This is a genomic window from Mesorhizobium sp. 128a (genome assembly GCF_053848025.1).
On record NZ_JBSPKY010000034.1, the window covers coordinates 1 to 41,198 of the forward strand.

The 41,198-nt window shown below is 62.1% G+C and carries 30 protein-coding genes and 5 pseudogenes; 15 read left to right on the plus strand and 20 right to left on the minus strand.

Going from position 1 to position 41,198, the window contains the following annotated elements:
• Positions 1–441 (plus strand): TCP-1/cpn60 chaperonin family protein (locus ACWTU9_RS31235; protein WP_455861677.1); only part of this gene is annotated, 441 nt, incomplete at its 5' end.
• Between the two features lie 316 nt (positions 442–757).
• Here ACWTU9_RS31235 and ACWTU9_RS31240 read toward each other — a convergent pair.
• Positions 758–1,243, minus strand: coding sequence for a cold-shock protein (locus ACWTU9_RS31240; protein ID WP_455861678.1), 486 nt, complete (start codon positions 1,241–1,243; stop codon positions 758–760).
• A gap of 611 nt (positions 1,244–1,854) precedes the next feature.
• On the opposite strand from ACWTU9_RS31240, the gene ACWTU9_RS31245 reads away from it, so the two are divergent.
• Both ACWTU9_RS31245 and ACWTU9_RS31250 read left to right on the plus strand, forming a co-directional pair.
• On the plus strand, positions 1,855–3,312 hold the full coding sequence (locus ACWTU9_RS31245) for an NAD-dependent succinate-semialdehyde dehydrogenase (RefSeq protein WP_455861704.1): 1,458 nt from the start codon (positions 1,855–1,857) through the stop codon (positions 3,310–3,312).
• 337 nt (positions 3,313–3,649) lie between these two features.
• Positions 3,650–3,805, plus strand: coding sequence for a hypothetical protein (locus ACWTU9_RS31250; RefSeq protein WP_455861679.1), 156 nt, complete (start codon positions 3,650–3,652; stop codon positions 3,803–3,805).
• 38 nt (positions 3,806–3,843) lie between these two features.
• Here ACWTU9_RS31250 and ACWTU9_RS31255 read toward each other — a convergent pair whose 3' ends face one another.
• Positions 3,844–4,158: an antibiotic biosynthesis monooxygenase family protein gene (locus ACWTU9_RS31255; protein WP_455861680.1), complete on the minus strand. Its 315-nt coding sequence runs from the start codon at positions 4,156–4,158 to the stop codon at positions 3,844–3,846.
• Between the two features lie 1,595 nt (positions 4,159–5,753).
• On the opposite strand from ACWTU9_RS31255, the pseudogene ACWTU9_RS31260 reads away from it, so the two are divergent.
• Positions 5,754–6,053: pseudogene (locus ACWTU9_RS31260) on the plus strand (Lrp/AsnC ligand binding domain-containing protein); the annotation flags it as partial.
• Positions 6,054–6,155: 102 nt separating this feature from the next.
• Here ACWTU9_RS31260 and ACWTU9_RS31265 read toward each other — a convergent pair.
• The 3 genes from ACWTU9_RS31265 to ACWTU9_RS31275 form a co-directional block, all read right to left on the minus strand.
• On the minus strand, positions 6,156–6,842 hold the full coding sequence (locus ACWTU9_RS31265; RefSeq protein ID WP_455861681.1) for a transposase: 687 nt from the start codon (positions 6,840–6,842) through the stop codon (positions 6,156–6,158).
• A 1,222-nt stretch (positions 6,843–8,064) separates the two neighbouring features.
• On the minus strand, positions 8,065–8,850 hold the full coding sequence (locus ACWTU9_RS31270) for a GGDEF domain-containing protein (protein WP_455861682.1): 786 nt from the start codon (positions 8,848–8,850) through the stop codon (positions 8,065–8,067).
• Positions 8,851–9,093: 243 nt separating this feature from the next.
• Complete coding sequence (locus ACWTU9_RS31275; protein WP_455861683.1) at positions 9,094–13,164, minus strand: helix-turn-helix domain-containing protein; 4,071 nt, start codon at positions 13,162–13,164, stop codon at positions 9,094–9,096.
• A gap of 237 nt (positions 13,165–13,401) precedes the next feature.
• Between ACWTU9_RS31275 and ACWTU9_RS31280 the strand changes: the two genes are divergently transcribed.
• From ACWTU9_RS31280 to ACWTU9_RS31310, 7 genes are all read left to right on the plus strand, one after another.
• Positions 13,402–14,013, plus strand: a complete 612-nt coding sequence (locus ACWTU9_RS31280; RefSeq protein ID WP_455861684.1) for a type IV toxin-antitoxin system AbiEi family antitoxin domain-containing protein — start codon at positions 13,402–13,404, stop codon at positions 14,011–14,013.
• On the plus strand, positions 14,010–14,933 hold the full coding sequence (locus tag ACWTU9_RS31285; protein ID WP_455861685.1) for a nucleotidyl transferase AbiEii/AbiGii toxin family protein: 924 nt from the start codon (positions 14,010–14,012) through the stop codon (positions 14,931–14,933). Before ACWTU9_RS31280 ends, ACWTU9_RS31285 begins: the two co-directional genes overlap by 4 nt.
• A 1,220-nt stretch (positions 14,934–16,153) precedes the next feature.
• Positions 16,154–17,002 (plus strand): sigma factor-like helix-turn-helix DNA-binding protein, encoded by an 849-nt coding sequence (locus tag ACWTU9_RS31290; RefSeq protein ID WP_455861686.1) that lies wholly within the window; start codon positions 16,154–16,156, stop codon positions 17,000–17,002.
• A gap of 4 nt (positions 17,003–17,006) precedes the next feature.
• Entirely contained in the window at positions 17,007–17,606 is a 600-nt protein-coding gene (locus tag ACWTU9_RS31295; protein ID WP_455861687.1) for a hypothetical protein, read from the plus strand.
• A complete protein-coding gene (locus ACWTU9_RS31300; RefSeq protein ID WP_455861688.1) occupies positions 17,607–20,948 on the plus strand; it encodes an ATP-dependent helicase in 3,342 nt (1,113 codons plus the stop codon).
• Positions 20,949–21,108: 160 nt separating this feature from the next.
• Entirely contained in the window at positions 21,109–21,579 is a 471-nt protein-coding gene (locus ACWTU9_RS31305; protein ID WP_455861689.1) for a hypothetical protein, read from the plus strand.
• Entirely contained in the window at positions 21,579–22,925 is a 1,347-nt protein-coding gene (locus tag ACWTU9_RS31310) for a hypothetical protein (RefSeq protein WP_455861690.1), read from the plus strand. Before ACWTU9_RS31305 ends, ACWTU9_RS31310 begins: the two co-directional genes overlap by 1 nt.
• 142 nt (positions 22,926–23,067) lie before the next feature.
• Here ACWTU9_RS31310 and scpB read toward each other — a convergent pair.
• The 3 genes and pseudogenes from scpB to ACWTU9_RS31325 all read right to left on the minus strand — a co-directional run.
• Positions 23,068–23,748 (minus strand): annotated as a pseudogene (gene scpB / locus ACWTU9_RS31315) (SMC-Scp complex subunit ScpB); the annotation flags it as partial.
• Between the two features lie 2 nt (positions 23,749–23,750).
• Positions 23,751–23,909 (minus strand): DUF1403 family protein, encoded by a 159-nt coding sequence (locus ACWTU9_RS31320; protein ID WP_455861691.1) that lies wholly within the window; start codon positions 23,907–23,909, stop codon positions 23,751–23,753.
• A complete protein-coding gene (locus ACWTU9_RS31325; RefSeq protein WP_455861692.1) occupies positions 23,887–24,198 on the minus strand; it encodes a DUF1403 family protein in 312 nt (103 codons plus the stop codon). The genes ACWTU9_RS31320 and ACWTU9_RS31325 overlap by 23 nt, the downstream gene beginning before the upstream one ends.
• A gap of 491 nt (positions 24,199–24,689) precedes the next feature.
• On the opposite strand from ACWTU9_RS31325, the gene ACWTU9_RS31330 reads away from it, so the two are divergent.
• Positions 24,690–24,845 (plus strand): hypothetical protein, encoded by a 156-nt coding sequence (locus ACWTU9_RS31330; RefSeq protein ID WP_455861693.1) that lies wholly within the window; start codon positions 24,690–24,692, stop codon positions 24,843–24,845.
• A gap of 669 nt (positions 24,846–25,514) precedes the next feature.
• A complete protein-coding gene (locus tag ACWTU9_RS31335; protein ID WP_455861694.1) occupies positions 25,515–25,637 on the plus strand; it encodes a hypothetical protein in 123 nt (40 codons plus the stop codon).
• 97 nt (positions 25,638–25,734) lie between these two features.
• Here the strand turns inward: ACWTU9_RS31335 and ACWTU9_RS31340 are convergent, their stop codons facing one another.
• The 12 genes and pseudogenes from ACWTU9_RS31340 to ACWTU9_RS31395 all read right to left on the minus strand — a co-directional run.
• The gene (locus tag ACWTU9_RS31340) at positions 25,735–26,538 is read right to left on the minus strand and encodes a DsbA family protein (RefSeq protein WP_455861695.1); all 804 of its coding nucleotides are present in this window, start codon (positions 26,536–26,538) and stop codon (positions 25,735–25,737) included.
• A gap of 415 nt (positions 26,539–26,953) precedes the next feature.
• Positions 26,954–27,079, minus strand: a complete 126-nt coding sequence (locus tag ACWTU9_RS31345) for a hypothetical protein (protein ID WP_455861696.1) — start codon at positions 27,077–27,079, stop codon at positions 26,954–26,956.
• A gap of 703 nt (positions 27,080–27,782) precedes the next feature.
• A complete protein-coding gene (gene fni / locus ACWTU9_RS31350) occupies positions 27,783–28,832 on the minus strand; it encodes a type 2 isopentenyl-diphosphate Delta-isomerase (RefSeq protein WP_455861697.1) in 1,050 nt (349 codons plus the stop codon).
• Positions 28,833–28,917: 85 nt separating this feature from the next.
• Complete coding sequence (locus ACWTU9_RS31355) at positions 28,918–29,820, minus strand: terpene synthase family protein (RefSeq protein ID WP_455861698.1); 903 nt, start codon at positions 29,818–29,820, stop codon at positions 28,918–28,920.
• Positions 29,817–31,367 carry a hypothetical protein gene (locus tag ACWTU9_RS31360; RefSeq protein WP_455861699.1) on the minus strand — a complete coding sequence of 517 codons (1,551 nt, stop codon included), beginning with the start codon at positions 31,365–31,367 and terminating at the stop codon, positions 29,817–29,819. Before ACWTU9_RS31360 ends, ACWTU9_RS31355 begins: the two co-directional genes overlap by 4 nt.
• 211 nt (positions 31,368–31,578) lie before the next feature.
• Complete coding sequence (locus tag ACWTU9_RS31365; RefSeq protein ID WP_455861705.1) at positions 31,579–32,577, minus strand: polyprenyl synthetase family protein; 999 nt, start codon at positions 32,575–32,577, stop codon at positions 31,579–31,581.
• A 152-nt stretch (positions 32,578–32,729) separates the two neighbouring features.
• Positions 32,730–34,073, minus strand: coding sequence for a cytochrome P450 (locus ACWTU9_RS31370; RefSeq protein WP_455861700.1), 1,344 nt, complete (start codon positions 34,071–34,073; stop codon positions 32,730–32,732).
• Complete coding sequence (locus ACWTU9_RS31375) at positions 34,073–34,909, minus strand: SDR family oxidoreductase (RefSeq protein ID WP_455861706.1); 837 nt, start codon at positions 34,907–34,909, stop codon at positions 34,073–34,075. The genes ACWTU9_RS31370 and ACWTU9_RS31375 overlap by 1 nt, the downstream gene beginning before the upstream one ends.
• 168 nt (positions 34,910–35,077) lie before the next feature.
• Positions 35,078–35,224, minus strand: a pseudogene (locus ACWTU9_RS31380) (ferredoxin); the annotation flags it as partial.
• Complete coding sequence (locus ACWTU9_RS31385) at positions 35,205–36,497, minus strand: cytochrome P450 (RefSeq protein ID WP_455861701.1); 1,293 nt, start codon at positions 36,495–36,497, stop codon at positions 35,205–35,207. The gene ACWTU9_RS31385 and the pseudogene ACWTU9_RS31380, both read right to left, overlap by 20 nt.
• Positions 36,498–36,591: 94 nt before the next feature.
• On the minus strand, positions 36,592–37,794 hold the full coding sequence (locus tag ACWTU9_RS31390; RefSeq protein ID WP_455861702.1) for a cytochrome P450: 1,203 nt from the start codon (positions 37,792–37,794) through the stop codon (positions 36,592–36,594).
• Positions 37,795–38,866: 1,072 nt separating this feature from the next.
• Positions 38,867–39,724 (minus strand): annotated as a pseudogene (locus ACWTU9_RS31395) (efflux RND transporter permease subunit); the annotation flags it as partial.
• 454 nt (positions 39,725–40,178) lie between these two features.
• Here ACWTU9_RS31395 and ACWTU9_RS31400 point away from each other — a divergent pair.
• Positions 40,179–40,319, plus strand: a complete 141-nt coding sequence (locus ACWTU9_RS31400) for a hypothetical protein (RefSeq protein WP_455861703.1) — start codon at positions 40,179–40,181, stop codon at positions 40,317–40,319.
• 52 nt (positions 40,320–40,371) lie between these two features.
• Positions 40,372–40,621 (plus strand): annotated as a pseudogene (locus ACWTU9_RS31405) (hemolysin secretion protein D); the annotation flags it as partial.
• Between the last annotated feature and the right edge of the window lie 577 nt (positions 40,622–41,198).

Consider the following 41,198-nt stretch of genomic DNA (forward strand, 5'->3'; position numbering starts at 1 on the left):
GCCGTGGAAGAAGGCATCGTTGCAGGCGGCGGCGTCGCCCTGCTGCGCGCTTCGGCCAACATCAAGGTCACCGGCGTCAATGCCGACCAGGCTGCCGGCATCAACATCGTGCGTCGCGCGCTGCAGGCTCCGGCCCGCCAGATCGCGGCCAACGCTGGTGCGGAAGCATCGATCGTTGCCGGCAAGATCCTCGACAATGCGAGTGCGACATACGGCTACAACGCCCAGACCAGCGACTATGGCGACATGATTGCCATGGGCATCGTCGATCCGGTCAAGGTCGTGCGCGCGGCTCTCCAGGACGCGGCCTCGGTCGCCGGCCTGCTCGTCACCACCGAAGCCATGATCGCGGAGTCTCCGAAGAAGGACTCGGCAGGCGGCGGCATGCCGGCTGCCATGCCTGGCGGCGGCATGGGCGGCATGGGCGGCATGGGTTTCTGACGGCGCAATGTGACCATCCGGGAAGGGCGGCAGCGATGCCGCCCTTTTCCTTTTGTCGATGGGGCTAACCGTCATAGTTATGGCAGCTCATCGAGGCGGCCCTTAGGCCTTCGCTGATGCAAACAATTTTTTGTGCATTGCACTATCCTGCTCGATGGGTATGGTTCCGCTGTCGGCCATCTACTCCTCCCAGATGCGATGCCGGCATTGAAATGCAGCGCACCTCCTCCCGCGCTGTTTTCGATATCGGCCCGCTGCTCCCGGCAGCGGGCCTTTTGCGTGAGCGATAGGTTCGCGCGATTGCCGCGCGCCGGCTCTAAGCGATGCGAATGCTCTGGACTTCCAGGCCCTTCTTGCCCTGCCCGCATTCGACAAGCACCTTTTGCCCCTCCACCAGCCCGCCGAGGTCAGAGCGGACCAACGCCGTGGCATGAACGAAGACATCCTGCCCGCCATCTTCAAGAGCAATGAAGCCGAAGCCCTTTTCGGGATTGTACCACTTGACTGTGCCCGCGCTCTCGATCGCTCCACCCGCTGCAGAGACGTATCCTTCAGAATCACGGACATCTGGCGAAGTTTTCGCGGGCTCGCCAATCTCCAGCACCTGGGACACCTGAGGACCCTTTGGCCGCTCTTCGACGGTGACCTTGAGACGCGCTCCCTCAGAGACACTGCGGCCTCCGGCTACCTCAAGTACTCTGCTGGGCAGATAGGCATCCCTGCCGTCTGAGAGTTTGACGAAGCCAAATCCTTTGCTCGCGTCGAACCACTTCACCTCGGCATCGACGGGATCGGCGGACATGGGAGGCGGCCGTTGAAAGTAGTTGGGCTCGGGAGCCCGTTCAGAAAAAGAATCGGGCTCGGCCCCATCTCGATCCCGGCGTGGTTTGCGATGGTCTCTGTATCTGCTCATGATCGTCTCGGCTGGCATAGCGAAGGCTTGCGGCGCTATATCTCTATCGGGCGACGCGTTTCTGTCAAATGTCCTTGATGGCGTAAACCTGCCTCTGTCGATTACAGTCGCGTGGTTTGTAATCGGCTGCGGATAACGGCCATGGGTCGTCACGGGCCAGGTGTTCGGTCGATACGGCAGATGAGCCGTGCTGTTTGCCGATGGATCGCCGCACCGTCAAAACAGTCGCCTGTCACGACAACTTGTCCGACCCAATGGGCCGAAACCGCAGGCCGTTCATGACCACCAGCAGGCGCAATTTTTCTTTAGGATTCTCGGTTGCGCCGTGCCTTCTTTTGCCGGCGTGGCAGCTTTCTCTTCCGGCGGTAGATTGACGGTGGGTCTACCGCCGTCCATCCGAGGCTCTATGTGAAAAGCGCGAGGTGGGGATAGACATCGGCAACCTGCCAATCGACACCTTCGTCGCGTTGAGGAAGCCGATATTGCCTCTATTCCTGCCGATGGCCCGCCACCTGAAAGCCCCCGACCTGTTCGGCGCGATCGACGATATACCGTCGCTTGGTAGGCCGGCTGCGGAGCGCTCGTTTAGGGTTTTCAATCCATCGACCGGCGAATTGCTGGCCGAGCTTCCCGACATGGGCGTCGAGCATACGCGAGCCGCGATCGACCAGGCCTATGAAGCGCAGCCTGCATGGGCTGCGTTGACCGCGCGGGAGCGCAGCGACATACTCTGGCGCTGGCACCAGCTGATCGTTGACCACGCAGACGACCTCGCTGCCATTCTTACCGCCGAGATGGGCAAGCCGCTTGCCGAGGCAAAATCGGAGGTGTCGCATGCGGCCGCGTACCTGCAATGGTATGCCGAGGAGGCCAATCGCATCTACGGCGAGACGATCGCCGCGCCATCGACAGACCGCCGCATGCTTGTGATCAAGCAGCCGATCGGCGTTGTTGGCACGATCACGCCATGGAATTTTCCCGCCTCCATGGTGGCACGCAAGATCTCGCCGGCCTTAGCCGCGGGCTGCACAATCGTGCTCAAGCCCGCTGAGCAGACCCCCCTCGTTGCCGGTGCAATGTTTGCCCTCGCCCGCGAGGCTGGCTTTCCCAAAGGCGTCGTCAACCTGATATTCGCTTCCGAAGGCGATATGATTGGCCGTGAACTGTGCTCCAATGCCAAGGTCCGGAAGATCAGCTTTACCGGCTCGACCGAGGTCGGGCGGCTGCTCATGCGCCAGTGTTCGGACCAGATCAAGAAAGTCAGCCTCGAGCTCGGTGGCAACGCGCCTTTCATCGTCTTCGACGATGCCGACCTCGATGCCGCAGTGGATGGTGCGATCCAGGCGAAGTTCCGCAATGCCGGTCAGACCTGTGTTTCCGCGAACCGGCTTTATGTTCAGGCGAGCATCCATGATGCGTTTGTCGTCAAATTCGTGGAAAAAGTCCGCCACCTTTCGGTTGGTGACGGCTTCGATCCGGGGGTGGCTATCGGACCGCTCATCGACAGGCATGCCTTAGCCAAGATCGAGTCACATATCGCGGATGCCGTCCAAAAAGGGGGCACGGTTGAATGCGGGGGCGAGCGCATCGGCAAAGCGGGCACGTTCTTCCAGCCGACGGTGCTCACTGACATCTCCAGCGCAATGGCCATTGCGCAAGAGGAGACATTCGGGCCGTTGGCTTCGATCATCCGCTTCGAAGATGCGGAACAGGTCGTTCAGGAGGCCAACGATACGATTTACGGGCTTGCCGCCTACTTTTATGCGTCCAATCTCAAGCGTGTCTGGCGCGTGGCCGAGGCGCTCGAATATGGAATGGTCGGCATCAACACCGGCCGAATGTCCTCGGAAGCGGCCCCCTTCGGTGGAATAAAGCAGTCCGGCATCGGACGGGAAGGCTCCCGTCACGGGCTCGAGGACTACCTTGAAATCAAATACCTGTGCATGGGCGGCATCTGAGCATGTGGGACGGAATTTGGCGCACGAACTCTCTTAAGCCTCGGCCAAGGATATGGCAGTTGGCTTGAAAGATGGACGGTCTAGGCGCTCGCGCTCCCGAACGGCCTCTGTCTTCTGCGGAAGGTCGGTCGTCTAGCAGCGTGCACTGTGAGGCTGGGTGGGTCGTAGCTCAGCTTGCTTTTGGCCGGAGGGCTATGTTTATTTTCGGTACCAGCCGTTCGCACTCCGGCCGGTCGAGGTCGACAAAAGGCCGTTCCTCCGCCGCGGTCCCCGGCACGACGTCGGCCACCTTTGGCTTACAATTGAGGGGACCGGTCGAGCGACTTGGTGCAGCCACATGGAACAAGACCAATGCGCGCGCGTGGTCGCGGCCTTCTTGGCCGCCGACATGGATCGGCGCGCTGGAGCATCGGCCGATATCTACGCGGCCGAGGCGGCAAATGCCGAGGCAGGTACGCAAGCGCGTGGCGCGATCGACGGCGGCGGGCGGTAACGCCAGCCTAATGGCCGCTGCCCAGACCAAGTCGGTACTTAGGCGCCCTCGAGGACGGAGAAGCCCTCGAACTGCGGGTGACCGAGGTAGTGGACCTTCGTCTCGTCGAGATTGTTGTGGGCGGCGAGGAAATTCTCCGATCTGGTCCAGGCGACGAAATCGTCGTGGGTTGCCCACACGGCGTGCGAGGCAAACAGCGTGTAACCTTCGGTCTCGTTGACTGGGCCGCGCAGCAAATGGAGTTCTCGGAATCCCTCCATCTCGATAAGGCTGAAATCGCGGTTTTTCCAGATGGCCTCGAAGTCGGCCTCCGAGCCGTTCTGGACCTTGAAGCGGTTCATGGCGATGTACATGGCGGTTCCTTCATTCCGGATGTTGATGGTTGGTGTGGGAGCTTGTCCTGTTCGAAATGGGCCGGCTTTGGCCTCCAGCGAAGCAGTCCTGAGCCCCAGAGTCGCACGTCACGACTTTGGGGATCAGGCGGCATGAACCGTCCTAGCGCGAGGAGCAGTCCGTTATCGCCGTCGCACCGCAGCGTCTCATGGCCCTCTCTTGCAATGCCCACTGCGCTTTCGACCTGCTCGCGATCGTCGAACTCCGGACGACCCTGTGTTTCCATGCAAAGCAACCCGCATCAGCTATTCCCGTCCCTGGATGTTTGCCCCCTGTCATGTTCCTTCGCCTACATTTTGTTTCATCGAGGCGAACACCTCGCCTGGACGCGGCGAGCCTCGCGGCGTGCCATGCAACCGTCGTGCCATCGCAGAGGTGGTGGGAGAGGACCAGATATTTCGTGACGCACGGGGTGAAATACCAGCGCGTCGGTGTGTCGGGTCTCGGACATAGACGTTACCGGATCCGGCTGGATGTCAGAGTACGGAACGCAATTCGGGCCGCGCCAAAGCCTCGTCGCGCATTTCAATTCAGAGAGCCTGAGATCGGCGTCCGGGTAAGGAAAGAAAGCAAAGCGGCGGGCACCCAAAACGCAACAATCACGAAACCGCTCTGCAGTTCCTTGGCGGCCGCCGTGGTCGGCCGCCGCTGGCTTGCTGATGGAGCAGATCTGGGTGCTCGGCATCGCCTTGGAGGATTCGGAGCTAGAGCGCAACCGCCTGCTGAACATCGTGAACTCACGATGAGCACCGGAATCGCCGGCGCTTCCCTCGGAAAGGTGTACGATTAGGCTCCGCAGGTTTCCGGTTCCTAGTTCGCAGAGAAGGTAGTCGAGCATGTGGCATCTCCAACGCGGACGGGGCGAGCATGACGCCGGAGACGGTCCAATCGTCCGCGCTCGCATCAGCGAGACAGAAGGTAGCCAAGAGGATTGCGGCAAGCGACCGGGCAGTTATCGAAACAAAACGGTACATAAAATGCCTCCGAGCTTCCGACAGCCCACGCTAAGGACTGGTTGTCATTTCTCTCAAGGGCAACGGAGGCTTGTAGACAACTTTTTTGCTGCTGAAAACGACTTGTATTCTCAACCAGCTTCAGCCGGCGGGTTGCCGGTATCTTGGGAACAGCTAGTCGAAGCGCGTTGTCTCATCGTGTTCGTCAACCTTTCGCGATGCGCCAACATTGACATGCCATCTTGCTCAAGCAGCTCTGTGTCATTTCCAAGCCGGTTGACACATCTTGTCCGCGCAAAGCGACGCCGGCCGGTCTCACGAACGGTTATCGTCTTTGCGCCTTCAGAAGATAGCGATCAAAAAGTCCACAAATGCGATCGTCCGTTTATGATCGACCTATGAACATTTCGTTTTTCGAGAGTTTGACTAATGCTTGTTTGCGCAATGCCGGAACAAGGCTGATTTCCTGACACGCTAAGGTCGATCGGAGCAGGAGCGTCAGACAGCACGAACTCGCCTCACCGGTAGCCTGAGCGAACGGGAGCCTTCGGGCATTTGATGCTGGGTGTCCCAGGTGTAGATGCCGGTCAAGCCGGAACTCGAAAGGTGGCATCGTCTCGGGCTATCCCGCCGGATCGCGATGCGCGCCGTGGCCCGGTCGCAGCGGTGCTGATGGAGGTGATGCTGGCCAGCCACCGCCAGGCCAATTTCGATCGCTCGGAGCGCGCCGTCCGGGACATACCGGGGATCGTCGACGGCTGGTCGGCGGGCGGCGGCGTCGATTATGTGCTGAAGGTGATGGGGCGCGACATCGATGCCTATCAGCGACTGGTCCGCTCGATCGCGAGATCGGCAGCGACCGCTGCTTCATCAAGACGGTGAAGGACAAAATTGCTTTGCCCGCCTCCGTCTGCTGCCTGTGGGAATCCTGGCTAGACCGAGGGCCTGGTGAGACATGTCGCACTGGCCTGTCACCAACGCGGGCCTGCGACTCAAGTGCGATTTTACGCCAAGCCGAGCCTCATCTTCAGTTCTGAGTTCTCCTTGCGAAGGCGCTCCGCGAGAAGGCTCTTTAGCCGCTTGTTTTCGTCCTCGAGCGCGAGAAGGTCTTTCAGATCGTCGCTTCCGGCTGCAGGTGCCGCCGCGCGCTTCCAATGATAATAGGTCTGCTCCGATATGCCCGCCTGCTTTGCGGCCAGCTTCAGAGTGGCGCCACCGTTCATGGACTTCTGCATCTCGGAGAGCTTCTCGGCTCGCTGTTTTACCGAGTAGATTTTCCGGCCGCTTCCAAGTGCTGCCCCCGAGTTCGATGTCGGAGTCTGAGCTAGGGCACCATTGGTATGAGCAGGCGATGTTTTGCCGGGCTTCGACTTGAGCGATTGCGCAACTCTTCTCTTGGGCTTTGGCTTCTCTGCTTTCGCAGCGGTTTCAGAGGGGGATGCTACAGCTTCAGCGCCATTTAAATCCGGCATGGGAGTCTCCGCGTGCGATTTGAACAGATATTCAGGATCGGCGGAGATTATGTCAGAGTCAATCGTCTGACAATTGCGCAGCTCTGTCGCCTTCGATTCTCGGTTTGTCTCGGCGACGGCCGCTGAAATATCAACATCTCCCCAAATGGACCGGGTCTTTTTTTGAATGCCACGCTTGCGCTTGAGTTCCAGGATGAATGGTCGCGTTTGACGCCTCATGTTGCTTCCTCGTGAGCATCATTTTTGAAGAGGTCAGGGTCGCTTGCGATAGTCGCCGCTAATTCCCTCTTCCGCGCTGGCGTTTATCGCCCAGAAGGCACCTTGGCAACTGCATCAGCGTCATCACCCCTTCGTGGCCGAGGCTGCAAAGCTCGTCGCAAATCCGGATCAATGTCAGGCGTTCGCGCGCCACCCTGTTAGGGTTTCCATTCAGAAACCGTCGGGCCATCCTTCCACGGAAGGATCTTGGGATTGGCTGGCGCTCGCCTTCGCAGGAGAACGATGTCGCATGGGACCTCAGCAGCGTTTGTGGGTGACACACGCAGCGCGCGGCAAATTCGCTTGCGACGATCCACATGGAAGCGCGTGGCTCGGGCAATCGTATCTACCGACTTCACCACACCACCCGCCGGCTTCAGCGCCGTCAATTGGGGCGCGGAGAACCTTTTTCGACTGGAGCAATCAAGTGAGTTTCATTTCTCCGCGATGGGTCCGCCTTTCACGCATTGCGCCAACCGCCGCGCATACACGAAAGTTCATTCCGAGCCGTGACCATCCCTGCCATGTGATATCATGCTTCATGGCCATTGCTTCGAATTCGCGTCCCCGACACCTGCCGGAAAAGAGCTTCCAGCCTATGTACTTGCCCGGCAGACAGCTGCATCCCGTGCACGATCCCGCTGGGCGAGCCGACGGCCGGTCGCCACGGATGCCTTACTTGACTCAGATCCATTCCTCTGGGGTCTCGACCTCCTCAATCATGGGTATTGCTGGGAGCCACATGAGGCGTGGGAAGGTCGTTGGCAGGTTGCGGACCGAGGCAGCCCTTCCCGCATTTGATCCTGGCGCGCGGTGCGCCACTTCCGGCGTCGCCGCGATGCGTTTTCATCGGCTGAACGGTCCGTCGGAACAGATTGTCGAACATGCGCTTGGCCTCCCGCCAGCAATCCCCCCCACTATGCCGAGGCAGCGACAGAGGTCCCGGCAGCGTTGGGGGCCGTGCCACTTCGTTGGCCTCAACCGGGTGTTTGAGTTCGTCCTCAGATCAGATGTTCGGAACCAAGTCACGCGCAACAGCAACATACGGCACTCGGTCAGCACCTGAGGCGGCTGACCACCACATCCACACGCCCCCTGGCGGCCCGGCCGTCACCAAATGCTCGTGGTTTGCCCCGACCACCTCTTCCGGCGACGTAACACTGGAAGGCCCAAGCGGGGCCGGCTATGGTGTCACGGCACGCAATTTGGCTACTTCAAAGTCGAAGGAAACGCGGTTCCGGCCGCGCTGTTTCGCTTCAGAAAGGCATCGTCCTGCTGTGCGAAGTATATCCTGAGTATCCGCATCGGGAGGGATTTCCGCACCCCCGATGCTGACCGTCACCTTTACATCGTCCTGTTGCCCTTTGATCCATGGTATCCCTTCAACAAGACGGCGGATGTTCTCCGCGATGGTCATTGCCTGCTCTTTGCGCATCCCTCGCAGCAGGACGCCGAACTCTTCGCCACCAAGGCGCCCAACTGAATCGCCAGGGCGCGTTAGATAGACAAGGGCTTTAGCGATTCGAACCAAGGCCTCGTCACCTTTGGAATGTCCGTGCTTGTCGTTGAACATGGAGAAGTGGTCCGGGTCCACAAGGAGAAGCGTGTCGTATTCACCCTCATCGCGCCGCCTGTCCATCCTTGCCATGAACCCGCCGCGGCTAAGAAGCCCCGTCATCGGGTCGTGGCTGGTGACGAACGCCAGCCTGTCGTGGGTCTCTCTCAGGGCCGTATACGACTTCTCCAGCTTGTCACATGTGTCCTGGATCGTTTCCGACTGGGCGAAGATGTAGGCCCCGACCGGCATTCCAATGAGGATGGGGATGAGGGTGCATTCAACCCAACTCAGCCAATCGATCGGCATGCGCAAGGCGATTCTCGCCGTGAACGACAGAGCAAAGGTCGCGACGATTGCAATTATCGTCACGACTATTGATTTGCCTAGAATACGCTTGGTGCGAGGCGTCATGTTGCTTCTTTGGAGATTGGCATTGTTTCTTTAGATAAAGGCTCTGAAACGGCCGTTACCGTATCAATTAAGATTGTTCTGAAACGAGGCTCAGGGCCGAATCTCCCGGTGTTAGTTCGGACGCTACTCCACGCTGCATGGATGGTGGGTCATTGAATATGCGCGGCCTGGGCTGGATTAGAGAAATACGATTGACGGAGGCTCGGCAGATGCGCACGTAGGTCACCAGCTTCGAGAGCGTTCCTAGGTTCTCCAGTCGATCCGCTCGGCGTCCTCATCATGCCGACGCGCTTCCGCTTCATATTCATCGCCGAGGGTCTCAAGCGCCTTGGCCGTGCGCGGATAATCGTAGGCGATCGCTTTCGCCCATGTTCGATATTTCGCCGCCTCCAGGCGTTCGAGTTCTCCGCCGTCGCGAGGCAAACGCGTCGTGACACCGCGGCGATTGCTCTTGCCGACAACAAAACCATCGATCATCGGCTTACTGCGAAAAAGATCTATCGCCTCGCGCACCGGTTCAGCCGGCCAATTGCCATCTGAGCCGATCGGCGAGGCTGACAGGAGATTTCCAATTCGACTGTCGGCGATGTCTTCTCGGCCGACCGCTTTGGCAAGTGCCCTGGCCTGCTTTATCCAGGTCTCGAGCGCCTCGCCGTCGATAGTGCCGTCGTCGCGCGTTCCAGGAATATAGTTCCAAAGCTCCAGCAGCCGATAGGCCTGCGTGGCGACGGTTTGCGCGTGCTTGGGATCTTCGGGTTCTGGCTCAACGATACCGCTTTCCTCGCTTGCCCTGAAGGCTGCGCTCAGCATCTCGACGAACAGTGATGGTTGTTCCGAAAGTACCCTGAGCAGAACCTTGGGGCGCCGCCGCGAATATTCCAGGATCCGTAGATATCTCCACTCGAGCTTAGCCAGAACATTTCGGTCGGCATCTTCGCGCTCGTCGAGAGCCTCTAGGATTTCAGCCACATCGTGCTGCAGCATCGCCGCCTCGTTGGGGTCGCCGGTGTCTTCGAATGGCTGACGTGAGGTCTCCTCCAGCATCTCGACCAGCAACTCGGACGGCAGGTGGGCCTTGTTTCCGCGCCGCGCGAGCGTCAGGGCGTGCCGGGCACGTCCAGCGCTGATCAGCTTGCGGATCGCGTAGGTGACGTCGTCACTATCCTCGTCGATCCAGAACACTGTTGCGCGGCGCCAGTAAGTTGCTTCGATTTCGCCACCGATCAGGGCTATCCGATCCCAAGTCCAACGAGCAACAGGAAGCGCCCGAAGGATCGTAAGCAGCGCTGTGTCACCCCAGTTGTCGGTCAGGGCCCTATCGATCAGGGCGTTTGCCCAGGCTTCCTTCCGATCCCGAAATAGTGAAACGATGAGACCGTGGGCCACATCCCTCTCGTGCCCATCATCGCTTCGAACAGCCGATGTCAGCAGCACCTCGATATCGGGGTACGGCAGGCCGACATCGTAGAGAGCCTTGCCAATATAGCCCGGGATTTCGCTCGCTCGCGCCAGCGCAAATACGGCGGGGAGCCCGCCCTCGGCGTAGAGCGCCTGGGCCGCATGCTGTCGTGCGGCGTCGATGTCGCGCTGTTCCGTCTCCCAGCCTTTGGAAGAAAGCTTGGGCAGTTGAACGGTTTGCTTGAAGAGCCAGGCCGTTCGCTCAAACGGATCGGTGGGCGCGAAACAATCGTAGATGGTCTCCAATCTATCAAGCACTAGGTCCGGCAAAGACCACTCGGCATCGGGAAATTGTCGATGATGATGGAGCACATCCCGCAACTTTTCCCAGAGGGACCGGCGATCCGCCTTTTCGATGAAACTTACCTCGGCCGCCTCGAGTGCTGCCAGAGCGGGTTCAGCATCGGGAGCCAAATCGCCCAGCCGGTCGAGCAGATCCGGCCAGCGTGCGGAACTCAGGCCCACGTCGGCAATCAAGCGCTTGCTGATAGCGGCCGCCCCGCGCCCAATGAGCGCCCATGTCACTGTCTCTATTTTGTCGACCGTAAAATCGCGCCAGCGCGGCACAGAAGTTGGAAATGAGGTATCGTGTCCACGCGGCAGGATGCCGAGCATCAGCTTCCATGCCGCATCCGGCTCTTGCTTGCGGATCAAATCAAGCGCGCGAAGCCGCTGGTCCAGATTCGCGTAGGTCTGAGGTATCCACAGACGGTGGATTTCGCGCAAGCTATTTGTGGGCCCATTGGAATAGCGACGCGGCTTGGTGTCGATGGCGTCAAGTCGCGCCAAGAGGTGAGTTACCCTTGGCAGATATTCAGGCGACCAAGCCAACGACTCCAGCGCCCACATCAGGTCGGAAAGATATTCAGTCCCGACGAACCCACCTCCATCGTGGCCAAACAGCGAAGCTATGGCAGGTTCGTGCTGGTCGAGACTTTCTTCAATGGCGGCGAGAAAAGCCTGCGGCGCGGCTTCCGCGAGAAGTCGGAAGTCGCTCGACAATGACCACCACCGCCTCTGATCCGCGTTTTTAAGGAGCCTGCTTACTATGTTGTCGGTGCGCCGCCCCGCGTCGGGCCCGGCCCGCACCCGATCACCCCAAAGCGCCAGCAGGATAAGAACCTGACCTATGCCATTGCGCAGCATGCCCGAGTAGTCGCGATGGATGCCGCGAACCCCCGCCATCCAGCGCTCGCCGGGATCCATGTCGAAGCGTGGATCGGCGGACGCTAGAACCGCGTAGGCTGCAGCCTCGAAACGCTTGATGTCCGCGCTCGTCAGATGATGCGCAAGCAGCATCCACGCATCGGAGGGGGAGGCAACGCGCCAAGTCGATCCGACCTTCTGCAGCGGGCTGTCGAGTTCCCCGATATATGCTGTCAGGTCTGCGATAAAAGCCTCATAAGGAGCGTCCGCGAGTTCTGAGAGGCGCGCTCGATCTGCTGCGGAAGTCTCATCCCATCCACCCGCTAGGAGGGCGGTGAGCAAAGCGCGAGATACCGGTTCCCTGGCCCATTTTGGCTGACGGCCAGGGGCGCCGGGCATCAGGCGGCGAAGGACGGCGAGATTGCGCGCACAGTCGCGAGCGAGCGCTTCTGCCCGTTGCTCGGTTATGCCGGCAGCGCTCAACGCACTGGCGATCCCCTCGCGCGACGGTCTAGTGAGCACACGCACTTCGCCGCGCGCGACAGGACGATCATCATAGGCCTGCAACACATAGTGGCCCCGTGTTGCAAGAACGTTGGCCAGTCCTGGCTCGGGTTCAGTCAGAAGCAGAAGGAGGGGCGCCGGAGCATTAAGAAGAGCCCTGGCCGCTTCGGGAGTGGTCGCCACCAGGCAGCGGGCGCGATAGGCAGCAGCCACATCGTCAGGCAGTTCACCGAGTGCGGCATGGAAGAATGCAACCACCTCATCGGCGGCGGTTGCCTGCAAGGAGAGAACGGACGGGACTGCCCGAAGCCAACGCAGAACTTCCGCAGCGTCCTCGTCGCGGTCACTGAGAACGAGGTCCGTTGTCAACGGCCGCTCCGTAGCAAGCGACCATTCTTCCCAAACTTCCTCCAGTTCTCGGGTTCCATTGGGTCGCTTTCCCAGCCGCGTAGCCAACCAAAGGCCGACCGCCGGCGCCTGCTCGATCCAATGGACGAGATCATCAGCGTCGTAGGCGCGAACCTCTTTCCACGGGCCTTCACTCTGACGCGCTTTCGCCCATTCGTCCTTCCCGGCCCAGTGGCGCGGAGTAACGAAGACGAAGGCGGCGCTGGTGGGGTCGAGGGGAGAAGGATCGCTCGTCCGCTTGCGATAGTCCTCATTCGCTTTCTGGACGATATTGCTTCGCTGAGCGCCAATTTCCCACCCGGCTTCACCCTTGGGTACGTAGGGACTGGGGGTATCGGCCGAAGTAATTCCATCCCAGCCTGGATAACGAACCCTCTCATCCGAAGGAAAGCGAAGGTGGACTGCTGAGCCGTAGGTGGCGCGGATCAGATGTGCGAGAAGCGTCGGAAGGCTGATGGCTCCGTCGTTGCGGTTTGCCCAGTTTGAAAGGTCCTCGGCGCTGACCCATCTGATTGGGATTGCAGGTTGGTCGGAAGTGGTAATGATGGGAACTTCGGGCCCGATCACAGCACCAGTGGCGAGGAACCGAATGCCAGCGCCCTCAAGAGCGCCCCGGATGGCTTGGGCGTTGTTTGCTACAGGGGTTCGTTGACCGCGCTCAAAGTCAGCGACCGTCGAGGTCGCCACACTGGCCGCCTTGGCGAGATCCTGTTGAGACCACGCCAGGAGCGCACGGGCTGCCCGGACGTGTTTGGGCGTGAGGTCACCAGGAGGAGAGCTTGACGAAACCATGGTCATAAGAAATATATGACATCGATTAAAAATTCCAGGCTGTTATTTTTTGTTGGCGAATTTTTGAATTTGTCTTCAATTGGTAACAAGCAGTCACTACCCTCGCCGAGCGAGCCCCACCGCCTCTGATCGGAGGCTGCCGTATCCGCGGCGGCTCTCGAACAGGGCATCAGCACATTAGAAAACGTGATCCTGTTATTTTTTGTCGGCACCTCCCCTATAATCTTCTACAAAAGATAATTAATGACCGACCACCATATGACCTTTCGCGAACGCGCTCTTAGCCTGACCAAAGATCTCGGGATTGCGCGCGCCCGTGACTTCAAGGCTGCCGGCATTCCCCTCGTGTATCTAAGGCGCCTGACCGAGGCCGGCGAGCTGGTTCGCCTCGGTCGCGGCCTCTATCAAGATCCCGATCGCGTCGGGGAGGATGCCGCGCACGATCTGGCGGAAGCCAGCCGGCTCGTGCCTCACGGAGTGATCAGCCTGATCAGCGCACTTCGGCAGCATGGGCTAACCACCCAGCTGCCTCATGCCGTTTGGATGACCATTCCACACAAGGCCCGCACGCCGCACAAAGGCCTCCGGCTCGAAATCGTCCGCGCGACCGGTGAAGCACTGACTGCGGGCGTAGAGCATATCCGCGTCGAAGGCGTTGACGTGCCGATATACGGGGTAGCGAAGACTGTCGCCGACTGCTTCAAGCACCGCCGCAACGTTGGTGAGGACGTCGCTATCGAAGCGCTGCGCGAATCTCTGCACCAACGAAAGACCACACCGGGCGAACTGATGAAGTTCGCCGCTATCGATCGCGTCGTCGGCCGAATGGAGCCTTTGATCAAGGCGATCCAGTGACCGCTAAGATCGTCAAAAATCTGGATGTTTCGATCAGAGCCCGACTGCTCAATCATGCCAGGCAACACGGTGATGACTACCAGCGCGTCCTGACACGCTACGCAATCGAACGCCTGCTCTTTCGCCTCAGCAAAACCGAGGCGGCCGCTCGCTATGTGCTCAAGGGCGCCATGCTGTTCGTCACCTGGCCGGAGCACGTATTTCGGCCAACCGCGGATCTCGATCTGCTCGGCGAGGGCAGTCCCGACCCCGTAGCTATCGCCGAACTGTTCGTCCGCATCTGCCAAGTTGAAGCGCCCGATGACGGTATCAAGTTCGACCCAGACAGCCTCAAGATCGAGGCAGTTCGCGAAGCCGACAAATATCAGGGTGCCCAGCTAAGTCTGACGGCGGACTTGGCTGGCGCGAAACTTCACGTGCAGGTCGACATCGGCTTCGGCGATCATGTGTATCCGTCGCCAAAGCGAGGGACCTTTCCCAGCCTGCTGCCGAACCTGCCGGAGGCAAGCGTGCTGATGTATCCCCCCGAAACAGTGGTCGCGGAGAAGTTCGAGGCCATGATCCGCTTTGGGGAAGTAAACGGCCGGATCAAGGACTTCTACGACATCTGGGTCACGACCCGCATCTTCCCCTTCGACGCGTCGAACCTTGTCGAAGCGGTCATCGGCACGCTTCGGCGCCGAGAGACTGCCATCCCCATCGTAATGCCCGCTGGTCTGACAGAGGCTTTTGCAGCGATTGTAGAGGATCGCGGTCTTTGGAGTGGCTTTCTTCGCCGCAACCCACCGACTCTCAAACCTCCGAGCTTTGCGGAGCTCCAAGAAGAATTGCGACGCTTCTTCGGTCCCATTATCGATAGTCTTGCGTCCCCGGAGAATGCCCGCGGCCGTTGGAATCCCGATGGCGGAGCTTGGCTCTAAGGCGCAGAAACACCTGCGGCCATCGCCAGTTTGCCTTCACTGCGGTTCAATCAACGCCCGCAATTTGCCGGACGGTGCTCAGTGATGGCGCGATCCCTCTGTGTCGCTTGCAGCCGCAGCCGAGGCGAAGAAGGGCGCCCGGAGTGGAGCACCTTCGAAGGAATGGCGACTTCCGGGATCTTCGACCACAGCCATGAACGGCGCGAATTGGGCGCGAAGCGGTCAGTGGCGATGCCACTTATCATCGGCATTCACCTGGAGACAGATGGGGTTCTCTGATCGCGGAGCTGATTGCAAGCTCCCTTTCGCCGTATCCATGTTCCTGCCGGCTCTGTGGTTCTCTTCGCGGTCAACGCTGGGTCGCCGCATGTTAGCGTTCAGGACGTGGGTGCCTCAATGTAATCGACGCAGTACCTTAAATTAGGCCCCCCCATCTACGAGATCACCGACGCCATCGTCCCGGCAGGGACATAACACCGCCGAAAGGGCGGATGTTGTTGTGGGCTTAGCCGGTGATCACGCGGTCGCCCCCTTCTTCGACCAGCGGAATTCGCTGCCGTCGATCCAGATCCGATGCATGCAGGCCAAGGCGCCGACCTCGGGATTGCGGAGCGCAAGCGAGCGCAACGGCGAATCTAGATGATGTCCGCCGTGTGGATAAATCGAAATGTCATTCGGAATGGTCTCCTGGCGAACGGAAGCTCAAGCGAAAGCCTACGCCAAGTCAAATTTTTGCCGAACCGCCTTGGCAAGCGGCGAAAGCCCCTTGGTTTTCGGTAGCAAAGTCCGTCTGCCTTGAGCAACAGTTTCGATGCGTCGATGCTATCCTTCTCCTAACGAGGAAAGTCGCTATCCATTCGGGCATTATGCGGGGATGCAAGCGCTGCAGTCCTGCCGCACTGCATCTTCTCGTGGAGCATATGTCGCGCACCCTCACTGAGCAAAGGTTTGGTCCGACGCCCTTCAGAATTCGTGGTACTCATCCTGGCTCATAGCAAGCAGCTGACGGGATCGTGGTCCGATTTTTGGTTCAAAACAATCTCCCGCCTTTTATTCGGCGCTATAGTTTTGAAATATTCCGTGGAAAATATTGATCCGACGAAAAGAGTGCCTTTTCACTAACTTCATTTCGTGAAAATTGGCTGCAAGGTCGAATCGCTTCAGACAGCCCGTTTCTGGGCCTACATCACCGAAGATGGCAGGCCTCCGCGGAACTCAAGTTGGCGGGGTGGAAAAGCGGGTTTGAAAAAAGTGAAAATTCCTCTTTCCGCTTTTTCGTTCTTCGTCAGATCAAAAGAGTACCAGATGACTGGATTGCCAAGGAGAGCCGGGTGAAGCCACTGGCGGGATCGAACAAACAAGGCGAACGCTACGTCCGGCCGGACGCGGTGACGGCCGAGATAGAGGCGGTCCTTGAATGGCCGCTGCCGCAGGCGTTCGCTTTGGCTGCGGCGGGCAACCTGCGGCCTCAGACGCTTGTCTACTTGATGCGAAACTGCAAGCCGAACCGACATACTGCGCAATATGATGCCCTGATCGTTGCGTTCTTCTCAAGGCTGCAGCGGGCCGGCGCTCCAATGACAAGGGGTATGTCGGACCTGGACAGAGAACGCGTAGACGATCTGGTCAAGGACAAGGCGCTGAAGTTGATGGAAAGGGACCGCCTGGACATCTTCGAGATGAGTTTCAAGCTCGGTGCAGAGCGGCTTTATCTGACGGCAAAGGCCGCTGTCCGTCTTCGCACTAGGACAGAGGTCTCACGTGAGGACCTTATCGAACCGGGCTCCGACCTGACCGGCGAGGAGGCTGCGGATTCGCTGGGCCTGGCGAAAGGTGGATCGATGCCTTTGGCGGAGGCCAGAGCGATGTTGAACCAGATCTACGAGATGCTCACCGAAAAGGAGCGCCTGGCAATATTCTACGTGCATGAGGCTGGCCTGACAGAGAAGGAGGCGGCTAAGCAGATGGGCTGTTCGGACCGCAACGTCCGATATTTGATTAAGAGCGCGAGCCGAAAGGCACGGGCGAGCGAGGAGAGCGCGCCACGCCAAAGGCGCGGGAAAGAGTGAGGCCATGAGCAGCAACCCAATTCCTATGGATCAGCTTGACGATATCCTGGCCGGCGTGCACCTCGAACTCGAGGATGGCGCCACCGCCGACCGCATCAATCAGATTGCAAACGAGAACCCGCTACTGCGCGCAGAGATTCTGGCCTTTGCCGCCGAATGGTTCGCTTCGGATGGAAGTGATTTGTCGGACGACATCCTCACCGTCGAACAGACGGTTTCGGAGCATACAATATTGTTGGAGCGGTTTTGGCAGTTGACAATGCCTGCTGCGGGCGACCCGTTCGAGAAACTATCGACTGACGACCTGCAAGCATTGGCTGAGCGATGCCGCGTCGACCTGGTTATCCTTCGTCAGCTTGTAAGGGGCCGCATCGACGAGACCACCATTCCGGGAAAGTTGATTGCCTGGCTCGCAGACGCCACCGGCGCGAGGATGGCAGACGTCTGGTCACATCTGGGATCGGGTCAAATCAACGCCGCTGCCGACTATTTCGCGCCTTCCGGCAGGCGCACGGGCACAAAGGTAAGCTTCGCCGAAGCGATTCGAAGTTCGGACCTCAGTCCAGATGACAAACAGTTTTGGCTCGCGCACCTGGAAGCTTGATTGGACCAGTTTGCAGCAATTCGCGCACTTGCTCGGGCACTCAGGAATGAAGCCGCACTGTCGGATTCTCTGACAGCAATCGAGGTTGCTCGCGGGGCGGCAAAACACCTTGGGCTCAAGATCCGACCACATGAGCCGGACTACCATGAGCTGGACGGTGCGCATGGCGCGCTCGATCGTCAGTTCAAATTCATATTCGTGCGTAATGACCTAGCCGATGACGAGCTGGCCGAGGTGATCGCCCATGAGATTGGTCACTTCAGAGTCCATGATGGTGTTGAGAAGGGCTACTATCCCCGCTCGGAAGCGAATGGCGGGGATCCCAACCAGCGCATTGAGACTTATGGCATCAAGGAGCGCCGGGAAGCCCAGGCCAACAGTTTTGGACGAGAGCTGGTTTTGCCGCGGCCGCTTGCCAAGCAACTATTTCTGCAAGGAATGAACGCCAGCCGCATCTCTGAAGACCTCAAGGTGCGCTATGACACCACGCTGCAGCAACTTGCCGACGGCCTGCTTCTGCCTGACGTACAGCCTACGGCCGAAACGTCCAGTCCCACAAACGACAATTGCAATGAGTCACAGGCCCGCGCGGTCGATCATCGCGGGTCGCCATTCCTGCTTGGGGCCGGGCCTGGAACCGGAAAGACCAAGACCCTCACCGCCAGGATCGTCTCCCTGATTAAGGACAAGGTCCCGCCAGAGAAGATCCTGGCTCTCACGTTCTCGAACAGAGCGGCACTGGAACTGGCCGAACGGGTCCAGCGCGTAGCGGGCTCAAGTGCCGTCAATGTCTGGACCGGAACATTTCATGCTTTCGGATTGGACACGATCCGCAAGCACCATGCGCTCTTCGGCGTCTCGGACGATCCAAAGATCGTCGACGCCAGTGAAGGCGTGGCAATGCTTGAGGAGGTCCTGCCAGCGCTTGATCTGAAGCACTACCTCAATCTCTTCGAGCCGGCGCTGGTGCTTCGCGACATATTGCGAGCGATCGCACGCGCCAAGGACGAATTGTGGAGCTGGAAAGACTACGCGCGGGCTGCCGAACAGATGCGCGCGAGGGCACAGTCGGATGACGAGGCGGTGGCTGCAGAGAAGGCGCGCGAAGTAGCGCTGGTCTACGAGCACTATCAGAACCAGCTCATCGAGGACCGGGCGGTCGACTACGGCGACCTGATCATGCGACCGACACTGTTGATGCGCTCGGACCAGGATTTCCGGGAGGGAATGCGCAAGCGCTTCACCCACGTCCACATAGATGAATACCAGGACGTGAACCGCGCTAGCGCGATGCTCGTCAAGGAAATCGTTGCGGAAGGCAGCAATCTGTGGGTCGTGGGCGACGCCCGTCAGTCCATCTACCGGTTCCGTGGCGCATCCGCGGCAAACATAGCCAAATTCGAGACTGACTACTCCGCGGGGACAAGGGACGGCCTGGAAGAGAACTATCGCTCAAGCGAAGAGATCGTCGGGGCTTACACGGCCTTTGGCGCCACGATGAAAGTCAGCGCCTTCGCCGGCACCAGCACGCTGCATGCTGCGATCGGTGCGATCGGTGAGAACCCGTTCATTTTCACATGCGCCGACAGCCAGGCCGAGATGGACGTCCTTGCCGGGTCAATCCGCGAGCTCGAGACACAAGGCGTTTCGCTCCGCTCCCAAACCGTTCTTGCCAGAAGCAACGGCTCGCTTGCCACTGTTGCGGAGGAGCTTGAGGCACGGGCAATACCCGTTCTCTATCTCGGGCCGCTGTTTGAGCGCGCAGAGGTTCGCGATCTGCTTTCCCTGCTTTCGATCATATCTGACAGCGCGGGCACCGGACTGGTGCGTATCGCCGGTCTTCCAGAATATCGCATTCCCCTGGAGGACGTGCTGAAGGTCATTGGGGCTGCACGCACCACCGAGCAGCGGGTTTTCGATCTTCTCAGAAAAATCGAGAGCTTGAAGGAAATTTCACCGGCCGGGCTTGCCGGACTGATGATGTTGGCCCGTCACCTGCAAGGGACCACCCAGGGCACGACACCCTGGCTGGCGCTTAGCCGGTTTCTTTTTGACACAAGCGACTATGTAAGGACGGTTCTGTCGGGTCAGTCGCCGTCCGATGACCTGCGTCGGGTCGCGGTGCGCCAGCTCCTCGATGCGCTTCGCGCCATGCCCCTCCACGGCAAGGGAACACCGATCCGCCGCGCTCTTGATCGCATCCGCCACATGATCATGCTTGCCGACGAGCGCGACCTCAGACAGCTCCCGCCTGAACTGAGCGGGCTAGACGGGGTGCGCCTTATGACCGTTCACGCATCCAAGGGCCTGGAGTTCGAGGCGGTCCACCTGCCGGGGCTTTATGCTGGAGCGGTTCCCGCACCAAACCGACCGCCAGCCTGCTCCGCGCCGGTCGGAATGCTGGGCCCCGAGGAGGAGGACGCTCACGAGGCGGAGGAGGAGTGCATCCTCTTTGTTGCCATGTCGAGGGCAAAGAGGCACCTCAGACTCTATCGGCCGACCACGCGAAACGGCCGGAAGGCCAATCCATCAAAATTTCTCGAGCGGGTTCCAGTCGGCCCGGGTCATTCCATCGCCGGCGTGATCCGCGAATTGCCGCCGCGGAGCTATCACCCTATTCGCCTTCCGGCCGCCCCTGATGAGCTGACAGCAGATGATGTGGAGCGCTACTTCCAATGTCCGCGGCGCTTCTTCTACGCGCGCGTCCTGGGCCTGTCACAGCGATCCAAGGCGGGCGCATATCTTGCCGCCCATGGCTGCGTGCAAAAGGTGATCGCCTTCGTTCGCCAACTCGGCGAGGGCGTCGAGTATGACCGCGCCGAAGCCGCGGCGATTTTTGACCAGGCGTGGTGTGAAAGCGAGCTCGAAGAGCATATGTTTGGCGCTCAATATCGCAAGCTGACCATGTCGATGCTCGACCGGTTGCACGCTTCGGCGGCTGGAGCCGCCGCCACCGATGGCCGCCTCTCCACGGCTATTGGGGGCGAGATTGTCGGCCTGGCGGTGGACCGCGTCGTTCGCGACGGCGACAATCACGTCGTCAAGACAATCCGCTCGGGACGGCAATCGACCGGCGATGCGGATCGGCTGTCAGTGACCCTTCTTCTGAAAGCGGTCGAAGAGACGCTCGGTCCCCAGACGCGTGTCGAGAACCATTACCTGCTCCTGGGCTCAGTCTTGGAGATAGGCCAGACGAAGACGAAGTTCGACAAGCGTCTGGACGACTGCGAGGTAGCGATCGCAAACATTCGGGACGGGCTCTACGAGCCAAGGAAGGACGATTTCCGCTGCCCGCGCTGTCCTTACCTCTTCATTTGCGCCGCGCCGAACGCCGAAGCCTGACCGGGACCTTTCCTCGGCAGTACCGTTTGGCGGCCGAGGCACCGGCGGCGACATCAATCCTCTAAATTTTTTGGCGGCGGTCTTTCCGCTTTCACTGAGCTCAAACGATCCAATGTTCAAGGGCGGCCTGTTGCCGTGCCGGAACAGAGGAAACTGATAGATGAAGACTGTAATTTTTTTCGCGGCCGGAGCTGATCCTCTCGATCGCCTTCAACTGGAGGGGGCCGCCGTCGTCGGAGATCTCCTCCTACTGATGAAGGAGCGCGGCGTCGATGTCGCTGAGCTTCTGATTTTCAAGGAGGACGACGACGAGCCCCTGGAGCATCACCACCCGCTCCATGGCCATGACCACCCGGTGTTCCATGCCCACCGCTGCCGTAAGGTCGACGTCACGGTCCACTATAAGACTGAAGCGTTCAAGCACAAGTTCGCGCCCTCGGCGACTATCGCCAAGGTGACCCGCTGGGCCGTGGACAAGGCTGGCCTTGGCAAGGAGGAGGCCGAGGAGCACGTCCTCCAGATCCATGGTAGCCGCGTCCAGCCCCCTCAGAATGCACATCTGGGAAGCTTCACCGGCGAAAGCTGCGCCGTTGTGTTCGACCTGGTTCGTAAGAAGTTGGTGCAGGGCTGATGGAAGCTTTGGCGACAGCCGAGGAAAGGGCGTTCCGGGCACACCTGGAGCGCCCTGATTCCCAGCTCGGCACAATCGGCGAGAGCGCAGCCTCGAGCCCGACCCATCAGGCGGCGCTGCTCACCGCTCTCAATTGCGCTCGCCGCACCTTTCTTGGCGGCGTTACGGTGTCGGGCGTCCTGGACGCGCCTTTGACGGTGCCGGTCGTTGCCGGTGCGACCCTGGCTGACGCGGTAGGACATCTTCAGGGCATCGTCGTCGAGGACATTCCGCAAGGCGTTCCGCTTGTCAGCATCGGAGCTCCGCCGGCGATCGATCGCGCGGGTTTTGCTATCAGAACAACATTCGAAGGCTGGCGAGCTGGCCTGGTGCCCTTCGACGCCCCTGCCCTCCCCGACTCTGCCGAGTTTGCTCCCGCTGGCGTGCTTGCTGGAGCGCTGGCCGTGTCGGAAGTCTTCGCCCATTTCGATGGCGGGCCGATGGCAGGCTACAGATCGATAGGGATGTCGCTATGGGATCTCAGACGGTCCGCCGATTGGAGATCACCGGCGTCGGATGGACCTGCCGTGGCACAGTTCCCATCGGATTTCTGGGTGATCGGGCTTGGCCATCTAGGCCAGGCTCTCCTATGGACGATCGGGCTCCTGCCTTTTGCCGATCCGTCAAATGTCCGCATGTTCCTTCAGGACGTCGACCGGGCCGGCCCGTCGACCGAGAGCACATCCGTTCTCACTTTCGCTACAGACGCCGGGCGGCTGAAGACCCGCATCTGCGCTGACTGGGCTGAGGCCCGCGGTTTCCAGTCCAGGATGGTCGAGCGGAGGTTCGCCTCCGACCTGCGTGTTGGCCACGAAGAACCCCTGCTGGCGCTTTGCGGAGTGGACAACCCCCAGGCGCGGGCCATCCTCGAAGGCGCGGGCTTTGCGACGGTTTTCGAGGCCGGCCTGGGTAGCGGCGTGGAGGATTTCCGCCTGATCAGGACCCATAGCTTCCCGGCGCCAAACAAGGCCCTCGATATCTGGGCCGACGACCCGGAGGTGGACGAGGCGGGGCATCAAGGAAATGCGCCCGTTGCCCTAGCTGGGCACCCGCCTGCTTATAAGGATCTCCATGATCGCGGCGACCTCGACGAATGCGGCCTGACGCGGTTGGGACAAGTGGCGGTGGGCGCTCCCTTTGTCGGTATGATTGCTGCTGCCATCCTGATCTCGCAAACGATCCGGATGGTTGCCGATGGCGTTCGCCCCACCGTCGTCAATTTGGATCTTAGGGCACCACAGCATCGTAGCCTTGTGCTGCGCGAAGCTCATGATATCGTTCTGTTTGGCACCGCCGGATTGGCCTGAGGAGGATGTCCACCTACTCGAGAATACAAGTCACCTCGCCTGTTAAGAGCGTTGGCTTCCAGGGTGAGGGCCGGATATATCCACTGGAGCCCGTTCGAAATTGTGGGGCGGCGAGAAGGACGGCCTCAACCATTGTGGGCAGCTCCATATCGGCCGATCGAGCAGCGAGCGAGCCGGGGATATCACCGACCAAAAGCTTTCCTTCGGCCCTGCGTCCTCGAGCGCCTCGAGATCCGGCAGCTGGCGCAGCGTCTCGAGCCCGAACTGCGACAGGAAATTTTTGGTCGTGGCATAGGTATAGGGCGCGCCCGGCTGCGGGCTGCGAGGCCCGGAGGCGATGAGATCCTGCGCGCGCAGCACGCCGATCAGGTCGCGCGACACCTCCTTGCCGGAGAAGGAAGACAGCTCGCCCCGCGTTATCGGCTGGAAATAGTACAATGCACATCAAGACGAGTGCCTCCGATTGCGACAGCTCTTTTGATCCGTCGGCGCCCTGCCCTGCGGCCGCGCCGAAGGCGGCGTGGATGACGTGTCGAAAGGCTTTCTTGGTCCGATGCTGCCAGCCGCCGGCGACCGCTACCAGCTCGTAGGGGCGGCCGGCGAGCTCGGCGCGAATATCGTCGATGACCAGCTCGAGATTGCAGCTTTTGCCGACGACGCGCGCCAGCACCTCGCGCGGTACCGGCCCGCTGGCCGCAAAGGTCACAGCTTCCACCCGGCCCATCCACTCGCGCCGGCGCAGTTCGGCCGGCAGATGTTCCAACTCGGTGTCCAGCAAAGTCGGCTGATCGTTTGCCTTGCGGCGGGCGGACGCTTCGCTCATGGCTAGAGCCCAAACAGGCGGAAGGTGGTGCGGCCGGAGAGCTCGCGCACAGCTTCGAGTTGTTGCACCCGCTCGAACAGTCGCCGCGTCGCAAAACGCGACAGGTTTTTGGTCGTCAGCGATCCCGGGACGGCGTCTTCACTGAGCAGCAAGAAGATCACATCGCCGGCGCCCTTGGCGCGCAATTTTGGCGCGATGGCGATGAGTCTTTCGGCACGACGCGACAAACTCGCCGGCCAGCCGGCAGGCCTCGCCCGTTGCTTGAACCAGCGCCAGGCAAACCGCCCGATCGAAACTGCTGTCCCCGGGTCGGATGCGCTTGCCGCCGGTCTCGCCGCGAAAAGCCGCGCCAAAGGCCTGAGCCATCAGCAGCGGCAGCGGCCAGCGCAGGCTTTGCGCCAGCACCAAGTCGGCAAGCCACCAGGCTAAAAGCTCGGAATCGGGCCTCAAGGTGACGATGTGAGCGGCGATCGCGGGCGCAAGTGCCAGGCGTCACGCAGCGCGGCTTCATCCTCGGCCCGGCCGACCAGACGCATGCTGGCGGCACTGCGAAGCGCCACGGTAAAGTGCCGTGCGCTTTTCGCCATCATTTTCGCACCGAAACGCACAGCCTGTCGGAGGCATAAAACGACCGCTAATGTTGCCTTATCATTCGCATAGCGATGTGCAGCTTAATTGGAGTTCTGCGAAGGCACTTAAACTAGCGTTTCCTTGCACGATGAACTGGGCTGTTTGAGCCTGACAGCCCTGCGCTTTTAGAGACCTGATCATGCGAATAGTGAATGAGCTCAGAACTAGATGAACTGCGTGATCTGGTGAAAGCGGGCTTTGGCTGGGTCCTCCCGAAGGGAACCTTTTCGCTACGGTCGACAGACATTTTATGGACTGGAACTCCGGACGACGCTCTGCGCATCGCGGCCAACCTCGAGAATGAGCCAAGCATGCCGCGTGACGTTAGCGAGGTAGCCGAGCGCTATGGCTGGGTACCGCGCCGCATCAATCCCGCGCTCGCTTCCCCAGCCCCACGAAAGCTGATCGTCGATTACAAGGTGATCGCCTCCGACTATGTGGTCAACCGCGTCGTCAAAACTGATTAGACCCGCGGCATCGTCAAAAGCCGCAGCTGAACGGGAGGTCAGGGTCCGGCGAGCCAATCACTAAGGGGAGTCGCCGTATTCGACCTATAGTCCCAGACCATCCAAAGTGCGGTCCTTCATCTCCCCCCAGACGATGATGCGGGGATACAGATCGAGGTGTTCCCAGGAAGCCCAAGTTATGTCGGCTGGGTCGTCCGCGGACGGGAAAAGGGCGATCTTCGGAATACCCTTGTACCATCCGCAACGCCGAGTCCCCAGAGCACCCACCGACTCTCTTTGCTGTTCTTGCTCGCCAGCAAACGAACTGTACGATCTGACGGATGCGAGTCTTCAGCAGCGATGCCGTCTTTTCCGTAGTATAAGGTGGCATTTCCGGATCCACCTTGTCGGTGTAAACCTTCGGCCATGGTTCTCCAGCACGATCGTGGCGCCCACTACCAAGTCATCGTCCTTAGTTGAGTGCGACAGGAATGTGGCACCCTCCAGCGGCTTCTCTGACGTGCTTTTACGGATCGTCTGCTGCTCGTTCAGGGTTCTTTGCGCGGCGTACGAGCGTAGGCGGAATGAAGACCGGCATTGGCCCCCTCCCGCCCGTTTCTATGCGGCCGTCCACGTCGACAATCTGCTGACAATGAGGACTTGTAGGATCCCCCAGTAGGTGAAAACCCCATGACGATCATCTTCGCAGGCCGCGATCTGAAGCACGCGTCCGGCGCGCTTTATGCCTTTCCCTTTGGCGAGGCTTTCGGTGAAAAAACGCCGACCGAAGGAACGGAACACCAACGCCGCTGAACGGGTGCCGAGCTGTGCGATCCCGTTCGAAGAGGTTGAGGAAAGCGCCGCTAAATGCGGGTTTGCACGCTGCCGATGGAACGGCGTGGTGCGCCCACTACCGCGTTGCCGGGCCATATAAGCGAGTTGGTCCGGCGCGAGAGCACCCATGGCCACAGAACGGGATTGCACCGGCCGTCACCACTGTCAAAAAATGGCGAAGTTGGTGATCCGGCACAGTATCGACGCTTAGCTTTTCCCGCGCTTTGGCGATTAAGCGTTCCAGCGTGGGAATCTCGGGCACCCCTTCGATCACTTCGTCGCCGAGAACCAAGGCCGGCGTGCCGGTGATGTACAGCTCCGTGGCGAGCGCGCCATTGCGCTCGAGGGCGTCTTCGATGGCGGGATCTTCCATGTCCCGCTTGAGCTTCTCAACGTCGAGGCCCACCTGTCGTGCGATAGTCAAGATGGAGAATTCGCTGACCTGGCCGCGAGCAGCCATAAGGGCGTGATGAAACGGCTCATATTTTCCCTGTTTGCGGGAGGCGAGCGCCGCCACTGCGGCGAATTTGGAACCCGGTGCCTTGCCCGGATACTCTTTGTAGACAACCTTCAGCTTGGGATCGTCCTTGAGGGCTTGCTGGATGATAAGGTCTTCCGCCCGGCAGTGCGGACAGTTGTAGTCCAAAAACACCACCAGAGGGACGTCGCCATTCGGGTTGCCAGCAGTTGGCGCAGAGGGATCGTTGAAGAGTGCGTCGCGCCGCTCCGGAATGAGCTTCCGCCAATCCGCCTCGAGCAGGCGACGGTTTTCGCGCTGGCGCAGGTAGTCTATAACAGGCGGATGATGTTGCGCTACAAGCCCGGCAAGAAGCAGGGTCAGGATTAAAAGAGCGATACGGCCGGCTCTTTGTTCAGGCATGGGCCAGGCTCGAATCAACAGTGAACGGCAGGGCAGCAAAGAGGGCTTGCGGGCCGCGGGACTCGCGCTGCGGTTTGCAGGTCACAAGAATCAACATACTGTCTCCTGACCGGATCGAGGTGGGCTCCTCCCTCCCGGGCATCTCCCGTCGCTGCGCTCCGGTCGAACGTTGCGCCCAAGGTCGCAGCAAGCTCCGTGCCAATTGCGACAGCGCCGACAAACGCGCAGGTTTCCGGGATTCATAAGGGCCTTTCGCGCCGCGCTTTTGCGGATTCCAGCACTCGCTGCTGGCGAATACCCGCACATTCAACTCGGCGACGGGCGGTGGGACCGGCGGCGGAATCCCCGCCACCCTGCCCTGTCCGCTCATTCAGCGGTTGGCGGCGCAAACAGCGGCGCGGCCTCGGCCCACTGGTCAGCGGTCCGGAAAGCCGCCACGATCGGCATGGGCGCGGACCGGAACCGCCATCCAGGCGGCTAGCTTCGAGCGCCCCGTTGTGCCTTCGGACAAGACACGCACGATCTGCTTTTGCGTCGTCACCTTCTCCGAGACATGGCGTCGGCGACCTGCGTTTCAGCGATGTGCGCCAGCATCGCGTTGGCTACTTCCTTGTCGCGTATGCAGATCGAAGAAGGTCTCGTCTGGCTGCCACAATGCGCTCATGCCGACATTCAGATGGTTACCGCCCCCTTGGACCACGGCCCATCCGGCCCTCCAGCCACTCGCCATGACGATGGTGAGGGCGCACCACATCGTCGTCGGAGAGCCTCCAAATGCGGGCGAAGATTGGCGCCGTGGTATAGTCGCCGCCATTGCCGCCGGCTTCGCGCCGTCCTCATCCGGCGCCCCAAACAAAGCCAAAACCTCGGGCCGTTTTCGGCTCGAGTTCCCGGGTCAAGCTTGAACGTCTCGTTCACGACGATCTGGCGTGGGCGACACCGTGGCGCCTGGCGTCGATGCTTCAGACGACGTTGGGCGTTGGTCACGCCTTTTCCGGCGGCGCGAAGCTGTGTGATCCCGTGTCCAAAAGCTGACAGCGGCAGACAAAATGTCAGGTTCACTACAACTGACATCTGGGCACTGTGGAGGTTTTCACGGCAAATCGCGCTTGCTGGGCGCTGAGGTGCTGGCACGGCCTTTGCAAGTTGAGAGGTGGCAACACGGAACGAGGGTGACTGCACCCAATGTGCAAGAGAAGCGCTGCGCTCCTCCCTTGAACCCGCACGGGCGGGCGAGGCCGGCATCAACCGGCGGGCAGATGCGCCGAGGGCAACAAGCACGCCCGACCCAACGCCGCCAGATCGGCCGAGCCGGTGCAGAAGCAGGCGACGGCCAACTGGCGGATGACGATCTCGAAATGCGCGACAACCGCCTCGGTGGACACCGTCGCCGCGCGCAGCACGCCGGCTGCCTGCCCGGCGATGTCCGCGCCCAGGCGGATGGCCTTGGCCACGTCGACGCCGTCGCGGATCCCGCCCGACGCGATCAGCTTCACCGTTGGCAGCGCCCGACGTACCGCCTTCACGCTGGCCGGGGTCGGAATCCCCCAATCGGCGAACGCCATCGCCACTGCACGGTCGGCGGCATCGCGGGCGCGCTCGCCCTCCACCGCGGCCCAACTGGTGCCGCCAGCGCCGGCGACATCGATCACCGCCACGCCCGCCTCGACGAGCGCACAGGCCACCGAGGCGGACAGGCCCGACCCCACTTCCTTGGCCACGATCGGCACGCCCACACTGCGCGCGGCGCGAGCGATCTGCGCGAGGATGCCGCGCCAGTCGCGGTCGCCCTCCGGCTGTACCGCTTCCTGCAGCGGATTGAGATGGACGATGAGCCCATCGGCCTCCAGCGCATCCACCGCCCGGCACGCCAGGTCCAGGCCGTCGGCCTCGCGCAGTTGCGCGGCGCCGATATTGGCCAGCAACGGAATGTCTGGGGCCAGGCGGCGTAACGCGCGCGTCAGCCCCTGGGAGTTGCGGGATTGCAGGCTCACGCGCTGCGAACCGACGCCCATGGCGATCCCCAAGGCTTGCGCTGCCTCGCTCAGATGCCGGTTGATGGCCTCGGCGCGCGGGATGCCGCCGGTCATGGAGCTGATCAGCAGCGGCGCGCGCATGGTCTTGCCCAGCAGCGAGGCGCGCAGGTCAATCTGCGTCAGGTCCAACTCGGGCAATGCGCAGTGTTCGAAACGGATGTACTCCCAGCCGGCGGCGACAGTGGCCGGCGCCGTTTGCCGATCCAGCACGATGGCCAGATGGTCGTCCTTGCGCCGGCTCAGGGCGGTTTCGCTCATGCTCGCTCCATTCGTCGCATGGGGCGACGGCGTTGCGTCGGATCGAACCGACGGCAGCGCGCGCACGCCGCCGCCTCCCGCGCGTTCAGGCCGGCGCATGCTGGCCTCCCCCTGGAGTGTCGCTGCGGTAGCGGCTGGTCGAGGTCTGGTAGTACTGCGCGCGGATGGCCGCCATGGCCTCGATCAACGGTCCCCACGGCGCGGGAAAGCGTTCTTCCGCCATCACCCCGTGCATCATGCGCGTATGGCCGGCCAGCTCGTCGTTGAGGAACTCCACCACAGGCATAGCCGGATAGCGCTGCAGCAGCAGGATCGCCGCGTTGTCGGCCTCGCAGACCGACCTGTCCTTGTCGCGTCCATGCAGATCGTTCTGCAGGCGCCCTATCGCGGAGATGAGCCGCAGGACCTGGCGAAACGCCGGACGCGCGCGCAAGGTCGCCATGTCCAGCCCCCACAGCAAGGACAGGCAACAGAACACGTTCGCGTAGGCGATCGAATCGATGCCGTTGTGCAGGTACTCGGCGTAGGACCAGTGTTCCGTTTCTTCCGCCTGCGCGTGTTCGGCGCGCAGCGCGGCGCAGTAGCACCGGGTATCGTCGAGAAGCTGAGCATAGTCGCGAGGATCGTAGGCGAGCGCGGCCAGCGAAGCGCGCAGCACAGCGCAGCCCTCGAATCCGGGGAGCGCACACGGTACGCCCTGCCCCAGCGCCTGCTCCACCGCGGCGAGCTGCTCCGGCGCGATCAGGCAACGGTCGTTGCAATCGTCGAGCCAGAACAGCAGCGCCAGTTCGCGATAGAACGCCACGATCAGCGTTTCGTCCTGCGGATCGCGGCCGGTGCGGGCGCTGGTCTCGCGCAGGCTCGGGTGGATGCGCTGCAGGATGTACTGGCCGCCCCTGACCGCCTCCACGGCATGCTCATCGGCGAACCCGGTCAGGGAATGCCCCCACTCCAGCACCTGCTGCAGCGCGCGTTCGGTCTGGATCATGGCGCCGCTCCTGCTCCCTCGGCCATGGCGCGCCGCCCCCAACGAAGCGCCAGCCACAACCCGGCGAGTTCGGCCACGCGCACGACCCGGGTGGGGCAATACAGTTCCTTGCCGATCCACAGCGGCGTCTGCGGCAATGCATGCGCCGCATGGCGGGCCAGCATCCACTTCAGCGCACGCGCCACCGCCTGCGCGATGCGCCGGCGCCCTGTCGGTTCTTCGCCCCCATCCATCACGTGCAACGCGAACAGCGCATAGGCGGTTTCCTCGAATGTGGACGCGCGACCGGCGCCCCAGCCGCCGTCGTCGCGCTGCGCCTGCAGCAGTGCCGCCAGCGCGCGCTCGTCGCGCCAATGGGGCTTGCCTTGCGCAAGCGCAGCGACCGCATGCGCGGTGGGATACAGCCACGAAACGTGCCATTTTTCGTTGTCCCATAGACCGTGCGGGTTGCGATTGGCCTCGACGTAGGCGCTGGTGCCGGCGGCGGGCTTTCCCAACAGTCGCAGCGCATGCAGGGCATGGATATTGGTCGACACGGAGGCATTGCGCTCGCCGGGGAAGGTGACGAACAGCTCGCCGGTTTCGAAATGGCGCAACGCATCGACCGCCGGGTCGCGGCCTGCAAGTCCCAGGACGCCCAACGCAACGGCGGTGTCGTCCGCATCGGCAGCGAAGTGCAAGGCCGGGCCCAGACCGCGCACGCCCAGGCGGGCGTCGAGCTGCGCGACGATCACGCGCACCGGTTCGGCGAGCGCTGGATGCGCGAACAGCCCGGCCAGATGCAGGGTGTACAGCGACCAACATGGCTCGAACACATTGATCGGCCAGACGTTGGGAACGACACCTTCGATGCCGCTGCGCGTCGCCCGCGATGCCGCCTTCAGATACGCGTCGGCGCGCACGACCTGCGGCGTTCTCCCCTGTGTCACGGCGTGCGCAAGCCACGCGGCAGTGGCCGCCGGACTGATGCCGATGCTGCCATCATCATCCGGACATGCGGTGGTCGGCGACGTCCCCCAGGCTTCCCAGGAGTGCAGCAACGGATGGCCGCTCGGTAACGTCGCCACCGCCCCCAGCTTGACCATGCGCGCTTGCCGCGACGGCAACAGCGCCGGGTGGCGCGGAAACGCCACGCCGCCCAGCAAGGATGCGGCCTCACCGCACAACTGCGGCAGGATCAGCTCAGCGCCGATCGGCGCGTCATCCGGCACCGCATGCGCGTAGGGATCGGGCTGGCGCTCGAGGAATCGGGTTGCAACCTGGACCGCATCGGCAGCGCCGGGAAGAGGATCGGCACGCTGCAAGGCCAGCAACGCCGCCCACGTGGGCGCATGGCGGAACAGCGGGAAGTCCGCGCTTCCCCATCCGCCATCGGCCTGTTGCTGCGCGATAAGCCACGCGTATGCGTCCTGCCGACCGGCGACGTTGCCGTGGAACTGTAGAGCTCGCGCCGTGTCGTAGACGGACGGACCGACGCTGCCGCCGTCGCTCATCTCGCTCAGCAGGTGGCGCAATTCGGAAAGGATCTGTTCGGACAGCGCGTTCACGCGGGACGTCCTTCTGCAGGCGTTTGACGAGAACCAGATCGGGCAGACGCCGGTCCGCATAGGGTTGTTGCGCGTAGCGCGCCGCTATGCGCCATGGCCGTGCTGGCCAACTGCTGCAATCGGCGCCCCGGACTCGGACACAGCGCAGCATGCACCGCTGCCGCCGGCCGATCGCAGCGGCACAGGGGCAACTCCATGCGAACGGGCGCGCTCATGCGCATGGCGCGTGCTTGATCAGATACGCGTTGGCCCGCTGCAGCATCTGCGCCAATCGTTCCGCACGCGGCCCCAGCGGGGCGATGGCCTCCGCGGCGTCGTGCAACAGATCCAGCGCGAACTGGCGCGCTGCCTGCGGCCCCATGATCGACGCGCAGGTCGGCTTCTGCGCCGCCGCGTCCTTGCCGGGGGTCTTGCCCAGCGTCGCGGTGTCCGCTGTCGCGTCGAGAATGTCGTCGACCACCTGCAATGCCAGCCCGAAACAGGCGCTGTAGCGATCGAGCGCACAGTACAGCGCAGCGTGTGCGGCATTCTCCGCGATGGCGCATAGCGCGCCCATGCGAACGGACGCGCGCACTAGCGCTCCGCTCTTCATCCGGTGCATCGCCACGATCCTGTCCAGCTCGACATGCTTTCCGGCCAGCGACAGATCCAGAGCCTGCCCGCCTGCGGCACCCTCGGCGGAGACCGCCTGCGCCAGTTCGCGCACGAGCGCGATACGGCTGTCGCCCGGCGCATCCAGGCTCGCCAGGGTCAGGAAAGCGTGCGCCTGCAGCGCATCGCCTACCAGGATCGCAATGGCTTCGCCGAACTTGACGTGCACGGTTGGAAGGCCGCGGCGAAGCACGTCGTCGTCCATCGCGGGCAGGTCGTCGTGGACCAAGGTACAGGCGTGCATCATCTCGATGGCGGCGCCGACGTCGTCGAGCATGTGCGCCGGCGTGTCGGCCAGTGCGCCGGCAGCCAGACAGAGCAAGGCGCGGGTGCGCTTCCCGCCATTCAAGGTGGCGTAGCGCATCGCCGCCATCAGTTCGGTCTCACCGTCCTCTTCGGCGCAGAGAAGACGCGCCAGCGCCTGTTCGACCCGCTTTGCGCCGTCCTGCATCCAGATCTCCGGCAGCAGCCTGCCGGATGCGCCGCGCGCCTGCGCGCCCAATCTGCCGAGCGCGGAAACGCCAGTTCGGTCGTCGTGTAGCTTCGAACCGGTCTGCATGTTGTTCATGTCCTTGTGCCTGACAGAAGACGGCCACGGCGAGCGGCTCCCAGCCGCGGTGTTGCCGGGGTCGCACCGAGCGGGCGCCGGGTGCAGCAATGCCGCGCGTCGCCGGCGCCGCCGCCTCGCCACACGGGGCATGCGATGCCACCTCATGAGAATCCGATGCGGATTTTCATGGACGGATGTGCAGTCGGGTAATAGCGCCGGCCTTTTTCGACGCCGCTCAGCAACCGGGGCCGCACCCCGGCTTTGTGCATGGTCAGCGCCAAGGCGATGCAGAACTGCACCATTTGCAGCCATACCAGGTGGTAGCCGATGCAGACGTGCGGGCCGGTACCGAACTGCAGCATGTCCACCGGCCGGATCGGCTCCGTGCGTTGCAGCCACCGCTCCAGGCGGAACTGATCAGGCGCCTCGTGCAGCAGCGCCGAGGTCGAGAAATGCAGCAGCGGGATGCACAGATCGGTGCCCGCGGGAATGCGCCGCTGGCCGAGTTGCAATTCCTGCAGCGCGCGGCGCGGCAAGAGCGTGATCGCCGGATGCATGCGCAGCGTCTCGCGGAACAGCGCCTCGGCGACCGGACACTGCGCCAGGTTCGCGTGCCGGGTCGGCACCGCGCCCACGCGTTGCGCCTCCTCGACCAGGGCGTCCCACAGCACAGGCCGCCGCGCCAGCTCGATCACCAACCAGGCCATCGTCGAGGCGGTGGTGTCGTGACCGGCAAGCAGCAGCACGCGGATATTGGCGACCAGGACGTCATCGGAGAGCGCATCGTCACTGCGATCGAAGGCGCTCACCATGTCGTTGATCAAGCCGGTGCGCGCGGCATGCGCGCGCGCGTCGCTGACGAACTGGCGCAACTGCGCGTCGATCCAGTCGCGGGCGGCGCGGCCGCGCCGCAAGGGCAGTCCGGGCAGGTCGACCCGGGGCGCGACGACCAACTGCAGCAGTTGCCGGTACTTGCGATGCCATCCCGGCAGGTCCTGCGCGGGGATTCCCATGAGGCTGAAGATGAGCTTGAGCATCAGGTCGCCGGTTTCGGGCAGGATGGTTACGTCGCCGCGGTCGCGCCACGCCTGCACCCGCGCCAGGATGACGGGCGCGAACAGGTCGCCGATCCCGGCCTGGGTCAGCCCCTTGGGCAGGAACGCCGCCTTGATCGCATCGCGCGCCTGCCGGTGCGCGCCGCCGTCCTGGGCGACCAACGTTCCGCCAAGCAATTCGGGCGCGATCTCTGCGATCAGCGCCGAGGACGCGTCCTTGTGCCGGAGCAGTGCGAACGCATCCGGATCCATGCAGGTCATCAGGTGTCCGGCAGGGCCGAAATTCAGCCAGAAGTGGCTGCCCAGCGTCCGTTCCGCGCGCCGCAGCAGGCGCGGCAGGTCGCAGGCGATGGCGGGAAGATGCCCGACAAGGGGGAAAGCGCCGGGCACGACCGGGATGTCGTACCGCAGCCGGTGCCGACGGTCCAGCGGGTTGAGCAGCATGTTCATCAGCAGCGCGCCGCTTCGGCAGTGTCGCCGGCAGCCCACGCGTCGGGGCTGTTGCCACCATCGGCGTACGTCGGCACATGCGCCATCATGCCGCCGTCGATGCAGACGACCTGGCCGGTGATGAACGCAGCAGCGTCGGAGAGCAGGAACGCCACCAGCGCGGCCACGTCCTCGGGGCGGCCGACGCGTGGCAGGAGCTGGTGCCGGTGCAGATACCGTTGCATGCACTCGTCCAGCTTGGCGAGGAGACGCTCGGTCATGATGAGACCCGGCGCAACCGCGTTGCAGCGGATCTGCGCATGACCGTACTGGGTGGCGAGCGAGGCCGACAGCATGTTCATCGCCGCCTTCGACGCGGCGTAGGACGTCTGCGCGGTGTCACCGCTGAGCCCCTGGCACGACGACATGTTGACGATCGCGCCACCGCCGCGGGCGATCATCCGTGGGATGGCCTGCCGGCAGCAGAGCAGCGTGCCGCGCAGATTGGTCGCCATGGTCTGATCCCAGACCGCCAGGTCCAGGTCGAGGATCGCGCGGTCGCGGGGGGTCAGATGCATGGCGCTCGCGTTGTTCACCAGCAGGTCGACCCCACCGAAGTGCCGGCCCGCCGTCTCGAACAGCGCTGCTACCGCCTGCGCATCGGCGATGTCCATGGCCAGGTCCAGCGCGTGGCCCGCTTCGGCCGCGATCTGCGCGGCGGTGGCGATGGCCGCCGAGCCATCAATGTCGGCCACCACCACTCTGCCGCCCTCGCGCGCGATGGCGAGGGCGCATGCCTTGCCGATGCCCGCGCCGGCGCCAGTCACCACGGCCACCTTGCCTTCAAACCGTCCCATCGTGTTCTCCTGGATTGCGTTGGTCTTCGCGGCATGCCGCTCGGCCTGCGCCGGAGAAGGCGCAGGGTCGGCGCTGGCGCGCTCGTCATGGCCAGCGTCGCTTTCGATGACCCGAATGGCGGCGACCGGGCACTGTCTGGCCGCGAGCCGCACGGCGGCGTGCAGCGCCTGCGGGACCGTCTCCACGTACACTTCGGCCACGCCGTCCGGTCCGCGCTGGCGAAAGGTGCCCGGCAGCGTCAGCACGCACTGCCCGGTGGTTCCGCACAGATCCTGGTCGACCACGACGCGCATCTCAGCCCCCCGCCTGCGCATGCAGCCGTACTGGCAGCGCGCGAAACGTCCTAAGGAACCCGGAGGGCTCCCGGGTCGGCTGCTCGGCCAATGCCAGCGTGGGGAAGCGCGCCTGGATCCGCGGCAGGCTCTCGGCCAACTGCACCCGGGCCAGTTGCGCACCGAGGCAGAAGTGGATGCCGTGGCCGAAGCTCAGCATGATCTTCCCGTCGGTCGACATGCCAGGACTGGTGCCGTAGAACCGCGCGGGATCGAAGCGGTCGGGATCGGCGAAGGCGTCCGGGTCGCGATTGCCGGCCGCGATCAGCACGCGCACGTCCGCGTTCTTCGGGATCACCACGCCGCCCAGTTCGATGTCGCGCTGGGCGATACGCGGAATGGAGCTGAACAAGGCGGGCGCGTCGCAGCGCAGGACCTCTTCGACGAATGCCTCCACCCCCACGGCGTCTCCCTGCAGCCAGTGCCGCTGTTCGGGATACGCCAGCATCGCCAGGACCGCATGGTCGATGGTCGCGGCAGTGGTGGCGAAGCCGCCCAGCAGCATGCCCCACAGCATGCTGATCAACTCCGCATCCGACAGCGTGTCGGTGTCGTCGTCATGTGCGCCGACCAGCGTCGATATGATGTCGTGGCGGGGATCGGTGCGCTTGCGCTGCACGAGGTCGCCGAAGTAGGCCTGCACCCTGGCGCTGGCCTCGTCCGCCGCGGCGAGCTGGGGATCGTTGGCGTACGGCCTCAGGCCCTCCAGGATGGCGCCGATGCCTGGGGCGAACCCGAACATGTCGTCCTGGGGCATGCCGAACAATTCGGCGAAGACCAGCATAGGCAAGGCCAGCGCGAATTCCCGATGCAGGTCCACCGCCTCCCCGCGCTCCAGCGCGGGCGCGATGCCGTCCAGGCGCTCTGCGACCGCCCGCGCGATGCTCGGCCGCAGGTTGTCGATCTGGCTCATGGTGAAATCGCGCGAGATCAGCCGGCGCAGACGCGTATGCGTCGGTGGTTCCTTCATCGCGAGCGTGGACGCCAGCAGGTTGAGCGACAGGCTGGTCGCCGCACGCGGGAAATAGCGCGCCAGTTCGCTCGGCGCCGGTCCCCGAAACGCATCGCCCGTGGCCTTGAGCACCCAGTAGATATCGGCGTGGCGGCTCAACAGAAAGAGGCCCGACGCCGCGCGGTGCACCGGATCGTGCTCGCGCAACCACCGCATGAACGGGTACGGGTCGTGGATGCACGCTGGCGATGCCAGTTCGGCGAAGGCGTCCGGGCATGCTACCGTGGTTTCTTGCACGTCCATCTTGGTTACCTGTTGGCTGGCTGATCTGACCGGCGCGCGCCAGGCGCGCCGGCAAATTGCGGAGAAGATCGCAATTCCCGGCGGCGTCCGCGCATCACCAGAGCACCGGGAACTCCTCGAACCCGCCAGTGATGATCTGCTTGCGCAACTTCAGTTCTTCGGGCGCAACGGCCAGGCGCAGCGCGGGAAAGCGCTGGAAGATCGAACCGAACACCACCTTGAGTTCCAGCCTGGCCAGCGCCATGCCGATGCAGTAGTGCGGCCCGTGGGAGAACGCCAGGTGCGGATTTTCGTCGCGTCCGATGTCGAAGATTTCCGGGTCGTCGAAATGGCGCGGATCGAACGACGTCGCCGGCAGGCCGACCAGAACCTTGCTCTCCGCGGGAATATGCACGCCCGCGATGGTCACGTCGGTCCTCGGGTAGCGCATGATGCCGTCCCAGCCCGCGCCGGGCGGATACATGCGCAGGATTTCCTCCACCGCCTTGTCCACCAGGGATGGATCGCCGACGAGGCGTTCGCGCTGTTGCGGATGGCGGAACATGGCCAGCAGGCCGAATTCGATCTGCGCGAGGGTGCTCTCGTGCCCCGCCACCAGCATGCCCGCCGCCAGGCCGATCGCCTCTTCCTCGGTCGCCTTGCCCTGGTCGACCGCCGCGAGCAAATCCGTCAGCAGGTTGTCGCCCGGATCCTGGCGCTTGTCCCGCATCTTGCCGCGAATGTAGGCGCGCAGTTCTTCCCAGGCCAGGCGCGACGCGCTACGCGGGCCGCTTTCATGCTGGTGCGTCATCACCTCGTCGGACAGCCCGGCGAAAAAGGCGTGATCCTCGTAGAGCACGCCCATCAGCCCGCTGACGACCATGGCCGGAAGCGGAAAGGAGAGGTGGCGCCGCAAGTCGGCGGGCTGGGGCTGGGCCGCCAGCGTCTCGAACAACTGCGCGGCGATCGCCTCGACCTGCTGCGCGAGCAGCTTCATCCTGCGGTTGCTGAAGGCCGGCGCCACGATCGTGCGTAACCGGGTATGCTCGCCCCCCTCGTGCGAGACCAGCCACCCCGGCGAACCGAGAATCACCGAATCCGGGGTGAATCCCGCCGGCGGCATTCCCGCGGGCCGGAACGTCGCGTCGGACAGCACCGCCTTGGCCTCGTCGTGGCCTGTCACATACCAGCCTTCGTGCCCGGACGGGAAGCGCACGCGGTGGATCGGGCCGTTGGCGCATAGCGCCAACATCTCGGGCGCGGGCTCGATGTGATCGACGCGCCACATTGGTAGCGTCAGCAAAGGTTGTTCGGACATGGTGGCACTTCACTCTTTAAGCGGTGGAAGGGCGGAAGGTGACCGGCAGGCGCTGCGGGCAGCGAAAAGACGTTTGGTCGCCGTAGGGGCTCGCAAAAGGGCTGGCATGCTGGATCGCACCGATCGGCTCGCGAAAAGGCGTAGAGTCGAGAGCGTGATGAAGGAACAGCAGAAAATTATGAGCGGCCTAGCGCGAGACAGAGTTCCCCGGCCCAGCATTCGCTAGCCTCCACGGCGGCGCTCCGCCGCTTGGCCGGTCAGCACTTGGGCGACTACATTTTCGGCAAGAGTGATCATGGTGCGATTTCTCCTTCGGTCCTGACGCGTTTGCGGATAACGCAGCATGTACCGTGCCAAACGGAGAACCATTTCAAATGATACGATAACCTTGCTGTCGCGGTGCCGATGTCCAACATCGTGTCGGATATCGGACAAGGCGGAACACGTTCGGAGCGAACTTGAATTCCTGCCGCGCTAGGTCTTGATCGCCTGGTGTGCGCTGCCCTCAGCAGATCGCGCGACCGCAACACGACCGCACTCGCCTGTTGCGTCTTGCGTCCACGGCACAAAGTACCGAGGCGGACGGGTCGCCTCGATAGCCTTGGCATCGGTCGCATCGTGCCGCAACGGCGGGTCAAGTCGCGCGGTGGGGCGAGCTGACTGGCCGGTGTATTCTGTCGCTTGCCTCCTGGCGCTTCTACGAAGTGGCCAGCGTTTTGAGGTCACTGCCGTCGCGAGGAGGAGACCGGTAGCTTCTCTGGGGGGGCGGGGAACGAATCGGTAAGGCCATGCAGTCCACCACCGTGGTTTTGTTCGGAGGCGCGACAATGGCGGTGGAGTGGACGATCACGCGACGTCCGGATCGACAAGAGCTGGAAGCGTCTGTTCCGAGAGCCAGAGCGCGCAGTGAGCATTTGGGGAGTGTTGGCTGTCGTGCCGGTCCTGCGGACCTCGACTGCCATCCTCTTTGCCCTGCTTGCCGTGCTGGGCTGGTTGGTATGCGGCTTCGTCTCTGACGCTCTGTGGGGCGTAATACCTTGACGAGATTGCAACGACGACCACGCAGCTCACATTATCGCTGCTCGACATCGCGCGGAATCCTGAACCAGGTCACATAGAGCGCGGGCAGAAAGAGGAGAGTAAGGACCGTTCCAACGATGATGCCGCCCATCATGGCATAGGCCATAGGTCCCCAGAATATCTCGCGAGAAATCGGGATGAGGGCCAAGGTGGCTGCTGCTGCGGTCAGCATGATCGGTCGCATGCGGTGCTCAGTCGCTTCCACGACAACCTTCCACGGTGGTGTTCCAGCAGCCCGCAGCTCCTCGATCTGCACGATCAGGATGACCGAGTTGCGGATGAGTATGCCGATGAGCGCCAGCACGCCCAGCAGCGCAACGAAGCCGAGCGACGCTTTGCTGAGAAGGAGTGCCGCGACGACGCCAATGAGTGCCAATGGCGCGACCGCGAAAACCAGGAACAAGCGTTGGAAGCTCTGGAGCTGGATCATCAGAAGCGTTGCCATGGCGAAGAGCATAAGGGGCGCTACGGCAATGATGGGGCGTTGGGCTTCGCCGCTTTGCTCGACGGATCCACCGACTTGCACGGAATATCCTGCGGGCAAGGTTTTCCGAAAAGCCTCGACCTTGGCTGCCAGAGCCGCCACGATGGTCGCCGGCTGGGTGGCACCGCTTACGCCAGCCTTGATCGTGATGGTCGGAATCCGGTCGCGCCGCCAGATTGCCGGTTGTTCGAGCTCGCATCGGAACTTGGCGACCGATGAGAGCGGGACAGTCTGACCGCTGCTGCTTGCGAGTTGCAGGTCGAGCAGCGTGTCGACCGATCCGCGCTCCTTCGCATCGGCTCGGCCAATCACGTCGACCAGATAGATGTCATCCCGAACCTTTGTTACGGTGTCGCCTTCCACCACGCCGACGGGAATGACGGGTGTCTACGGAGATCCTCCCGATGTGCTTTGTGTTGACAGCTTCTGTCGGATTTGTCGGGACCGTGACCATGATGTTCGACCCGGTGCGCTGACGCACGCTCAGTGAAGTCATTGCATAACGTGTAAAATAGCCTTTCTGAGGCGCTTGCCGTTCAGTTGGCATCATCCTTGAGTATCTCTCCTGTGCGGCGGCGCAGTCGGACGACCCGCGTCACTGACCAATCTTCTCATTCGAAAGGAACAACAATGAGTACCGACATGTCAGCCTACGGTGTGACCGAGTTGGCTCCTGAAGAAGCGACTGCAGTTTCGGGCGGAAACCCTTTGGCAATAGTTCTCGGCATTGCTGGATTTCTTGGCGTGGCAGGTCTAGCCATATGGTCAACCTGGAAGGCCCGGCATCACTGAATCATTGACTGCGATAAAGGAGACGACGATGAACGAATATATGCGATCTTATGGTGTCACCGAATTATCGCCCGACGAAGCAGCTGCAATTTCGGGAGGTGTATTCTGGGGACTGCTTTGGGTAGGTGCTGCAATAGCAGCTTACGTGGCGGCGACTTTCGGGTGGTAAGGGGCGGTACGTTCCAAAATCCACGATTAGAACAGAGGTGCCAAGGCTGACTATGCTTCGTCCTGAACAGAGCCTAGCAATTCCTCTTTCGGCCGAAACCGCCTGCTACACCGCAGAGAGCATTCTCTCCCGAATATCAGGACGATCTTTGGCCATCTATAAAGTACTTGTGCTCTCTGCGGTGGCGACATTGGTGTCGCTGCCGCCCATCACTGTAACGGTCTCGGTTCAAAGTGCAGGTACCATTCGCCCCCGTCATCGAGGAGACGCCCCTGATCGCGCCCGTTTCTGGACGGATTTCCCTATCCTTGCCGATGAAAGGGCGCGCCCAGGGGGCGCTATCGGCGCAGCCTTGAGGAATGACATTAGCTTTTCGGCCGGGCGCATAAGTGACCCGGTTCCCCTCCCATTTCCCGATGAAGCTGAACGCGCACCAACCTCCCCAAGCGGAGGCCGAGGCGTTCCTCCTTGGTACCCATGAGCGTGTCGTGAACAGGTTGATCGAGGCAGGTCACCTTACCCTCATCGAAGATTTCAGTCCCGATGCCAGACGGATGATTCCGGTGGTCTCTCGGGAAAGCGCGGAGGCGTTCAGTCGGGCTACGTGTCCCTCGGCGAACTTTGCCAGAAGACCTATATGCATCACAAACAGGTCCGTCTGATTCTTCGAGGCGGGCGTCGAGGCAGAGGTTCCTAAGGAGAACCTTGGGGCGTTCTTCTATCGGCGTGAGCACGTTGAGGGATTGGCGGCTTCGTCTCCCACCTTTGGGTATACGAAAAATCAAGTGCTCAGAAAAAAGCGCGCCTAGTTAAGGCTAGGGACAACGCAGCAGCTTCAAGAGAAGGATAGAGGCTTCGTCTTTCATCCGTCTGGACACT

What these genes read in the sequence shown, in the direction of transcription:
- ACWTU9_RS31330 (WP_455861693.1), top strand. Translation starts at nt 24,690, where the DNA reads ATGCCGCGTGACGTTAGCGAGGTAGCCGAGCGCTATGGCTGGGTACCG.
- ACWTU9_RS31355 (WP_455861698.1), bottom strand. Translation starts at nt 29,820, where the DNA reads ATGATCCAGACCGAACGCGCGCTGCAGCAGGTGCTGGAGTGGGGGCAT.
- ACWTU9_RS31365 (WP_455861705.1), bottom strand. Translation starts at nt 32,577, where the DNA reads ATGCAGACCGGTTCGAAGCTACACGACGACCGAACTGGCGTTTCCGCG.
- fni (WP_455861697.1), bottom strand. Translation starts at nt 28,832, where the DNA reads ATGAGCGAAACCGCCCTGAGCCGGCGCAAGGACGACCATCTGGCCATC.
- ACWTU9_RS31310 (WP_455861690.1), top strand. Translation starts at nt 21,579, where the DNA reads ATGGAAGCTTTGGCGACAGCCGAGGAAAGGGCGTTCCGGGCACACCTG.
- ACWTU9_RS31240 (WP_455861678.1), bottom strand. Translation starts at nt 1,243, where the DNA reads ATGTCCGCCGATCCCGTCGATGCCGAGGTGAAGTGGTTCGACGCGAGC.
- ACWTU9_RS31280 (WP_455861684.1), top strand. Translation starts at nt 13,402, where the DNA reads ATGACCGACCACCATATGACCTTTCGCGAACGCGCTCTTAGCCTGACC.
- ACWTU9_RS31245 (WP_455861704.1), top strand. Translation starts at nt 1,855, where the DNA reads ATGGCCCGCCACCTGAAAGCCCCCGACCTGTTCGGCGCGATCGACGAT.
- ACWTU9_RS31250 (WP_455861679.1), top strand. Translation starts at nt 3,650, where the DNA reads ATGGAACAAGACCAATGCGCGCGCGTGGTCGCGGCCTTCTTGGCCGCC.
- ACWTU9_RS31385 (WP_455861701.1), bottom strand. Translation starts at nt 36,497, where the DNA reads ATGGACGTGCAAGAAACCACGGTAGCATGCCCGGACGCCTTCGCCGAA.
- ACWTU9_RS31275 (WP_455861683.1), bottom strand. Translation starts at nt 13,164, where the DNA reads ATGACCATGGTTTCGTCAAGCTCTCCTCCTGGTGACCTCACGCCCAAA.
- ACWTU9_RS31335 (WP_455861694.1), top strand. Translation starts at nt 25,515, where the DNA reads ATGACGATCATCTTCGCAGGCCGCGATCTGAAGCACGCGTCCGGCGCG.
- ACWTU9_RS31375 (WP_455861706.1), bottom strand. Translation starts at nt 34,909, where the DNA reads ATGGGACGGTTTGAAGGCAAGGTGGCCGTGGTGACTGGCGCCGGCGCG.
- ACWTU9_RS31370 (WP_455861700.1), bottom strand. Translation starts at nt 34,073, where the DNA reads ATGAACATGCTGCTCAACCCGCTGGACCGTCGGCACCGGCTGCGGTAC.
- ACWTU9_RS31400 (WP_455861703.1), top strand. Translation starts at nt 40,179, where the DNA reads ATGAACGAATATATGCGATCTTATGGTGTCACCGAATTATCGCCCGAC.
- ACWTU9_RS31340 (WP_455861695.1), bottom strand. Translation starts at nt 26,538, where the DNA reads ATGCCTGAACAAAGAGCCGGCCGTATCGCTCTTTTAATCCTGACCCTG.
- ACWTU9_RS31255 (WP_455861680.1), bottom strand. Translation starts at nt 4,158, where the DNA reads ATGTACATCGCCATGAACCGCTTCAAGGTCCAGAACGGCTCGGAGGCC.
- ACWTU9_RS31265 (WP_455861681.1), bottom strand. Translation starts at nt 6,842, where the DNA reads ATGAGGCGTCAAACGCGACCATTCATCCTGGAACTCAAGCGCAAGCGT.
- ACWTU9_RS31390 (WP_455861702.1), bottom strand. Translation starts at nt 37,794, where the DNA reads ATGTCCGAACAACCTTTGCTGACGCTACCAATGTGGCGCGTCGATCAC.
- ACWTU9_RS31295 (WP_455861687.1), top strand. Translation starts at nt 17,007, where the DNA reads ATGAGCAGCAACCCAATTCCTATGGATCAGCTTGACGATATCCTGGCC.
- ACWTU9_RS31305 (WP_455861689.1), top strand. Translation starts at nt 21,109, where the DNA reads ATGAAGACTGTAATTTTTTTCGCGGCCGGAGCTGATCCTCTCGATCGC.
- ACWTU9_RS31270 (WP_455861682.1), bottom strand. Translation starts at nt 8,850, where the DNA reads ATGACGCCTCGCACCAAGCGTATTCTAGGCAAATCAATAGTCGTGACG.